General features: G+C 70.5%; 55 protein-coding genes and 2 pseudogenes (2 of these 57 only partly in view). 26 read left to right on the top strand and 31 right to left on the bottom strand.

Going from position 1 to position 54,262, the window contains the following annotated elements:
* From ribH to ACILR4_RS05820, 8 genes are all read left to right on the top strand, one after another.
* Nucleotides 1-346 carry the 3' portion of a 6,7-dimethyl-8-ribityllumazine synthase gene (gene ribH / locus ACILR4_RS05855; RefSeq protein ID WP_395699898.1) on the top strand. Its footprint begins 119 nt before the window's first position, so 346 of the gene's 465 nt are visible here — the last part of the coding sequence; the start codon falls outside the window, past its left edge; the stop codon is at nucleotides 344-346.
* Nucleotides 343-855: a transcription antitermination factor NusB gene (gene nusB, locus ACILR4_RS05850; protein ID WP_395699897.1), complete on the top strand. Its 513-nt coding sequence runs from the start codon at nucleotides 343-345 to the stop codon at nucleotides 853-855. Before ribH ends, nusB begins: the two co-directional genes overlap by 4 nt.
* Nucleotides 852-2,042: a pyridoxal phosphate-dependent aminotransferase gene (locus ACILR4_RS05845; RefSeq protein ID WP_395699896.1), complete on the top strand. Its 1,191-nt coding sequence runs from the start codon at nucleotides 852-854 to the stop codon at nucleotides 2,040-2,042. Before nusB ends, ACILR4_RS05845 begins: the two co-directional genes overlap by 4 nt.
* Nucleotides 2,043-2,150: 108 nt before the next feature.
* Entirely contained in the window at nucleotides 2,151-3,440 is a 1,290-nt protein-coding gene (locus ACILR4_RS05840) for a serine/threonine-protein kinase (protein ID WP_395699895.1), read from the top strand.
* A 42-nt stretch (nucleotides 3,441-3,482) separates the two neighbouring features.
* Nucleotides 3,483-3,905: a tol-pal system-associated acyl-CoA thioesterase gene (ybgC, locus tag ACILR4_RS05835; protein ID WP_395699894.1), complete on the top strand. Its 423-nt coding sequence runs from the start codon at nucleotides 3,483-3,485 to the stop codon at nucleotides 3,903-3,905.
* Complete coding sequence (tolQ, locus tag ACILR4_RS05830; RefSeq protein ID WP_395699893.1) at nucleotides 3,902-4,591, top strand: protein TolQ; 690 nt, start codon at nucleotides 3,902-3,904, stop codon at nucleotides 4,589-4,591. The genes ybgC and tolQ overlap by 4 nt, the downstream gene beginning before the upstream one ends.
* Before the next feature lie 16 nt (nucleotides 4,592-4,607).
* Entirely contained in the window at nucleotides 4,608-5,030 is a 423-nt protein-coding gene (locus tag ACILR4_RS05825) for an ExbD/TolR family protein (RefSeq protein WP_395699892.1), read from the top strand.
* 11 nt (nucleotides 5,031-5,041) lie between these two features.
* On the top strand, nucleotides 5,042-5,884 hold the full coding sequence (locus ACILR4_RS05820; protein WP_395699891.1) for an energy transducer TonB: 843 nt from the start codon (nucleotides 5,042-5,044) through the stop codon (nucleotides 5,882-5,884).
* Here ACILR4_RS05820 and ACILR4_RS05815 read toward each other — a convergent pair.
* From ACILR4_RS05815 to ACILR4_RS05805, 3 genes are all read right to left on the bottom strand, one after another.
* On the bottom strand, nucleotides 5,776-6,555 hold the full coding sequence (locus ACILR4_RS05815) for a cytochrome b/b6 domain-containing protein (RefSeq protein WP_395699890.1): 780 nt from the start codon (nucleotides 6,553-6,555) through the stop codon (nucleotides 5,776-5,778). The genes ACILR4_RS05820 and ACILR4_RS05815 overlap by 109 nt on opposite strands.
* A 106-nt stretch (nucleotides 6,556-6,661) precedes the next feature.
* Entirely contained in the window at nucleotides 6,662-7,198 is a 537-nt protein-coding gene (locus tag ACILR4_RS05810) for a diheme cytochrome c (RefSeq protein ID WP_395699889.1), read from the bottom strand.
* 30 nt (nucleotides 7,199-7,228) lie between these two features.
* A complete protein-coding gene (locus ACILR4_RS05805) occupies nucleotides 7,229-7,597 on the bottom strand; it encodes a DUF1924 domain-containing protein (RefSeq protein ID WP_395699888.1) in 369 nt (122 codons plus the stop codon).
* A 177-nt stretch (nucleotides 7,598-7,774) separates the two neighbouring features.
* Between ACILR4_RS05805 and ACILR4_RS05800 the strand changes: the two genes are divergently transcribed.
* Genes ACILR4_RS05800 through ACILR4_RS05790 form a run of 3 tightly spaced genes read left to right on the top strand, consistent with a single transcriptional unit; the run spans nucleotide 7,775 to nucleotide 10,238 of the window.
* Complete coding sequence (locus ACILR4_RS05800) at nucleotides 7,775-8,167, top strand: PepSY domain-containing protein (RefSeq protein WP_395699887.1); 393 nt, start codon at nucleotides 7,775-7,777, stop codon at nucleotides 8,165-8,167.
* Nucleotides 8,167-8,832 carry a response regulator gene (locus ACILR4_RS05795; RefSeq protein ID WP_395699886.1) on the top strand — a complete coding sequence of 222 codons (666 nt, stop codon included), beginning with the start codon at nucleotides 8,167-8,169 and terminating at the stop codon, nucleotides 8,830-8,832. Before ACILR4_RS05800 ends, ACILR4_RS05795 begins: the two co-directional genes overlap by 1 nt.
* Nucleotides 8,829-10,238 carry an ATP-binding protein gene (locus ACILR4_RS05790; RefSeq protein ID WP_395699885.1) on the top strand — a complete coding sequence of 470 codons (1,410 nt, stop codon included), beginning with the start codon at nucleotides 8,829-8,831 and terminating at the stop codon, nucleotides 10,236-10,238. The genes ACILR4_RS05795 and ACILR4_RS05790 overlap by 4 nt, the downstream gene beginning before the upstream one ends.
* A gap of 18 nt (nucleotides 10,239-10,256) precedes the next feature.
* Here ACILR4_RS05790 and ACILR4_RS05785 read toward each other — a convergent pair whose 3' ends face one another.
* Entirely contained in the window at nucleotides 10,257-11,747 is a 1,491-nt protein-coding gene (locus ACILR4_RS05785) for a TRAP transporter large permease subunit (RefSeq protein ID WP_395699884.1), read from the bottom strand.
* Nucleotides 11,744-12,283, bottom strand: a complete 540-nt coding sequence (locus ACILR4_RS05780) for a TRAP transporter small permease subunit (RefSeq protein WP_395699883.1) — start codon at nucleotides 12,281-12,283, stop codon at nucleotides 11,744-11,746. Before ACILR4_RS05780 ends, ACILR4_RS05785 begins: the two co-directional genes overlap by 4 nt.
* 166 nt (nucleotides 12,284-12,449) lie before the next feature.
* On the opposite strand from ACILR4_RS05780, the gene ACILR4_RS05775 reads away from it, so the two are divergent.
* Both ACILR4_RS05775 and ACILR4_RS05770 read left to right on the top strand, forming a co-directional pair.
* Complete coding sequence (locus ACILR4_RS05775) at nucleotides 12,450-13,865, top strand: DUF4118 domain-containing protein (RefSeq protein ID WP_395699882.1); 1,416 nt, start codon at nucleotides 12,450-12,452, stop codon at nucleotides 13,863-13,865.
* Complete coding sequence (locus tag ACILR4_RS05770; RefSeq protein ID WP_395699881.1) at nucleotides 13,862-14,584, top strand: response regulator; 723 nt, start codon at nucleotides 13,862-13,864, stop codon at nucleotides 14,582-14,584. The genes ACILR4_RS05775 and ACILR4_RS05770 overlap by 4 nt, the downstream gene beginning before the upstream one ends.
* Here the strand turns inward: ACILR4_RS05770 and ACILR4_RS05765 are convergent.
* The 5 genes from ACILR4_RS05765 to ACILR4_RS05745 all read right to left on the bottom strand — a co-directional run bounded on the left by ACILR4_RS05765 (nucleotide 14,581) and on the right by ACILR4_RS05745 (nucleotide 17,942).
* Complete coding sequence (locus ACILR4_RS05765; RefSeq protein WP_395699880.1) at nucleotides 14,581-15,306, bottom strand: DUF3047 domain-containing protein; 726 nt, start codon at nucleotides 15,304-15,306, stop codon at nucleotides 14,581-14,583. The genes ACILR4_RS05770 and ACILR4_RS05765 overlap by 4 nt on opposite strands.
* Nucleotides 15,307-15,345: 39 nt before the next feature.
* Nucleotides 15,346-15,816 (bottom strand): DoxX family protein, encoded by a 471-nt coding sequence (locus ACILR4_RS05760; protein ID WP_395699879.1) that lies wholly within the window; start codon nucleotides 15,814-15,816, stop codon nucleotides 15,346-15,348.
* Complete coding sequence (locus tag ACILR4_RS05755; protein ID WP_395699878.1) at nucleotides 15,813-16,634, bottom strand: putative DNA-binding domain-containing protein; 822 nt, start codon at nucleotides 16,632-16,634, stop codon at nucleotides 15,813-15,815. The genes ACILR4_RS05760 and ACILR4_RS05755 overlap by 4 nt, the downstream gene beginning before the upstream one ends.
* Complete coding sequence (locus tag ACILR4_RS05750; RefSeq protein WP_395699877.1) at nucleotides 16,631-17,506, bottom strand: DUF692 domain-containing protein; 876 nt, start codon at nucleotides 17,504-17,506, stop codon at nucleotides 16,631-16,633. The genes ACILR4_RS05755 and ACILR4_RS05750 overlap by 4 nt, the downstream gene beginning before the upstream one ends.
* A gap of 160 nt (nucleotides 17,507-17,666) precedes the next feature.
* Complete coding sequence (locus ACILR4_RS05745; RefSeq protein WP_395699876.1) at nucleotides 17,667-17,942, bottom strand: DUF2282 domain-containing protein; 276 nt, start codon at nucleotides 17,940-17,942, stop codon at nucleotides 17,667-17,669.
* Nucleotides 17,943-18,081: 139 nt separating this feature from the next.
* Between ACILR4_RS05745 and ACILR4_RS05740 the strand changes: the two genes are divergently transcribed.
* Together ACILR4_RS05740 and ACILR4_RS05735 are read left to right on the top strand one after the other, a co-directional pair.
* A complete protein-coding gene (locus ACILR4_RS05740; RefSeq protein ID WP_395699875.1) occupies nucleotides 18,082-18,636 on the top strand; it encodes a sigma-70 family RNA polymerase sigma factor in 555 nt (184 codons plus the stop codon).
* A gap of 14 nt (nucleotides 18,637-18,650) precedes the next feature.
* Nucleotides 18,651-18,863, top strand: coding sequence for a zf-HC2 domain-containing protein (locus ACILR4_RS05735; protein ID WP_395699874.1), 213 nt, complete (start codon nucleotides 18,651-18,653; stop codon nucleotides 18,861-18,863).
* A 31-nt stretch (nucleotides 18,864-18,894) separates the two neighbouring features.
* Here the strand turns inward: ACILR4_RS05735 and pcp are convergent, their stop codons facing one another.
* The 10 genes from pcp to ACILR4_RS05685 form a co-directional block, all read right to left on the bottom strand.
* A complete protein-coding gene (gene pcp, locus ACILR4_RS05730) occupies nucleotides 18,895-19,545 on the bottom strand; it encodes a pyroglutamyl-peptidase I (RefSeq protein ID WP_395699873.1) in 651 nt (216 codons plus the stop codon).
* Nucleotides 19,546-19,556: 11 nt separating this feature from the next.
* Complete coding sequence (locus tag ACILR4_RS05725) at nucleotides 19,557-20,117, bottom strand: hypothetical protein (protein ID WP_395699872.1); 561 nt, start codon at nucleotides 20,115-20,117, stop codon at nucleotides 19,557-19,559.
* Between the two features lie 61 nt (nucleotides 20,118-20,178).
* Nucleotides 20,179-23,826, bottom strand: a complete 3,648-nt coding sequence (locus ACILR4_RS05720) for a hydantoinase B/oxoprolinase family protein (RefSeq protein ID WP_395699871.1) — start codon at nucleotides 23,824-23,826, stop codon at nucleotides 20,179-20,181.
* 6 nt (nucleotides 23,827-23,832) lie between these two features.
* Complete coding sequence (locus tag ACILR4_RS05715; RefSeq protein WP_395699870.1) at nucleotides 23,833-24,813, bottom strand: TRAP transporter substrate-binding protein; 981 nt, start codon at nucleotides 24,811-24,813, stop codon at nucleotides 23,833-23,835.
* 43 nt (nucleotides 24,814-24,856) lie between these two features.
* The gene (locus ACILR4_RS05710) at nucleotides 24,857-26,149 is read right to left on the bottom strand and encodes a TRAP transporter large permease (protein ID WP_395699869.1); all 1,293 of its coding nucleotides are present in this window, start codon (nucleotides 26,147-26,149) and stop codon (nucleotides 24,857-24,859) included.
* Nucleotides 26,150-26,185: 36 nt separating this feature from the next.
* Nucleotides 26,186-26,701, bottom strand: a complete 516-nt coding sequence (locus tag ACILR4_RS05705; protein WP_395699868.1) for a TRAP transporter small permease — start codon at nucleotides 26,699-26,701, stop codon at nucleotides 26,186-26,188.
* Between the two features lie 75 nt (nucleotides 26,702-26,776).
* Nucleotides 26,777-27,739, bottom strand: coding sequence for a TRAP transporter substrate-binding protein (locus tag ACILR4_RS05700; protein WP_395699867.1), 963 nt, complete (start codon nucleotides 27,737-27,739; stop codon nucleotides 26,777-26,779).
* 43 nt (nucleotides 27,740-27,782) lie between these two features.
* A complete protein-coding gene (locus tag ACILR4_RS05695) occupies nucleotides 27,783-28,568 on the bottom strand; it encodes a putative hydro-lyase (protein ID WP_395699920.1) in 786 nt (261 codons plus the stop codon).
* 154 nt (nucleotides 28,569-28,722) lie between these two features.
* Nucleotides 28,723-29,631: a LysR family transcriptional regulator gene (locus ACILR4_RS05690; protein WP_395699866.1), complete on the bottom strand. Its 909-nt coding sequence runs from the start codon at nucleotides 29,629-29,631 to the stop codon at nucleotides 28,723-28,725.
* Nucleotides 29,628-30,437 carry an aspartate/glutamate racemase family protein gene (locus tag ACILR4_RS05685; protein ID WP_395699865.1) on the bottom strand — a complete coding sequence of 270 codons (810 nt, stop codon included), beginning with the start codon at nucleotides 30,435-30,437 and terminating at the stop codon, nucleotides 29,628-29,630. Before ACILR4_RS05685 ends, ACILR4_RS05690 begins: the two co-directional genes overlap by 4 nt.
* Nucleotides 30,438-30,454: 17 nt before the next feature.
* Between ACILR4_RS05685 and ACILR4_RS05680 the strand changes: the two genes are divergently transcribed.
* The 6 genes from ACILR4_RS05680 to ACILR4_RS05655 all read left to right on the top strand — a co-directional run bounded on the left by ACILR4_RS05680 (nucleotide 30,455) and on the right by ACILR4_RS05655 (nucleotide 39,371).
* Nucleotides 30,455-31,456 (top strand): TRAP transporter substrate-binding protein, encoded by a 1,002-nt coding sequence (locus ACILR4_RS05680; protein ID WP_395699864.1) that lies wholly within the window; start codon nucleotides 30,455-30,457, stop codon nucleotides 31,454-31,456.
* Between the two features lie 19 nt (nucleotides 31,457-31,475).
* On the top strand, nucleotides 31,476-31,985 hold the full coding sequence (locus tag ACILR4_RS05675) for a TRAP transporter small permease (RefSeq protein ID WP_395699863.1): 510 nt from the start codon (nucleotides 31,476-31,478) through the stop codon (nucleotides 31,983-31,985).
* Nucleotides 31,978-33,282, top strand: a complete 1,305-nt coding sequence (locus ACILR4_RS05670; protein WP_395699862.1) for a TRAP transporter large permease — start codon at nucleotides 31,978-31,980, stop codon at nucleotides 33,280-33,282. Before ACILR4_RS05675 ends, ACILR4_RS05670 begins: the two co-directional genes overlap by 8 nt.
* Before the next feature lie 107 nt (nucleotides 33,283-33,389).
* Nucleotides 33,390-36,563 carry a GspE/PulE family protein gene (locus ACILR4_RS05665; protein WP_395699861.1) on the top strand — a complete coding sequence of 1,058 codons (3,174 nt, stop codon included), beginning with the start codon at nucleotides 33,390-33,392 and terminating at the stop codon, nucleotides 36,561-36,563.
* 64 nt (nucleotides 36,564-36,627) lie between these two features.
* Nucleotides 36,628-38,532, top strand: coding sequence for a sigma-54-dependent Fis family transcriptional regulator (locus tag ACILR4_RS05660; RefSeq protein WP_395699860.1), 1,905 nt, complete (start codon nucleotides 36,628-36,630; stop codon nucleotides 38,530-38,532).
* Nucleotides 38,533-38,738: 206 nt separating this feature from the next.
* The gene (locus ACILR4_RS05655; RefSeq protein WP_395699859.1) at nucleotides 38,739-39,371 is read left to right on the top strand and encodes a response regulator; all 633 of its coding nucleotides are present in this window, start codon (nucleotides 38,739-38,741) and stop codon (nucleotides 39,369-39,371) included.
* Nucleotides 39,372-39,386: 15 nt separating this feature from the next.
* On the opposite strand, the gene ACILR4_RS05650 is transcribed toward ACILR4_RS05655, so the two are convergent.
* From ACILR4_RS05650 to xseB, 6 genes and pseudogenes are all read right to left on the bottom strand, one after another.
* Nucleotides 39,387-40,613, bottom strand: coding sequence for an SUMF1/EgtB/PvdO family nonheme iron enzyme (locus ACILR4_RS05650; protein WP_395699858.1), 1,227 nt, complete (start codon nucleotides 40,611-40,613; stop codon nucleotides 39,387-39,389).
* 30 nt (nucleotides 40,614-40,643) lie between these two features.
* Nucleotides 40,644-41,258, bottom strand: a pseudogene (gene folE2, locus ACILR4_RS05645) (GTP cyclohydrolase FolE2); the annotation flags it as partial.
* A 120-nt stretch (nucleotides 41,259-41,378) separates the two neighbouring features.
* Nucleotides 41,379-42,269 (bottom strand): annotated as a pseudogene (locus ACILR4_RS05640) (transketolase C-terminal domain-containing protein); the annotation flags it as partial.
* 115 nt (nucleotides 42,270-42,384) lie between these two features.
* Complete coding sequence (gene dxs / locus ACILR4_RS05635) at nucleotides 42,385-44,298, bottom strand: 1-deoxy-D-xylulose-5-phosphate synthase (protein WP_395699857.1); 1,914 nt, start codon at nucleotides 44,296-44,298, stop codon at nucleotides 42,385-42,387.
* A 10-nt stretch (nucleotides 44,299-44,308) separates the two neighbouring features.
* Nucleotides 44,309-45,196: a polyprenyl synthetase family protein gene (locus tag ACILR4_RS05630; RefSeq protein WP_395699856.1), complete on the bottom strand. Its 888-nt coding sequence runs from the start codon at nucleotides 45,194-45,196 to the stop codon at nucleotides 44,309-44,311.
* Nucleotides 45,193-45,441: an exodeoxyribonuclease VII small subunit gene (xseB, locus tag ACILR4_RS05625; RefSeq protein WP_395699855.1), complete on the bottom strand. Its 249-nt coding sequence runs from the start codon at nucleotides 45,439-45,441 to the stop codon at nucleotides 45,193-45,195. The genes ACILR4_RS05630 and xseB overlap by 4 nt, the downstream gene beginning before the upstream one ends.
* Before the next feature lie 178 nt (nucleotides 45,442-45,619).
* Here xseB and ACILR4_RS05620 point away from each other — a divergent pair, with 178 nt between their 5' ends.
* From ACILR4_RS05620 to ACILR4_RS05605, 4 genes are all read left to right on the top strand, one after another.
* A complete protein-coding gene (locus tag ACILR4_RS05620; protein ID WP_395699919.1) occupies nucleotides 45,620-46,753 on the top strand; it encodes an aromatic ring-hydroxylating dioxygenase subunit alpha in 1,134 nt (377 codons plus the stop codon).
* A gap of 160 nt (nucleotides 46,754-46,913) precedes the next feature.
* Nucleotides 46,914-47,672: a hypothetical protein gene (locus ACILR4_RS05615; RefSeq protein ID WP_395699854.1), complete on the top strand. Its 759-nt coding sequence runs from the start codon at nucleotides 46,914-46,916 to the stop codon at nucleotides 47,670-47,672.
* 320 nt (nucleotides 47,673-47,992) lie between these two features.
* Nucleotides 47,993-48,856, top strand: a complete 864-nt coding sequence (locus tag ACILR4_RS05610; protein ID WP_395699853.1) for an HprK-related kinase A — start codon at nucleotides 47,993-47,995, stop codon at nucleotides 48,854-48,856.
* Nucleotides 48,853-49,956, top strand: coding sequence for a nucleotidyltransferase family protein (locus ACILR4_RS05605; protein ID WP_395699852.1), 1,104 nt, complete (start codon nucleotides 48,853-48,855; stop codon nucleotides 49,954-49,956). Before ACILR4_RS05610 ends, ACILR4_RS05605 begins: the two co-directional genes overlap by 4 nt.
* A 53-nt stretch (nucleotides 49,957-50,009) precedes the next feature.
* Here ACILR4_RS05605 and ACILR4_RS05600 read toward each other — a convergent pair whose 3' ends face one another.
* Together ACILR4_RS05600 and ACILR4_RS05595 are read right to left on the bottom strand one after the other, a co-directional pair.
* Complete coding sequence (locus ACILR4_RS05600; RefSeq protein ID WP_395699851.1) at nucleotides 50,010-50,714, bottom strand: hypothetical protein; 705 nt, start codon at nucleotides 50,712-50,714, stop codon at nucleotides 50,010-50,012.
* The gene (locus ACILR4_RS05595; protein ID WP_395699850.1) at nucleotides 50,711-50,848 is read right to left on the bottom strand and encodes a hypothetical protein; all 138 of its coding nucleotides are present in this window, start codon (nucleotides 50,846-50,848) and stop codon (nucleotides 50,711-50,713) included. Before ACILR4_RS05595 ends, ACILR4_RS05600 begins: the two co-directional genes overlap by 4 nt.
* Here ACILR4_RS05595 and ACILR4_RS05590 point away from each other — a divergent pair.
* Nucleotides 50,847-51,359 (top strand): Lrp/AsnC family transcriptional regulator, encoded by a 513-nt coding sequence (locus ACILR4_RS05590; RefSeq protein WP_395699849.1) that lies wholly within the window; start codon nucleotides 50,847-50,849, stop codon nucleotides 51,357-51,359. The two genes, ACILR4_RS05595 and ACILR4_RS05590, sit on opposite strands and share 2 nt — an antisense overlap.
* 19 nt (nucleotides 51,360-51,378) lie before the next feature.
* Here ACILR4_RS05590 and ACILR4_RS05585 read toward each other — a convergent pair whose 3' ends face one another.
* The 3 genes in view from ACILR4_RS05585 to paaE are tightly spaced (each overlapping or abutting the next) and all read right to left on the bottom strand, a layout consistent with a single transcriptional unit that may run on beyond the window.
* Nucleotides 51,379-52,533, bottom strand: a complete 1,155-nt coding sequence (locus ACILR4_RS05585; protein WP_395699848.1) for an ABC transporter substrate-binding protein — start codon at nucleotides 52,531-52,533, stop codon at nucleotides 51,379-51,381.
* Complete coding sequence (locus ACILR4_RS05580; RefSeq protein WP_395699847.1) at nucleotides 52,530-53,195, bottom strand: TetR/AcrR family transcriptional regulator; 666 nt, start codon at nucleotides 53,193-53,195, stop codon at nucleotides 52,530-52,532. Before ACILR4_RS05580 ends, ACILR4_RS05585 begins: the two co-directional genes overlap by 4 nt.
* Nucleotides 53,195-54,262: the 3' portion of a 1,2-phenylacetyl-CoA epoxidase subunit PaaE gene (paaE, locus tag ACILR4_RS05575; RefSeq protein WP_395699846.1), read on the bottom strand. It continues 12 nt past the right edge of the window; only the last 1,068 of its 1,080 coding nucleotides appear in the window; the start codon falls outside the window, past its right edge; it ends in the stop codon at nucleotides 53,195-53,197. Before paaE ends, ACILR4_RS05580 begins: the two co-directional genes overlap by 1 nt.

The following is a 54,262-nucleotide window of genomic DNA, read 5'->3' as shown; positions in this document are numbered from 1 at the left end:
CGAACTGGCCGCGCTGGGCGTGTCCGACAAGCACATCACGCACGTCACGGTGCCCGGCGCGCTGGAGATCCCGGTGGTGCTGAAGGCCATGGCCGAGAGCGACGACTACGACGCGCTGATCGCGCTGGGCTGCATCATCCGCGGCGAGACCTACCACTTCGAGCTGGTGGCCAACGAAAGCGGTGCCGGCGTCAGCCGTGTCGCGCTCGACCACCAGTTGCCGATCGCCAATGCGATCCTCACGGTCGACACGCTGGCGCAGGCCGAGGCCCGCTCGGTCGACAAGGGCCGCGACGCCGCGCGTGTCGCGGTCGAGATGGCCAACCTGCTGGACGAACTGACGTGAACGACGCCGCGAAACCTGCCAAGCCCGCCGGCCCCAAGCCCGGCGGCAAGCCCGCGGCCAAGGGCGGCCCGCGACCGAAATCGGCGCGCCGCCGCTCGCGCGAGATTGCGTTGCAAGGCCTGTACGAATGGCTGATCGGCGGCGCGGACGCCGGCGTGATCGATGCCCACATGCGCGAGCAGGAAGACTTCGACAAGGCCGACCGCGTGCACTACGACGCGCTGCTGCACGGCTGCATCGCCGAGGCCGCCGACCTCGATGCGGTGCTCGGCCGCCATGTCGATCGCAAGACCACCGAGCTGTCGCCGGTGGAACACGCGGTGCTGCTGATCGGCGCCTACGAGCTGAAGCACTGCCTCGACATCCCGTACAAGGTGGCGATCAACGAAGCGGTGGAACTGGCCAAGAGCTTTGGCGGTACCGACGGCCACAAGTACGTCAACGGCGTGCTCGACAAGACCGCCGGCGACCTGCGACCGGTCGAAGTGGCGGCCAAGAGAGCCTCATGAAGCTGGCCAGGAGGCTCGACCACATCGAGCCGTTCTATGTGATGGAGTGCGCCAAGGCGGCGGTCGAGATCGCCGCCAGCCCGGCCTGCGACCCGCGCCAGGGCGGCGAGCGCATGATCTTCCTGAACATCGGCGAGCCGGACTTCACCGCGCCGCCGCTGGTGCAGGAAGCGGCCGAGCGCGCCATCCGCGACGGCCGCTCACAATACACGTCAGCCACCGGCCTGCCGGCGCTGCGCGAGCGGCTGTCGCAGTGGTACGCCGATCGCTTCGGGCTGGACATTCCGGCGCGGCGCATCGTCGTCACCGCCGGCGCGTCGGCCGCGCTGCAGCTGGCCTGCCTGGCGCTGTTCGAGGCCGGCGACGAAGTGCTGATGCCCGACCCCAGCTACCCCTGCAACCGGCATTTCGTCGCGGCCGCCGAGGCGGTGGCGCGCCTGCTGCCGGCGACGGCCGAGCACCGCTTCCAGCTCGATGCCGAGGCCGTGGCCCGCGCCTGGAGCCCGGCCACGCGCGGCGTGCTGCTGGCATCGCCGTCGAATCCCACGGGCACCTCGATCCACCCGGACGAGATGCGCCGCATCGACGCGGTGGTGCGCGGCCATGACGGCGTGACGGTGATCGACGAGATCTACCTGGGACTGAGCTACGACGACACCTTCGGCCACAGCGCGCTGGGTCTCGGCGAGCACATCGTCTCGGTCAACAGCTTCTCGAAGTACTTCAACATGACCGGCTGGCGCCTGGGCTGGCTGGTGCTGCCCGAAGCGCTGGTGGCGCCGGTCGAGCGGCTGGCGCAGAACCTGTTCATCTGCGCCTCCACCATCGCGCAGCATGCGGCGCTGGCCTGCTTCGAGCCCGCGTCGATCGCCGAGTACGAGCGCCGCCGCGCCGAGTTCCGCCGCCGCCGCGACATGGTGGTGCCGGCGCTCAACGAACTCGGCCTCACGGTGCCGGTGATGCCCGACGGCGCCTTCTACGCCTACGCCGACTGCAGCCGCTTCAGCCCCAACAGCTGGGACTTCGCGTTCGAGCTGATGCACAGCGCGCATGTCGCGCTGACACCCGGCCGCGATTTCGGCCGCCATGATCCGGCGCGCTGGCTGCGCCTGTCCTTCGCCAGCAGCATGGACCAGCTGGAGGAAGCGCTGCAGCGCCTGCGCCGCGAGTTGCATCGCCGCGCGTGACATTTGCCCGACGGGCAGCGGCAAAGCCGTGACAAGCCGTAAACGATCGGCATTCCCCCACGCATTTCGAATCACGAAAACGGTGCAGCGCCCCTAAGCTGCGCAGCTGTGAGCACCCCCCCTCCGTCCAAATCCGGCGATCCGCAGCAGGGCTTTGCGCCGACGCAGTTCGAGCCGCACCCGGCCGACGTGCCGGCAGAAGAGTGGCCGGCCTTCAGCGACGAAAGCGCGCCGGTCCCGCTGGACCTCTTCCCCGAACCGAACCAGGCCGAGCCGACCATCGGCCATGTCGGACGCTACGCGCTGAAGCGCCGCCTCGGCGAAGGCGGGCTCGGCCGCGTGTACACGGCCTGGGACCCGATCCTGTCGCGCAACCTGGCGATCAAGACGGTGCAGCTCTCGAACGCCAACACCGACCGCGAGCTGCTCAACGCGATGATCCTGAACGAGGCGCGCGCGGTCGCGGGCCTCAACCATCCGCACATCGTCACGGTGTTCGATGCCGGCCTGTCCGAGCGCGGCGTCTACATCGCGATGGAACAGCTGCCGGGCCGCGACCTGCGCGAGATGCTGGCCGAAGGCTGGCGCCCCGATGCGCAGCGCGTGGCCAAGCTGGTGCGCCGCGTCGCCGATGCGCTGACCTATGCGCATGGCATGGGCGTGATCCACTGCGACATCAAGCCGGCCAACATCTTCATGGTCGACCACCGCAAGCCCAAGGTGCTGGATTTCGGCATCGCGCGCATCGCCCACCGGCCGGGCCTGCCGGCGCTGGAAGGGCTGATCACCGGTTCGCCGCACTACCTGGCGCCCGAGCAGTTGCGCGGCGGCCCCGTCGACGAGCGCAGCGACGTCTACGCGCTGGGCGTCGTGATGTACGAGTTGCTCACCGGCCGCAAGGCCTTCAGTGGCACCTCGCTGACCGGCATCACCGACGCGGTGCTGGAAGGCAACGCCGTGCCGCCGCATGCGCTGGTGCCGGGGCTGCCGGCCGAGCTGTCGCAGATCGCGATCCGCGCGATGGCGCGCGATCCGGCCGAGCGCTTCCAGACCGCACGCGAGCTGTCGCAGGCCATCCGCCGCTGGCAGGCCACGTCCGCGGCGCAGGCCGCGCAGGCCGCCCACGTGCCGGCCCCGGCGGTGGCCGACGACCCGCCCAGCACGGTGCCCTCGGCCGTCACCGGCACGCACCGGCGCAGCCCGGCGGTGGCCGCCGCCACCGCGGCACGGCGCGAGCGCGACCGCAGCGCGCGGCGCAAGCGACGTGTCGGCATGGTCGCCTCACTGGCGCTGCTGTTGCTGGCCGTCAGTGCCTGGTGGCTGTGGCCGGGGGCCGAGCCCGCCGCCAAGCGGACCGGCCAGCACCTCGAGGCGACAGCGCCGTCCTTGCCCGGTTGAGGACGCAGGCGCCGCAGGCGCTCGCGTATCATCGCCCGGCCGATGTCCGCACCCGCCCTGCCCACTGCCGAACAGCCGTTCCGCCACGCCCTGCGGGTGTACTGGGAAGACACCGACGCCGGTGGCGTGGTGTTCTATGCGAACTACCTGAAATTCTTCGAGCGCGCACGCACCGAATGGCTGCGCTCGCTGGGCGTACAGCAGCAGGCGCTGCGCGAAGAGACCGGCGCGATCTTCATCGTCACCGACACGGCGCTGCGCTTTCGCCAGCCGGCGCGGCTGGACGACGAACTGAGCGTCACCGTGGCGGTGGATGACTGGCGCCCCGCTTCGATGCGCCTCTCGCAGCAGGCCTGGCGCGCCGACACGCTGCTGTGCGAAGGCGAGATCCGCATCGGCTGCGTCGACGCGGTGAACTTTCGGCCGCGCCGCATCCCCAACGTCATTTCGGGCTTGTTCGCATGAACCAGGATCTGTCGATCGTCAACCTCGTGCTGCATGCCAGCCTGGTGGTGCAGCTGGTGATTGCCGGGCTGATGCTCACCTCGCTGTCGAGCTGGACCGTGATCTTCGCGAAGATCTTCGGCCTGCGCGGCGTGCGCCGCCACAACGACGACTTCGAGCGCGAGTTCTGGTCCGGCAAGAACCTGACCGAGCTGTACAACGCCGCCGGCACCAAGCCGCGCACCGCGGCGATGGAGCGGCTGTTCGCCAGCGGCATGCGCGAGTTCATGAAGCTGCGCGAGCGCCGGCTCGAAGCCCAGTCGCAGCTCGACGGCGCCCGCCGCGCGATGCGCGCCAGCCTGCAGCGCGAGCTCGACATGATCGAGGGCAACGTCGGCTTCCTCGCCTCGGTGGCCTCGGTCAGCCCCTACGTCGGGCTGTTCGGTACCGTGTGGGGGATCATGCATGCGTTCGTCGGCCTGTCGAACATGCAGCAGGTGACGCTGGCCACCGTGGCCCCCGGCATCGCCGAAGCGCTGGTGGCCACCGCGATCGGCCTGTTCGCCGCCATTCCGGCGGTGGTGGCCTACAACCGCTTCGCGCGCGACATCGACCGCATCGCGGTGCAGCTCGAGACCTTCATCGAGGAGTTCTCTAACATCCTGCAGCGCAACGTCGGCGCACCGGTCACGGTGCAGCACCACTGAGCAGCGGAGCAAGCCGATGGCCGCTGTCGTATCCCGGGGTCGCCGCCGCCGCGCGATGGGCGAGATCAACATGGTGCCCTTCATCGACGTGATGCTGGTGCTGCTGATCATCTTCATGGTCAGTGCGCCGCTCATCACCACCGGAATGGTCGAGCTGCCCAGCGTGGGCAAGGCGGCGCAGAAGCCGGAGAAGGTGATCGAGATCGTCGTCGGCACCGATGAACGCTTCAAGCTGCGCGTCAACGGGGGCGATCCGCAGCCGGTGAACTTCAACCAGCTGGCCGCGCGCGTCAAGCAGCTGCAGGACGGCAACGCACAGGTGCCGGTGGTGATCTCGGCCGACAAGGCGGTGAAGTACGAGCAGGTCGTGAAGGCGATGGACACCTTGCAGCGCAACGGCGTGCAGCGCGTCGGCCTGGCCGTGCGCCAGGGCGGCTAGCGCGGCAGACGATGTCGACGCTGGCGCTCGACCCCAGCCCCTCCCAGGCGCAGTGGCAGCCGCCCCGCCCGGGCGGGATGGGCATCGGTGCGCTGCTGGCGCTGATCGCCCATGCGCTGCTGGTCGGCGCCCTGGCCGTCGGGGTGGCCTGGCGCACCAAGCCCAGCGAGGTGGTGATGAGCGCCGAGCTCTGGAGTGCGGTGCCCGAGGTGGCCGCACCGGCGCCGGTCGCGCCCCCGCCGCACCCCAAGCCACGCGTGGTGGAGCCGCCCCGCCCCGACCCGAACGTGGAACGCCAGCAGCAGCAACAGCGCGACGCGCAGATCGCGCTGGAGAAGGCCGAAAAGAAGAAGAAGCTCGAGATGGAGCAGCAGGAGAAGCTCAAGGAAGAGAAGCTGAAGGAAGAGCGGCTCAAGGAAGAGAAGCTGAAGGAGGAGAAGCGCAAGAAGGACCTGGCGGCCAAGCAGAAGGCCGAGGAAGAGCGACTGGCCAAGCAGCGCGAGGAGAACCTGGCCCGCATCCGCGGCCTGGCCGGGGCCTCGGGGCCGGCCACGTCCACTGGCCAGTCCCTGCGCGATGCCGCGCCTTCCGCGAGTTATGCCGGCCGCATCCTGGCCCGCATCAAGCCCAACATCGTGCTGACGGGCGACGTGCCCGACAGCGCCGAGACCACCGTCGAGGTCAAGTGCGCGCCCGACGGCAGGATCACCGGCCGGCGCATCGTGCGCTCGACCGGCCATGCGCTCTACGAGGAGGCCGTGCTGCGCGCGATCGACAAGGCCGAGGTGCTGCCCAAGGACGTCGACGGCCGCGTGCCGGCCACGATGACGCTGGTGTTCAAGCGCAAGGAGTGATCCTCGCGCTCCTCCCGCTCATGGCGCTCATGGCGCCCCGGGCGGGCGTCCAGCGGCCCCGCGGCAGCGGGCGCCTGCTGCCACTGCCAGGCCCAGAAGGCCAGCACCGCGCCCAGCAGCAACGCGGCCAGCCAGCCGCGCGGGCGGCGCACCACATCCGGCCCCGGGCCGGGCAGGCGGCCGGTCAGCATCGGCAAGGCCTGGTTCTGGCGGCGCAGCAGGCTCAGCCCCAGCAACAGGCCCAGGTGCAGCAGCACGCCGGCCAGCATCAGGTTGCCGAAGAACTCGTGCAGTTCCTCCAGCCACTCGCCACCCCAGTCGTCGTACACCGCATAGCCGCTCAGCACCAGTGGCGCGATGGTCAGCAGCAGCAGCGTCGTGGCGACCACCATCGCCAGGTTCTGGCCCTGGCGCCAGTTCGGTGCCGCGCCGCCTGGCAGCAGGCCGCGGACCCAGGCCGGCGCGGCGGCCAGGCGCCGCCACAGGCCGGACCAGCGCAGGCCCTGGGGACCGACCAGGCCGTAGACGATGCGGAAGACCAGCAGGCCCGCCATCGTGTAGCCCAGGGTCACGTGCAGCAGCCGCCAGGGCTCGGACTCGGCGGTGATCCACGCGCCGGTGAAGCTGGCCGCCAGCAGCCAGTGCAGCGCACGGGTGGGCAGGTCCGTCACGCGCCGGCCAAGTTGCGCGGCGCGGCTTGGCAGGGCCCCCCCGGCAGGGAGGGTCTGGGTGGACGAAGGAGTGGCGTTGTTCATGATCGTGGGCTCGGTTCGTGGATCAGTCCGCGTCGCGTCGATAACGCGCATCCAGCGCGGCCGGCCAGCGCAGCTCGTGCTCGCTGAAGCGGCCGCGGGCGGCGCCCGGATGGCAGGCCGCGCAGTTGGCCGCGCTGCGCACCGAAGGGTCACGCCAGACGGCGGGTTCGACCTCGCGGTGCTTGCGCTGGAACCAGGCGGCCTGGGTGATGCGCTGCTGCGGCGGCGGCTCGCGCAGGCGCCGGGCGGTGGCGGCATTGGCCTGCAGCCAGTCGGCCAGCTGCCGGGTGGTGGCTTCGTCCAGCGACGCGTCGCTGCCGAAGTGGCGCGGCAGGCCCGCCATCAGGCCCTGCCAGGAAGCCGCGGGCAGCAGCCCCGGCGGGTAGGCCAGGTGGCAGGCACCGCATTCGGCGGCATAGGCCGGCGGCGCCGGTGTCGACGGACTCTGCACATGGTCGCCGGCCTGGGCCGGCGCGAGGCCACTGACCAGCAGCAGCGCCAGCACGGCGCAGAGGCCATGGCGGCCGCGGGTCAGCGGCGGGTGGAGGATCGGGATCATCATCGGGCTCCAGGGCGCGGGGTGTCAGGCTCAGGGCTTGAGGCTCAGCAGGTAGGCCAGCACGTCCGCCTTCTCGGCGGCGCTGCATTCGCGCTGCAGCACGTCGCCGCAGTTGCGACGGAACCACTTGTCGACCTTGGCCGTGCTGGTGAAGGCCTGCGCATTGGCGGCAGGCGCCAAGGGCTCGATGGCCTTGCCGGTGCTGGCATGCTGGCCAGGGACGAGCGGCCGTTCGCCATGGCAGGAAGCGCAGGCCCAGCGACCGCCGTGCTTGTCGGCAAAGAACTGGCGGCCCCGCTCAGGCACGCCCGGCGCGCCGGCCGCGGCCTCGAAGCGGGCCAGCTGCTGCGCCGGGCTGGTGTCGGCCGCCCGGGCGGGCCCGCTGGCCACGAGGGCCATGCCGAGCGCCCCGGCCAGGACCAACGCGCGAGATGCGCACGGGCTGCGAAAGATCAGACGCGGCCGTTTCAGGATGAGTGAAGCTTTCATGCCGGCGATTCTTCGCAACCGCGCTTGAAGCCAGCCTGAAGCCGCCGTTCATCTGCCGTTCATCCCGTGACACCGATCATCTGCCCGATGAGCCCCCTGCCCGCGCCGCCCCGCGCCTGGCCACGTTGCAGACTGCCGCTGCCCCGCCTGCTGCTGGCAGGCCTGCTGCTGGCCAGCGCCGCTGCCTGGGCGGGGCGCCACGCCGACCACGAGCAGGCGCGCGCCGCGCTGCAGGCCGGCGAGGTGCTGCCGCTGCCGGCGCTGCTGGAGAAACTGCAGCGCAGCCACCCGGGGCGCGTGCTGGAGATCGAGCTCGAGCGTGACGACGGCCGCTGGATCTACGAGCTCAAGCTGCTCGAGCCCGGCGGCCGCATCGTCAAGCTCGAGCTCGATGCCCGCAGCGGCGAACTGCTGCGCCAGCGCCGCCGGCCCGGGCCGGCCGATGCCGCCGCATCGCAAGCCCCGCGCGAAGGTCGCTGATGCGCCTGCTGCTGGTCGAGGACGAGCCGACGCTGCGCACATCGCTGCAGGCGGCCCTGCAGGATGCCGGCTACGCGGTGGACGTTGCGGATAACGGCCAGGATGCGCAGCACCTGGGCGAGACCGAGCCCTTCGATGCGGTGGTGCTGGACCTGGGCCTGCCGATGCTGGACGGGCTGACCGTGCTGCAGCGCTGGCGCGCCGCCGGCCGCACGATGCCGGTGCTGATCCTCACCGCGCGCGACCGCTGGCACGAGAAGGTCACCGCCATCGATGCCGGTGCCGACGATTACCTGACCAAGCCCTTCCACACCGAGGAACTGCTGGCCCGCCTGCGCGCGCTGATCCGCCGCGCGCAGGGCGCGGCCTCCCCGCTGCTGCAATGCGGCGCGCTGACGCTGGACACGCGCAGCAGCCGCGTCACCATGGACGGCCGGCCGGTGACGCTGACCTCGCTGGAGTACCGGCTGCTGGCCTACCTGATGCACCGGCCCGGCCGCGTGGTGTCGCGCACCGAGCTCACCGAACACCTCTACGCGCAGGACTTCGACCGCGACTCCAACACCATCGAGGTGTTCATCGCCCGGCTGCGGCGCAAGCTGCCGCCGGACACCATCGAGACCGTGCGCGGCCTGGGCTACCGGCTGGCGGCCACCCCGGCGTGAAGCTGCCGCCCGGTCCCCGGTCGCTGCGCTGGCGCCTGCTCTGGGCCACGCTGTCGGGCGCCGCGCTGACGATGCTGCTGGCCGGCTGGCTGCTGGCCCGCGTCTTCGACGAGCAGGTGCAGCGCCAGTTCACCACGCTGCTGAGCGCGCAGCTCGACCAGGTGCTCGCCCGCGTCGAGCCCGGCAGCGGCGGCGAGCCGACGCTCGACCCGGCGCGGCTGAGCGACCCGCGCTGGCTGCAGCCGTACTCGGGGCTGTACTGGCAGGTCGACGAACGGCGCAACGGCGGCTGGCGGCGCGCAGTGCTACGCTCGCGCTCGCTGTGGGACGCCGAGCTGCTGGCGCCGGCCGACGCGCTGGCCGACGGCGAGCTGCACGTGCATGCGGTGCCCGGGCCGGGCGGCAGCCGGCTGCGGCTGGTGGAGCGGCAGATCCGCGTCGAGGGCAGTGCCGGCTGGCGCGTGATGGTGGCGGCCGATCTGCGCGAGACCGAGGCCGCCGCCGGCCGCTTCCATCGCGTGCTATTCGCCGCGCTGGCGCTGCTGCTGGTGCTGCTGCTGGCCGCCGCCGCGGCGCAGGTCTTGCTGGGCCTGGCACCGCTGCGCACGCTCCAGCAGGCGCTGGCCGCGCTGCGCCAGGGCCGCGCGCCACGCCTGATCGGCCGCTTTCCGTCCGAAGTGCAGCCGCTGGTGGACGACTTCAACAGCGTGCTCGACAGCCAGGCCGGCACCGTGGAACGCGCGCGCACCGCGGCCGGCAACCTGGCCCATGCGCTGAAGACGCCGCTGGCCGCATTGCTGCAGGCCGCCGACGGCGCCGCCCGGCGCCCGGACGCGCTGGCCGAGCTGCCGGCCCAGGTGCAGGACCAGGTGGCGCGCGCCCGGCGGCAGATCGACTGGCACCTGGCGCGCGCCCGCGCCGCGGCAGCGCACGCGCAGCCGGGCCTGCGCACGCCGCTGGCGCCGGTGGTCGACGGGCTGGTGCGTGTGATGTCCCGCGTGCATGCCGAACGCGGACTGCAGTGGCAGGTGGTGCCCATCGACCCGGCGCTGGCCTTTGCCGGCGAAGGCGAGGACCTGCACGAGATGGTCGGCAACCTGCTGGACAACGCCGGCAAGTGGGCGCGGCAGCGGGTGTCGGTCGAGGCTGCACGCCTCGCGGCGGCCGGCGCACCCGTGCTGCGGATACGCATCGACGACGACGGCCCGGGCATCGCCGCCGAGCGCCGCCTGCAGGCCCTGACCCGCGGCGCGCGGCTGGACGAAAGCGTGCCCGGCAGCGGCCTGGGCCTGGCCATCGTGCACGAACTGGCCGGCCTGTACGGCGGACAGCTGACGCTGGGCGACAGTCCCGGCGGCGGGCTGCGCGCAGAGCTGCAGGTGACGGCGGCGCCGTCGCGGGGCTGAGGCCGCTCAGTTCAGACGCTACTTCTTCTTGTCTTCCTCCAGCGCACGGCGCAGCGCCTCGTTGTCGTCGCGCTGTTCGTTGCGCTGGTCCGGCATGCTCTGGATCATCTCGGTGGCCTTGTTCATGTCCACCGCCACCTCCTTGTCGAGCAGCGCGGTCACCGAGGCCGGCCAGAAGATCACCACGATCACCAGGATCAGCTGCATGATGACCCAGGGGATCGAGCCGAGGTAGATGTCGCTCGATTCCACCCGCTTGGGCAGCGCGCCGTTCTTGAACAGCGTGTCGGCGATGCCGCGCAGGTAGAACAGCGCGAAGCCGAAGGGCGGGTGCATGAAGCTGGTCTGCATGTTCACGCACAGCAGCACGCCGAACCAGATCAGGTTGATGCCCAGCTTGTCGGCCACCGGGCCCAGCAGCGGCAGGATGATGAACGCGATCTCGAAGAAGTCGAGGAAGAACGCGAGGAAGAAGATGAACACATTGACCACGAGCAGGAAGCCGACCTGGCCGCCCGGCAGGTTGGACAGCAGGTGTTCGATCCACTTCGCGCCGTCCACGCCCTGGAACACCAGCGAGAACATGCGCGAGCCGATCAGGATGAACACCACCATCGCGGTGATGCGCATGGTGCCCAGCATCGCCTCCTGCACCAGCGGCCAGGTCAGGCGCCGGTGCATCGCCGCCAGCACGAAGGCCCCCACCGCGCCCATCGCGCCGGCCTCGGTGGGCGTGCACACCGCGGTGTCGATGCCGGGCAACCCGCCCATGCTGCCGAGCACCGCGAAGATCAGCACCGCCGAAGGGATGATGCCGCGCAGGCACTTGGCCCACAGCGCCCAGCCCTGCAGCGTGCGCGCCTCCTTCGGCACGCCGGGCACGTGATGCGGCCGCACGCGCGACACGATGAAGGTGTAGATGATGAAGATCAGCACCTGCAGCACCGAGGGGCCCCAGGCGCCCTTGTACATGTCGCCCACGCTCTTGCCGAGCTGGTCGGCCAGCACCACCAGGATCAGCGAAGGCGGCACCAGCTGCGTGATGGTGCCCGAGGCCGCCAGCACGCCGGTGGCGTAGCGCATGTTGTAGCCGTAGCGCTGCATCACGGGCAGCGAAATCATCGCCATCGCGATCACCTGGCCCGCCACGGTACCGGTGATGGCGCCGAGGATGAAGCCGACGATGATCACCGAATAGCCCAGCCCGCCGCGCACCGGGCCGAAGAGCTGGCCCATCGAGTCGAGCATGTCTTCGGCCAGGCCGCACTTCTCGAGCAGTGCGCCCATCATCGTGAAGAACGGAATCGCCAGCAGCAGGTCGTTGGACAGGATGCTGAACACGTTCAGCGGCAGGTTGGCCAGGAAGCTGGCCGGGAACCAGCCCTGCGACACCGCGAACAGGCCGCAGCCCAGGCCCAGCGCGGCCAGCGAGAAGGCCACCGGAAAGCCGATCAGCATCACCAGCACCAGGCCGGCGAACATGAGTGGCGGAAAGACGTCCATGCTCATTGCAGCGGCCTCTCGTAGTGGGTGTCCATGTCGTACTTGTGTGCCAGCCAGGCGGCGCGCTTGATCACCTCGGACACACCCTGCAGCAGCATCAGCGCGAAGCCCAGCGGCAGCATCCCCATCGCCGGCCAGCGGATGAGTCCGCCGGCGTTGTTGGACATCTCGCCGGTGAGGTACATGCGGGCGAAGATCGGCCACGAGAAGTACACCATCGTGACCATCACCGGCAGCAGGAAGACCACCAGGCCGGCCAGGTCGATCAGCACCTTGGTGCGACCGCCATAACGACCATACAGCACGTCCACTCGCACATGCTCGTTGACGCGCAGCACCTGCGGCGCGCCGAGCATCACGCAGGCCGCGAACAGGTACCACTGCACCTCCAGCCAGCCATTGGAGCTGGTGTTGAAGGCATAGCGCACGATGGCGTTGCCGGCGCTGATGGCGCAGGCCAAGAACACGGTGTATTTGGCGAGGATGGCGAACCGGTCCGTGACCCAGTCCACCCTTCGGGCGAGGGCGAGCATTGTCTCCATGCGTCTTCCGTGGCGGTGGCGGCGCGCAGCGGCGCCGATGGCCGCGCACTCTAGGAGCCGCGCGCTGAAACGCGGCTGAACGGCGCGCGGTTTTTACGCGCTTTTTACGGCGCGCTTGACGCCGGCCGCCATGGAAGAATGACGGCTCCCCGATGCCGCCGACAAGATGAACGCTCCGGTCCTGCGACGCCTGCCCGCACCGGCGGACCTGCTGCTGGTGCTGGCCGTGGTGGCCCTGTCGACCGGCGTGTGCGCGCTGTTCGAGCCCTACCTCGAAAGCGCGAACCTGGTGCTGGTCTACACCGCCGGCGTGGCCTTCGCAGCCTACCGTCGCGGCGAGGCGGCCTCGATCCTCACGGTGTTGGCGAGCATCCTGGTGTTCGACTGGATCTTCGTCGCGCCGCGCTGGTCGCTCAAGCCCACCGATCCTCAGCACTACTTCACCTTCGCGGTGATGCTGGCCGTGGGCATGCTGATCGGTCGGCTGGCCGAGCGCGCGCGCCAGCAGACGACGCTGGCCGAGACGCGCGCGCGCCGCGCGCAGGCGCTGCAGCGGCTGACCGAGCGGCTCACGTTCGCGAAGACGCGCGAGGCCGTGCAGGCCGCGCTGCAGCAGCAGGTTGCCGACACACTGGGCCTGGCCTCGACGATCAGCTGGGACGACGAGCTGCGCCTGATGGCCGCCGCCACGCCGCCGCCGGGCACGGCGATCGCGCTGGCGGCCAACGGCATCGGCTTCGGCGTGTTCCGCATCGCTGGCGACGGACCGGCGCCGGCCAGCGAGCAGCGCGAGATGCTCGAAGCCTTCGCCAACCAGGCCTCGCTCGCGCTGGAGCGCAACCTGTTCGAGTCGCGCAGCGCCGAGGCCGCGCTGCGCGCCGAGAGCGAGCGCCTGCGCAACACCTTGCTGTCGGCGATATCGCACGACTTCCGCACGCCGCTGACCACCATCGTCGGCGCCACCACCAGCCTGCTGGAGCAGCAAGACCGGCTCGGACCGGCGGCGCGCCAGGCCCTGCTGCAGGCGGTGCTGCAGGAATCGGTGCGGCTGCACGAGCAGATGAGCGACCTGCTCGAACTCACGCGGCTCGAGGGCGGCGCGCTGCGGCCACGCCCCGAATGGTGCCCGGTCGATGAGCTGGTGGCCGCGGCCCTGGGTGCCGTGGAGGCGCGTCTGTCGGGGCACGCTGTGCGCAGCGCCCTGCCAGATGAGCTGTTCGGCTGGGGCGATGCGCATCTGCTGCAGCGGGCACTGGTGAACCTGCTCGACAACGCGGCCCGCCACACGCCGCCCGGCACGCGGGTGGAGGTGGCCGCGGGCTGCGAGGCCGGGCAGTGGTGGATCGAGGTGCGCGACGACGGACCCGGCCTCGCGCCGGGCAGCGAGCAGCAGGCCTTCCAGAAATTCCACCATGGCGCCGGCGGTGGCGCCGGCAGCGGCACCGGGCTGGGCCTGGCCATCTGCGGTGCGGTGGCCCGCGTGCATGGCGGCCAGGTCGAGGCGCGCACGAGCCCGGGCTTCGCGGTGCGGCTGACGCTGCCGCAACCCGCCGGCGCGCCGACCGAGGAGCTCACCGCGTGAGCCAGGGCGCGCCGGTGCAGACGCTGGTCGTCGAGGACGACGAGGCGATCCGCCAGATGCTGCGGACCACGCTGGAAGCCGAAGGACATCGCGTGCACACCGCACGCTCGCTGCGCGAAGGCCTGACACTGGCCGGGAATCGGCGGCTGGACCTCTTCATCGTCGACCTGGGCCTGCCCGATGGCGACGGCCTGCAGCTGATCCATGCACTGCGCAAATGGACCAGCCGGCCTGTGCTGGTGCTGTCGGCCCGCACCGATGAAACGCAGAAGGTGCAGGCATTGGACGCCGGCGCGGACGACTACGTCACCAAGCCCTTCGGCGTGGCCGAGTTGCATGCGCGGGTACGCGTGGCGCTGCGGCACGCCGCGCGGCCTGCGCGACTGGCCAGCACGCTGCTGCGCTGTGGGGCTGTGAGCATCGACCTCGGCACCAAGCGCGTCCAGCGCGGCGCCGAGGAGCTCAAGCTCACCGCCACGCAGTGGCGGCTTCTCGAGGTCCTGGCGCGCCATGCGGGCCGCGTCGTCACCGCGGACAGGCTGCTGGCCGAGGTCTGGGGCCCCAGCCATGCCGAGCAGCGCCACTACCTGCGCATCTACGTGCGCCAGCTGCGGCAAAAGCTCGAGCAGGACCCGGCGCGCCCGCGCTACCTGCTCAACGACACCGGCATCGGCTACCGGCTGATGACCGACGAGGAAGTGGGCGGCGCGCCGTCCTAGTCGAGCATCACATCGGCCACGTGCGCCACGCTGTGCGTGCGCGTGTTGTCCGCGTCGGCCCCCACCGCGATGCCCAGCAGCGGCGGCACCGTGTGCGTCTCGTCGCCGAACAGGCGCAGGAAGTCGGCGTCGATGTTGCGCTGCTCGTGCTGCCACTGGTGCAGCGGCGCGTTGGGGCCCTGCAGCACGATGAAGCGGATGCGGCGTGTGAAGGCGTTGTCCAGCACCGCGCCGGCGGCCAGGTGCGCGTCCCACACGTAGCAGACACTGGCCGCGGGCAGCACCTCGCCCGAGCGCATGCGCGCCACCCGCAGCACCTGGCGTTCGACGAAGGGCACCAGTTGCAGCGGCAGGTCGTACAGCGCACACACCTTGACCGGGCTGTCGTCGCCGGCGCGGCGCGTGAGGTCGGACTGCGGATTGGGCTCGTCGACGCGCCAGCGCCAGCTCAGGCGGTGCGGTGCGCCGGTGTCTTCGTGCAGCGGATGCACCAGATTGCCGTAGGACGAATCGGCCTCGACCTTCAGCACCCGCTGGCCGTCGAGCGAGACCACGCTGAAGCGCGTGAAGGGCTTGGTCTGCTGCGGCAGGCCGGCCACATGCCAGGGCGCGGGCGGGGTGTCGCCCGCCACGGCGGCCAGCGGCGCCAGGGTCAGCGTGGGCGCGGGGCTTGCGCCCAGCAGCAGCAGCGCGCAGGGCGCGAGCAGGAGCTTGAAATTCACCGGCCCATTTTCACCGCAGCGCGCCGGCCGTGCCTTGATTCAGCGCGGCTCCGGCAACGCCCACCAGCGGCGAACCCACGCATGGTCCAGCGACCAGCGGCCCGGCCCCCACAGCAGCAGCGCCACCAGCAGGCTGCCCCAGAAGACGTGCTGCTGCCGCGCGGCGTCGGTGATGTCGGGCAGGCTGATCGCCGCGACGGCATTGACGCACAGCAGCCCGAGCGCCGCGAAGCGCGTGCCCAGGCCCAGCACCAGCAACACCGGCAACGCCAGCTCGCCGGCCGTGCCCAGCGCGGCGGCCAGTTCGGGCGGCAGCAGCGGCACGTGGTACTCCTCCATGAACAGCGCGAGCGTGATGTCCCAGTCGCGCAGCTTGGTCAGGCCCGACAGGAAGAACACCTGGGCCACGTAGCCGCGCGCCAGCAGCAGCGCCAGCGGCTGCAGCGCTTCCAGCCAGCCGATGATGCGCGCGGCGGGCGCGGCCAGTGCGCGCAGCGGCGGCGGGCTCATCGTTCCGCGGCCGCCGCGTGCGGTGGGCACGGCAGCACCGCGGCCAGCCAGCCGTGCTGCAGGGCCTGCATCAGCCAGGCCTCGAAGTCGAGGCCCTCGCCCGCGGCGTCCAGCGCCACGGCGAGCGGCTGCGCACCGAGCAGCGCCTGCGTGAAGCGGGCTTCGGCATCGGCCAGGGCGCTGACGCGCGGGCGCCAGCCTTCGCGCCACACCAGGGCCTGCTCGCCGCGCTGCTGCGCGAAGGCCTCGCGCACGGGCGCGAAGCGGTCTTCCGCGTGGCTGCGATGGGCCTGCCAGATCGTCACGATCGGCCAGCGCGAGGCCAGCAGCACCAGCCCGGGCCGCAGCACCAGCGCGAGCTCGGCCGGGTCGTCCGTGACCAGCCGCTGCAGGCCTTCGGGCGGGGCATGCGCGTCGGCCGCGGTCTCGGCCCGGTGCACGGCCCAGTCCAGCCGCGCGCAATCGGCCAGGTAGGGTTCGCTGGCCAGTTGCGCATCGGCCGCCAGGGCCTCGGCCAAGCCAGCGCCGTACAGCGCCATATCACCGCAAGTGGGCGGCCGTTCGCGCCAGTGCCGCGCAGCCACGGCGGCAAACGCCTCTTCGCCGATCAGTTCGGCCACGGTGGGGTAGGCCGCGGCCAGCGCACGGGCGGCCAGCGCCTCGCCGTTCGCGCGGTAGGCCGAGAGCCCGCGCGCCTGGCGCGGCGCCGCGTCGCGCAGCCAGCCGGCCAGCGTGGCATCGGGTGCCTCGCGCCACAGCGTGCGCAGCAGCAGTTGCTGGCGCTGGGCCTCGCGCTCGCAGGCGGCGTCGCAGCTCATGCGGGTACCGGCTCTGCCACCGGTTGCACGTCGATCGCCCGCTCGATGCAGCGCTGCGCGCGCGCCGCTTCATCCAGCAGCACGTCCAGCGCCGGCAGTGCGGTGTCCCATTCGATCAGCGTGGGCACCGACCCCAGGCGCCGCAGCGCATGGGCATAGGCCTGCCACACCGGCGGATGCACGCGCGAGCCATGGTCGTCGATCACGATGTCGCCCAGCTCGGCATAGCCGGCCAGGTGGATCTCGCCGACGATGGCGGGATCGATCGCCTCGATGAAGGCACAGGCCGCCTCGACCGGCGGCTGGCCGGCGTTCAGTGCATTGACGACCAGGTTGTTCACGTCCAGCAGCAGGCCGCAGCCCGTGCGGCCTGCCAGCTGGTTGAAGAAATCGGCCTCGGCCAGGCTGTCGTCGGCCCAGCCGAGGTAGGCCGAGAGGTTCTCGACCAGCAGCGGCCGCCGCAGCCGGTCCTGCACCCGCTGCACGTTGGCCGCCATGATGGCCAGCGAGCCCGGCGTGAAGGCCACCGGCAGCAGGTCGTTGCCATGCAGCACCGGCTGGCCCGGCCGCAGCGGCGCCCGCGCGAAGCTGGCATGGTCGCTGACGCGCACCGGCTCGACGCGCTCGACCAGCCGCGCCAGCTGCTCCAGGTGCCAGGCATCCAGCCCGCAGGCCGAGCCCAGCGACAGGCCCACGCCATGCAGGCTGACCGGGTAGGCGGCGCGGCCCTCGGCCAGCACCGCCAGGGCCGCCCCGCCCTCGGCGAAGAAGTTCTCCGAGTGCACCTCGATGAAGGCCAGCGCCGGCCGCCGCTCGAGCAGCTCGGCGTAATGCGGCTGGCGCCAGCCAATGCCAACGATGGGAGCGCTCATGGAAGCCTGCAAGAAACGGTGAGCGAAGCGCCGAAGTCCCCCTGGGACAGGTCGCCAAAGGCGACCAGGGGCGGCCTCAGTCGAAGGGCGTGGCCCGATCCGGGTTGCCCGGTCGGGTCACGCGGCCCCCTCGGGGGGCGGCCGCCAGGCGGCCGGGGGCTCACTTTTTCATCTTGGCCTTGGCGTCGGCTTCGGTCATGCCCTTCATGCTGGCGCAGGTGCCCTTGGCGACGTACTTCCATTCGTCGGCACCCATGTCGACCTTGGACTGGCCGGCGCAGGAATGCGAGCCCGAGAGGTTGGCGCAGTCGTTCTGGCCGGCCTTGACGATGCCGAAGCACTTTTCCTTTTCCTTGCCCTGCGCGGCAGCCTGGCCGGCGAGGCCCAGGGCCAGCACCGAAGCGAGGGCGGACGAGATGATGAGGCGTTGGTTCATGGAAACTCCGTTGACGGTTGGGTATGGGGTGAATATACGGATCGCCTTGGCAATTGGATCCATGCTGGCGACAGGCGTCTGTCGGCCGCCCCGCAGAATTCCTTACACTGCGCGTCGATTCAATCCCCAGCAACCCAGCGTGACCCCATTCGTCGACCAGGTCGAGCAGTTACGCCCTCAGCTCCTGCGCTTTGCCCGCAGCCAGTTGCGCAACGACGCCTGGGCCGAGGACGCCGTCTCGGAAACCCTGCTGGCCGCGCTGGAGAAGCCGCAGTCCTTTGCCGGCCAGTCACAGCTGAAGACCTGGCTGGTGGGTGTGCTCAAGCACAAGGTGGTGGACCAGCTGCGCCGCCACACCCGTGAAGCCACCGTGCTGACCACCGAGGACGGCGACGATTTCGACGAGGCCTTCTTCGACGAGACCGGCCACTGGCGCGACAAGCAGGCCGACTGGGGCGACCCCGAGGCCAGCTGCGGCCAGCACCAGTTCCTGCAGGTGATGGACATCTGCATCGAGCAGCTGCCCGCGATGCAGGGCCGCGTGTTCATGATGCGCGAGTGGCTGGAGCTCGAATCTGTCGAGATCTGTAAGGAACTGCAGATCAGCTCGACAAACCTGTGGGTGCTGCTGCACCGTGCCCGACTGCGGTTGCGGGAATGCCTGCAACAGCGTTGGTTCGATGGTCGCGCGTGATGATTGACGATGGCATGAAAGTCCGCCGCTCCTGCAAGGAGGTGACTCGCCTGGTGCTGGAGTCGGAAGATCGCGAGCTCACGCTGCTGGAAAAGGCCTCGCTGCAGTTCCACTGGCTGGCCTGCACCAACTGCACCCGCTTCCGCAACCAGGCCGCGCTGATGCACGAGGCCGTCAAGCGCTGGCGCCAGTACCGCGACGAAGGCGACGACACGCCGGCGGCCTGAGCGGCCGGCGCCTGCCGCGCCGCGCGACCCCTCAATCGATCCGGCCGGTGCTGTGCTGGTGGTGCTCGGCCGGGCGCGTGAGGGCCACCGTCACCGCCAGCAGGATGGCCCGCACCTGCTCGTCCAGCGCCAGCGGGCGGCAGCCCGGGTAGCGGGCGGCCTGCTCGGGCAGCGGCGGCAGGTGGATGAAGCCACCGCTCAGGCCGGGCCAGGCGCGCAGGCGATGCATCAGCGTGTAGAAGACCTGGTTGCAGACGAAGGTGCCGGCCGAGTGCGACACCTCCACCGGCAGCCCCGCCTCGTGCAGGGCGGCATGCAGCGCCTTCACCGGCAAACTCGTGAAGTAAGCGGCCGGCCCCTCGGCCACCACCGGCTCGTCGATCGGCTGCACGCCGGCGTTGTCCGGAATGCGCGCGTCGATCAGGTTCACCGCCAGGCGTTCGATCGACACCGCGGCGCGGCTGGCCGCCAGGCCCAGGCCGAGCACCAGGCAGGGCCGCAGGCTGTCGATCGCCGCGTTCAAGGCAGGCATTGCATCGGCAAAGGTGCAGGGCAGGCGCAGCGCCACCAGCCGGTGGCCGGCCACGCGGCGCCCGTCCAGTGCGCGGGCCACTTCCCACGAGGGGTTGAGCCTGTCGCCATCAAAGGGCTCGAAGCCGGTGATCAGGATGGGTGCGCTCATGCTCGGTACGGTCATGCGGCCATCATCGCAGGGTGCAGCCGGGCCAGCACCGGCTGCAGGCCGGCCAGGGCCGGCGCCGTGCCGACGGCCATCGCGGCCGGGCACCAGGGGTAAGGCAGGCCGTCGAGCCAGTCGGTCACCGGCGCCAGCGCGCTGGGCGGCAGCACGGTGCTGCGCATGATCGTCACCTTCAGGCCCTGCACGCGGAACGGCAGCTCCTGCTGGAAGCGCCAGTCGTAGCGGCCGCAGGCGATGCGCAGCTGGCCGCTGTCCTTGGACGACATGCCGGTCAGCCAGTCGCACGAGAACTCCGGGCTGACCCAGTCGGCGCCGGGCCGCTGCAGGCAGAAGGTGTAGACGTTCTCGTAGTGGCGGCCGAAATGCCGCACCAGCGCGCGAGTGATCGCCTCGCGGCCCTGGGCCAGCGAGGATGAGTGCGCGCACTCGCCGTCGACCACGGTTTCGAGCCAGGCATCCTCGGCGAAGGCCTGGCCCATCAGGTGCGGGCGGTTGCCGTCCTTGGCGCGGCAGAAGGCACTCACCCGCTGTTCGGCAATGCATCGTGGTGACATGGCGACCACTCCCAACGGAGTCTCCCTCTGCACTGGCCGGCGGCGCTTCGGCCGCCTGGGCTCAACCGGCCGGCGTACCCCAGCCGCCGCCGCCCGGGGTCTCGATCACGAACACGTCGCCCGGCTGCATCTCGACCGAGCCGATGTGGCCCAGGGCCTCGGTGCGGCCGTTGGCGCGCTCGACCCGGTTGACGCCCGGCGCCCCGGCCTGCCCGCCGGCCAGCCCGAACGCGCCGGCACTGCGGCCGTTGCTGAGGATAGAGGCCGTCATCGGCTGCAGGAAGCGCACGCGGCGGATCCCGCCATCGCCGCCGCGCCAGCGGCCGGCACCGCCCGAGCCGCGGCGGATCTCGTAGCTGTCCAGCCGCACGGGGTAGCGGAACTCCAGCACCTCGGGGTCGGTGAGCCGCGAGTTGGTCATGTGCGTCTGCACCACCGCGCAGCCGTCGAAGCCGGGTCCGGCGCCGGAGCCGCCGGAGATGGTTTCGTAGTACTGCCGCTCGTCGTCGCCGAAGGTGAAGTTGTTCATCGTGCACTGGCTCGCGGCCATCACGTTCAGCGCGCCGTACAGCGCGTTGGTGACGCAGGACGAGGTCTCGACATTGCCGGCCACCACCGCGGCCGGCGCGCGCGGATTGAGCATGCAGCCCTCGGGCACGATCACGTGCAGCGGCTTCAGGCAGCCGGCGTTCAGCGGGATCTCGTCGTCCACCAGCGTGCGGAAGACGTACAGCACCGCCGCCATCGTCACCGCCTTGGGCGCGTTGAAGTTGTTCGGCAACTGCTCGCTGGTGCCGGTGAAATCGATGGTGGCGGAGCGGCTGGCGCTGTCGACCGAGACCTTCACCGCGATCTGCGCGCCGTTGTCCAGCGGCAGCGTGAAGCGGCCATCGCCCATCGCGCTGGTCAGCGCGGTGATCACGCGGCGCACCGACTCCTCGGCGTTGTCCTGCACATGCTGCATGTAGGCCGCCACGGTGGTGCGGCCGAACTGGTCGACCATCGCGCGCAGCTCCTGCACGCCCTTCTCGTTGGCGGCGATCTGCGCCCGCAGGTCGGCAATCGTCTGGTCCGGATTGCGCGCCGGCCAGGGGCCCGAAGCCAGCGCGTCGCGCAGCGCCTGCTGGCGCAGCTGGCCGTCGCGCACCAGCAGGAAGTTGTCGAGCAGCACGCCCTCTTCCTCGATCGTGCGCGAGAACGGCGGCACCGAGCCCGGCGTGATGCCGCCGATGTCGCCATGGTGGCCGCGGCTGGCGACGAAGAAGCTCGGCTTCGCGTCGCTGCGCTCGAGGTACACCGGTGTGACCACGGTGACGTCCGGCAGGTGCGTGCCGCCGTGGTACGGGTCGTTCAGCACGTAGACGTCGCCCTGGTGCATGGCCGGGTTGCGCTCGATCACGGTCTTGATCGATTCGCTCATGGAGCCCAGGTGCACCGGCATGTGCGGCGCATTGGCGATCAGCTGGCCCTGCGCGTCGAACAGCGCGCAGGAGAAGTCCAGCCGCTCCTTGATGTTCACCGAGTAGGCGGTGTTCTGAAGCCGCAGGCCCATCTGCTCGGCGATGTTCATGAACAGGTTGTTGAACACCTCCAGCATCACCGGGTCGGCCTCGGTGCCGATGGCATGCGCCACCGCGCGGGCGCGGATGCGGTGCAGCGCCAGCGAACCGTCGTCGCCCAGCTGCGCCTGCCAGCCGGGCTCGACCACCGTGGTGGCATTGCGTTCGGCGATCACCGCCGGGCCGTCGATGATCGAGCCGGCCGGCAGGGCCTCGCGCTGGAACAGGCCGGCCTCGCGCCAGGTGTCGGCGCCGCCGTCGTCCGGCGCGCTGAACATCTGCACGGTGGCCAGCGGCGCGGGCCGCTGCGAGACGCTGAAGCTGCGCGTGGCCTCTTCCGGCATGTGCTCGCCGGCGCCGATGGCCTCGACCGACACCGCCTCGATCACCAGCTTGCGGTCAGGCATCAGGAAGGCGAAGCGCTGGCGGTAGCCGGCCTCGAACTCGGCCTTGGCCTGCGCGGCATCGGCCATCGCGACCTGCAGCGTGGTGTCGGTCCCTTCGTAGCGCAGGTGCAGGCGCTCGCGCCGCGTGATGCGCTCGGCCGGCACGCCCTGCGCGGCCACCTCGGCCACCGCCGAGGCGCCGAGCGCGTCGATGCGCTCGCGCGCGACCTGCAGGCCGCCGGCATCGAGCGGCTGCTCGAGCGAGGACTCGCGCATCGCGATCTGGTCGGCCAGGCCCATGCCGTAGGCCGACAGCACGCCGGCCAGCGGATGCACCAGCACACGCTGCATGCCCAGCGCATCGGCCACCAGGCAGGCATGCTGGCCGCCCGCGCCGCCGAAGCACTGCAGCGTGTAATTGGTGACGTCGTAGCCGCGCGCCACCGAGATGCGCTTGATGGCATTGGCCATGCTGGCCACCGCGATCTGCAGCGCGCCGGCGGCCACGGCCTCGGGCGAGGTGGGCTTGCCGGTGGCCGCCGTCATGCGCGCGGCCAGCGCGCTGAAGCCGGCCACCACCGCATCGCGGTCCAGCGCCTGGTCGGCCGCGGGCCCGAACACCTTGGGGAAATGGGCCGGCTGGATCTTGCCCAGCATCACGTTCGCATCGGTCACCGCCAGCGGGCCGCCGCGGCGGTAGCAGGCCGGGCCGGGGTTGGCGCCCGCCGATTCCGGCCCGACGCGCAGCCGCGCGCCGTCGAAGCTGATGATCGAGCCGCCGCCGGCGGCCACGGTGTGGATGCTCATCATCGGCGCACGCATGCGCACGCCGGCCACCTGGGTCTCGAACGCGCGCTCGAACTCGCCGGCGAAGTGGGACACGTCGGTCGAGGTGCCACCCATGTCGAAGCCGATGACCTTGTCGTGGCCCGCGGCCTGCGCGGTGCGCACCATGCCGACGATGCCGCCGGCCGGGCCGGACAGAATCGCGTCCTTGCCCTGGAAGCGCTGCGCCTCGGTGAGGCCACCCGAGCTCTGCATGAAGAACAGCCGCACGCCGGGCATCTGGCTCGACACCTGCTCGACATAGCGGCGCAGGATCGGCGACAGGTAGGCGTCGACCACCGTGGTGTCGCCGCGCGACACCAGCTTCATCAGCGGGCTCACCTCGTGGGAGGTGCTGATCTGCGTGAAGCCGATCTCGCGCGCGATGGCCGCGGCCGCGGTCTCGTGCGCCGGGTAGCGGTCGCCGTGCATGAAGACGATCGCGCAGGAGCGGATGCCGCTGTCGTAGGACGCCTGCAGCGCGCGCCGCAGCGAGGAAGTCTCCAGGCCCTGGATCAGCTCGCCCTTGGCGCCGACGCGTTCCTGCGCCTCGATCACCTGCTCGTACAGCAGTTCGGGCAGCACGATGTGGCGGTCGAACAGCCGCGGCCGCGCCTGGTAGGCGATGCGCAGCGCGTCACGGAAGCCCTTGGTGATGACCAGCAGCGTGCGGTCGCCCTTGCGCTCCAGCAGCGCATTGGTGGCAACGGTGGTGCCCATCTTCACGCACTCGACCCGCTCGGGCGTGATCGGCTCGCCGGCCTTCAGCCCCAGCAGTCGGCGGATGCCCTCGACCGCGGCGTCGCGGTACTGCTCGGGGTTCTCGCTCAGCAGCTTGGCGGTGGTCAGCGTGCCGTCGGGCCGGCGGCCGACGATGTCGGTGAAGGTACCGCCGCGATCGATCCAGAACTGCCAGCGCGGTTGGGTGGGGGTGTGCATGGAGCCTCAGCTGTTGGTGAAGTATGAAATGAACATCTGGTTCGCTTCGGGGCCGACCTGGCGGACCCATTCGAGCGAAAGTTTCTCGCCCATGCGGCGCAAGGCCTGGGCGAATTCGGGGCCGACGGCCTCGACGTGCATGCCGTTGCTGCGCAAGGTGTCGACCGATTCGCTGGCCGCGCGCTCGCTGGCCTGCCAGCCGCGCGCCTCCGCAGCGCCGGCGGCCTGCATCAGGCGGGCTTGCGTCTCGGCATCGAGCTGGTCGTAGGCGGACTGGCGCACCATCAGCAGGTTCTTCGGGAACCAGGCGTTGATTGGATAGAAATACTTCAGGCCGGTCCAGACGCGGCTTTCCACCCCGGTGACGGCGGAAGTGATCATCGCATTCAGGCGCCCCTCGGCCAGCGCCTGGCCGACCTGGATCATCGGCACGTCCACCGGCCGCGCCTGCATCAGCTCGGCGATGCGCACGGTGGTGCTGTTGTAGGTGCGCATGGCCTGGCCCCGCAGGTCGCCGACACCGGCAATCGGCTTCTGCGAGAACAGGCCCTGCGGCGGCCAGGGCACGGCCATCAGCACGCGCAGGCCACGCGCCGCCAGGTGCTTCTCGATCAGCGGCCGCTGGTGGCGCCACAGCCGCCGTGCGTCGGCATAGCTGCGCACGATGAAGGGCACGCTGTCGGCACCGGCCAGCGGAATCTCCTTCACCAGCCCGGTCATGATGGCCTCGCCGGCCTCGGCCTCACCGGCCTGCAGGCCGCCCAACATACGTGTTAGCGGAATCAGGCTGCCCTCGGCCTGCAGGCGGATGCGAAGGCCCCCGGCGGTGGCCTGTGCCACCTCGTCGGCCATCTGCTGCAGGTTCAGCCCGTGCAGCGAATCGGCCCGGTAGCCGGTGGCCAGGCGCCAGGTGGTGCCTGCCGCGTTCGCCGCGACGCTGCAGGCGGTGCCCGCGAGCATCAGTCCCAGGTGCCGACGTCGAATCATCGCGATCTCCGGTCCGTGGAAGGCAGGCAACTGCAGGCGGGGCCTACATCAGGCTGGGCCCGATGAGCACGATCTGCGGGAAGGCATAGATCAGCAGCACGGCCAACACCAGCAGCATGAAGAACGGCAGCGCCATGCGGGCCAGTTCGGGCAGCTCGCGCTTGGTCAGGCCCTGCAGCACGAAGAGGTTGAAGCCCACCGGCGGCGTGATCTGCGCCATCTCGACCACCAGCACGATGAAGACGCCGAACCAGATCAGGTCGATGTGCGCGGCCTGCACCGTGGGCAGCAGCACCGCCATCGTCAGCACCACCATCGAGATGCCGTCGAGGAAGCAGCCGAGCAGGATGAAGAACGCCATCAGCAGCATCAGCAGCCAGAACTGCGACAGGTGCAGCCCGCCGATGAACAGCGCCACCTCGCGCGGCAGGCCGATGAAGCCCATGGCCAGCGTGAGGAAGGCGGCGCCCGCCAGGATCAGGCCGATCATGCAGTACACCCGGCAGGCGGCGTACAGCCCTTCCTTGAACGAGGCCCAGGTCAGCGAGCGCTCGATGGCACTGAGCGCCAGCGCCCCGGCCACGCCCATCGCGGCCGATTCGGTGGCAGTGGCCACGCCGCTGTAGATGGCGCCGATCACCAGCGCGATCAGCGAGACGATGGGGATCAGGTGGCGCCCGGCATAGAGCTTCTGGCTGAAGCTCATGTCGGCGTCGGCCGCCGGCACCTTGTCCTTGTTGCGCAGCGCCCAGATCGCGATGTAGACGGAGAAGATGGCCATCAGCATCACGCCCGGGATCACGCCGGCCACGAACAGCTTGGCGATCGAGACGTCGGCCGCCACCGCGTAGACGATCATGATGATCGAAGGCGGGATCAGCAGCCCGAAGGTGCCGGCGCCGGCCAGCGAGCCCATCGAGATGTCGTCAGGGTAGCCGCGCTTCTTCAGCTCCGGCAGCGTGATCTTGCCGATGGTGGCGCAGGTGGCGGCGCTCGAGCCCGACACCGCCGCGAAGATGCCGCAGCCGATGACGTTGGCATGCAGCAGCCGGCCGGGCAGCCGGTTCAGCCACGGCGCCAGGCCCTTGAACATGTCGGCGGTCAGTCGCGAGCGGAACAGGATCTCGCCCATCCACAGGAACAGCGGCAGCGCCGTCAGCGTCCAGCTCGAGGTGGAGCCCCAGATCGTGAAGACCATGCTGTCGCCGACCGGGCGGCTGCTGAAGAATTCCATCGCGAACAGCGCGACGCCCAGCAGCGACAGCCCGATCCACAGGCCCGAGCCGAGCACGACGATCATCAGCACGATGAGCAGGCCGGCAATGAAGATATCCATGTTGATTGCGTGTTATCGGTTGCGTGGATGGCGCCGTCATTCGACGTGAGCCGCTTCGCCGCTGATGGGCTGGTAGAACTCGTCCCCGCGCAGGTGGCTGAACAGGGCCTGGGCCAGCGCGACCGCCAGGCCGATGCAGCCCAGCGCCATCGCGATCTGCGGAATCCACATCGGCGTGGCATCCGAGCTCGGCGAGATGTCGTGCGTGCTCATCGAGACCCACACCAGGCGGCAGGCGTACCAGGCCAGGTACAGGGCCAGCGCGACGCCGGCGCCCAGGCACCAAAACTCCATCAGCCGGCGGGCGCGCTCGGGCAGGCGCTGCAGCAGCAGCGTCACGCGGATGTGGTCGCCACGGCGCAGCGTCTCGGGCAGCGCCAGGAACAGCGCGGCGGCAATCGAGTAGCCGGCGTAGGCATCCAGCCCGCGCAGGTTGAACCAGTCGGTCTCGCGTCCGATGATGCCGAGCATCACCACGACGAAGGTGGCCACCATCGACAGCGCGGAGAGCGCGCACAGCAGGGCATAGAACCGCGTCAACGCGTTCTTCATCGTTGTCTCCTGGAGTCTGGATCGGGCCGACCCCCTGCCGGCCCGTCGGGCGCCGCGCGGCGCCCGCGGCCGGGCTTACTTGCGGAAGGCCTCGATCACGGCCTTGCCGTCGTCGCCGGCGGACTTCAGCCACTCGGTCGTCATGCGCCCGCCGATCAGCTTGAGCTCGCGCTTCAGGCTGTCGCTGGTGGTGTCCACCGTCATGCCCTTGGCAGCGAGTTCCTTCAGGTACTCGGCGTCCTTCTGCTCGCTGACCTTCCAGCCGCGCGGGCCGGCCTCGGCGGCCACCTTCAGCAGCGCATCCTGCGTCGCCTTGTCGAGCGCCTCGAAGGCCTTCTGGTTCACCACCACCGCGTTGCGCGGCAGCCAGGCATTGACGTCATAGAAGTACTTGACGTGCTCGTACAGCTTGCTGTCCACGCCCGACGCGCTGGAGGTGAGGAAGTTCTGCACCGTGCCGGTGGCCAGGCCCTGCGGCAGTTCGGCCAGCTGGATCGTGACCGGCTGCGCACCGACGTATTCGGCAATGCGCGTGGTGGCCGGGTTGTAGGCGCGCATCTTGGTGCCCTTCAAGTCCGACATCGAGGTGACCGGCTTGATCGAGTACAGCCCCTGCGGCGGCCAGGCCACCGTGTAGAGCAGCTTCATGCCCTGCGAAGCGAGCAGCTTCTCCAGCGCCGGGTTCGAGATGCCGTCGAGCTTCTTGGCCTCGGCATAGCTGGTGGCGAGGAACGGGATCGAATCGATGCCGAACAGCGGGTTCTCGTTGGCCGCGCCGGACAGGATGAACTCGCCCGCCTGCACCTGACCGGTCTGCACCGCGCGCTTGATCTCGTTGGCCTTGAACAGCGAGGCGCCCGGATGCAGCGTGATCTTGAGCTTGCCCTTGGTGACCTTGTCCACCTCGTCGGCAAACCATTGCAGGTTCTGGACCTGGAAGGTGTTGGTACCGTAGCCGGAGGGCAGGTCCCACTTGGTCTGGGCCTGGGCGCCGGCGGCCAGCAGCATGCCGGCAATGGCGAGGATCTTGGTCTTCATGTCGAGAGTCTCCTGTTCAGGATGGGCGGAAGGGCAAGGGGGATCAGAAGGAAGCCAGCTGCTGGTTGAGCAGGTCGGTCACCAGCATCGCGCCGGGTGCATGCGTGATGCAGAACGGCGGCCGCGCGGCCGCCAACGCGGCCTGCGGGGTGACGCCACAGGCCCAGAACACCGGCAGCTCGTCGGCCATCACCTGCACCGCGTCGCCGTAGTCCGGCCGGGCGAGGTCGGCAATGCCGATCAGGGCCGGATCGCCGATGTGCACCGGCGCGCCGTGCACCTGCGGGAAGCGCGAGGTGATCTGCGTGGCGCGAATCGCGTCGGCGGCGCGCAGCGGGCGCATCGATACCACCATCGGCCCGTGGAAGCGCCCCGCCGGCACGGTGGCCACGTTGGTGCGGTACATCGCGACATTGCGGCCTTGGTCGATGTGGCGCAGCTGCATGCCGTCGTCCAGCAGCGCCTGCTCGAAGCTGAACGAGCAGCCCAGCACGAAGGCCACCAGATCGTCGCGCCACAGGTCCCGCACGTCGGTCGGCTCGGCCACCAGCTCACCTTCGCGCCAGACGCGGTAGCGCGGCACGTCGGTGCGGATGTCCAGGTCGGCGCCCAGCACGGGCAGGTGCGGGTCGCCGGGTTCCGACATGCCCAGCACCGGGCAGGGCTTCGAGTTGCGTTGGCAATAACGCAGGAATTCATCGGCCACATCGGCCGGCAGGATCACCACGTTGCCCTGCACCTGCCGGGTCGCGAGTCCGCTGGTGTGGCCGCTCAGCCGGCCGTCGCGGGCCGCCTGGCGCACGGCAAGGCCGCTGCTTCCCGCATGCAGCGCGGGCCGGCCTTCCGCCTGCTGCGCGCTGTTGGAACTGGAGGGCGGGAACCGGTCAGCCACGTTGCGTTCTCCCCGGCCCACACCATCGGGACCGGCATGGAGGGCGATTGTGGGCATCGGCCCCTGCGGGCGCTAACGCAAAATCTTTTGCTCAGCTGATCGATTTCTTCGATGAGGCGCGCTTGCGCAGCCCGGCGAAAGCAGCCGCCGCTTCGAGGGCAGCCAGCGTCACGGTGGAGGTCGGATCGTCGCGGTAGCTCACGTGCAGCGGCAGCGGTGCCAACAATGCCACGGTGTTGAGCACCCGCACCGGCTGCCTTTGTGCCATGCGCTCGGCCACCAGGCGCGGCAGGGTGGCAATGCCGAAGCCACCCTCCACCAATTGCACCATCGCCGAGATCGACGAGATCGCATGCACCCGCGGCGGCTCCACGCCTTCCTGGCGGAAGGCATCGAGCAGTGCCAGATGCGGCTGCGAGCCGCGCTGGAAGGTGAGCAGGTCGAAGCGGGCCAGGTCGGCCAGCGAGTAGCGCTTGCGCGGATGCAGCAGCGCATGGCCGACGAACACCATCTCCATCGGCGCCAAGGCCCGCGTGCGTACCCCTTCGCCCGACGACGGCAACGCGGCGAAGACCAGGTCCAGCGTGCCGCGCCGCACGTGCTCGGTGAGCAGCGGCGTGGTTTCCACCGTCAGCTCGAGCTCGAACCCCGGCTGGTCGGCGCGCATCTGCTGCAGCCAGTCGCCCAGCCAGCTGTGCACCACCGACTCGATGGCGCCGATGCGCAGCATCGAGGCGCGCAGCTGGTCGGAACCCATCTCGGCCTTGATCTGGCGCTGCAGCTCGAGCAGGCGCTGGGCATAGTTGTAGAAGCGGGTACCGACCACGGTGACGCGGAACTGCTTGTCGCGCCGGTCCAGCAGCATCACGCCGAGCTCCTCCTCCAGCGCGGCGATGCGCGCCGACAGCGCCGACTGCGTGATGAACAGCTTCTCGGCCGCCCGCGTCACGCTCTTGAGCGATACCGCCCAGTAGTAGGCCTCGACGAAGCGCAGGTTCATGCCGTCTTCTCCGGCGCGTCGACGTAGGGCGCCAGCCTGGGATCATCGGCCAGACCGTACACGCGCCAGCCGGTGGCAGCGACCAGAGCGGCCGCGTGGGGCGGCATGTTGGTGCATTCGAGCACCACCCGACGCAATGCGGGGGCACGCTGGCGCAGGGCCAGCGCGGCCCGCAGCAGGTCGACCTGGGCCGCGGCGCGGTCGCGTTGCGGCGAGTCCTGCAGGATCGGCGCGGCAAATGCACCGTCGGGCGGCAGGCCGCCAATCACCACCCGGGACAGGTCGGCCTCGGCGACACCGGCAGCCCGCAGATGTGCGGGACCCAGGGATGCGCCATCGATGGTCAGGACACCGACCTGCGGCTCCTCGGCCAGCAACGCCGGCAATTGCAGCAGCGCCGAGCTCACCAGAGGCACCTGCACGGCCGCCTGCAAAGCATGCTGCAGCAGCACCAGGAAGCCGCAGCTGGTGGTGATGGCGCTGGCCCCAGCGTCCTGCAGACAGCGTGCCGCCTGGGCGAACCGCTGCGCCCAGGCCGATGCGGCGAACTGCGCCGCATCGGTCACCACTTCGCGCGGCATCGCGCCGCCGACCACCTGGCGTAGCGGCGGCATGCGGAAACCGGCGTCGCAGCCGATGTCGCCGGGCCAGCGCGGAAAGCGCGTGTCGAGCATCAGCACTCCCAGCCGCCCTGCGGGCGGTGGGCCGCCAGCGGCCGTGGCGGCCTGGCCGGCCGATTGCTTGGTGTTCGGATCAATCCCCATGGAAGCCACAGTGCTTGCGCCGCTATTCTCGGGGGCTGACACGCGACACGGAGAACTTCATGCGCTTTCGATCGATGGCCGCCGCCCTGCTGGGTGCCCTGACCACCACGCTGGCAGCCCATGCCCAGACCAAGTGGGACCTGCCCGCGGCCTACCCGGCCAACAACTTCCACACCGAGAACCTGGCGCAGTTCGCGGCCGATGTCGACAAGGCGACCGGTGGCAAGCTGAAGATCCAGGTGCATGCCAACGCCTCGTTGTTCAAGGCCAACGAGATCAAGCGCGCTGTCCAAGGCGGCCAGGCCCAGATCGGCGAGGTGCTGCTGGCCAACTTCGCCAACGAGGCGCCGATCTACGCGCTGGACGGCATTCCCTTCCTCGCCAGCTCGTATGCCGAGGCCAAGTTGCTGTACGACGCGCAGCGTCCGGTGCTGGACAAGCAGTTGGGCACGCAGGGCATGAAACTGCTGTTCTCGGTGCCCTGGCCGCCGCAGGGCATCTACACCAAGAAGCTGATCAACTCGGTGGCCGACATGCGCGGCATCAAGTGGCGCGCCTACAGCCCTGCCACCGCGAAGATCGCCGAACTGATCGGCGCGCAGCCGGTCACCATCCAGGCCGCCGAGCTCTCGCAGGCACTGGCCACCGGCGTGGTCGAGAGCTACATGTCCTCGGGCTCCACCGGCTACGACAGCAAGACCTACGAGCACATCAAGAACTGGTACGACACCCAGGCCTGGCTGCCGAAGAACGCGGTGCTCGTGAACAAGAAGGCCTTCGACGCGCTGGACAAGCCGACGCAGGACGCGGTGCTGAAGGCCGCCGCCGACGCCGAGCTGCGCGGCTGGAAGATCAGCCAGGAGAAGAACGACTGGTACAAGAATGCGCTGACCGAGAAGGGCATGACGATCCATCGGCCGCACGCCAAGCTCAAGGCCGACCTGAAGCAGGTGGGCGACATCATGCTGGCGGACTGGGAAAAGACTGCCGGGGCCGAGAACGTCGCGGTGGTGCAGGCCTACAAGAAGGCGCAGGCCGCGATGCCCGCGCCGAAGAACTGACGCGGCGCGGCCCCACGCGATGCGTCGCCTGCTCGATGCCGTCTACGACGGCTGTGCCGCGCTGGCCGCACTGGCAATGGTCGGACTGCTGGTGGCCATCCTGGCCTCGGTGGCCGGCCGCCAGTTCGGCTTCAACCTCACCGGGCTCGACGGCTACGCCGGCTACCTGCTGGCAGCCAGCGGCTTTCTTTCGCTGGCCCACACGCTCAAGCGCGGCGAGCACATCCGCGTGACGCTGCTGCTGCAGGCGGTCGGCCCGCGCTGGCGCCGCGGACTGGAAGTCTGGACCCTGCTGGCCGGCGTGCTGCTGGCCGGACTGTTCGCGTGGTACAGCGTGCGGCTGGCCTGGCAATCGCACGAGTTCAACGACGTCTCCACCGGCAGCGACGCCACGCCGCTGTGGCTGCCGCAGCTGTCGATGGCGCTCGGCGCGGTCGTGCTGCTGATCGCGCTGCTCGACGACTTCGTGCTCGAGTTGCGCGGCCAGCGCGTGCAGATCAGCAGCGAGGAGGCCCTGCACAATGAGTGACCTGGCGATCACCACGCTGCTGATCGCAGCGCTGTTCCTGATCCTCGCCAGCGGCGTGTGGATCGGCCTCACGCTCTCGGGCGTGGCCTGGATCGGCATGCAGCTGTTCAGCAGCCGGCCGGCCGGCGATGCGATGGCGCTCACGATCTGGGGCTCGGCCTCGAGCTGGACGCTGACGGCGCTGCCGCTGTTCATCTGGATGGGCGAGATCCTGTTCCGCACCCGGCTGTCGCAGGACATGTTCAAGGGCCTGGCACCCTGGATGCAGTGGCTGCCCGGCCGGCTGCTGCACACCAACGTGATCGGCTGCGCGATCTTCGCCGCGGTGTCGGGCTCCAGCGCGGCCACCTGCGCGACCATCGGCAAGATGTCGCTGCCCGAGCTGACGCGCCGCGGCTACCCGGCAGACATCACCGTCGGCTCGCTCGCCGGCGCCGGCACGCTGGGCCTGCTGATCCCGCCCTCGATCATCATGATCGTCTACGGCGTCAGCGCCGACGTCTCGATCGCGCAGTTGTTCATGGCCGGCGTCGTGCCCGGCATCATGCTGGCCGGCCTGTTCTCCGGCTACCTGGTGGTCTGGGGCCTGCTGAACCCCGACCGCGTGCCGCCGGCCGATGCGCGCATGACGCTGCGCGAGAAGCTGCACGAATCGCGCCACCTGATCCCGGTGGTGCTGCTGATCACCGCGGTGCTGGGCTCGATCTACAGCGGCCTGGCCACCGCCACCGAGGCCGCGGCGGTGGGCGTGCTGGGTTCGCTGGTACTGTCGGCGCTGCAGGGCTCATTGAGCTGGGCCACCTTCCGCGAGGCGCTGATGGGCGGCACGCGGCTGTACTGCATGATCGCGCTGATCCTCGCCGGTGCCTCGTTCCTCACGCTGTCGATGGGCTACATCGGTCTGCCGCGCCACCTGGCCGAATGGATCGCCACGCTGGGCCTGAGCCCGTTCGGCCTGGTGCTGGTGCTGACGGTGTTCTACGCCATCCTCGGATGCTTCCTCGACGGCATCTCGATGGTGGTGCTGACGATGGGCGTGATCCTGCCCACGGTGCAGAAGGCCGGCATCGACCTGCTGTGGTTCGGCATCTTCATCGTGCTGGTGGTCGAGATGGCGCAGATCACGCCGCCGGTGGGCTTCAACCTGTTCGTGCTGCAGGGCATGACCAGGCGCGAGATCGGCTGGATCGCCCGCGTCACCTTGCCCTTCTTCTTCCTGATGGTGGCGGCCGTGCTGCTGATCTGGTTCTTCCCGCAGATCGTCACGGTGCTGCCGCGCAGCATGACGGGGCCTTGAGGCCCGCGGCCCGATAAGGCTGCGCCGCGCGGCGTTTTTCGGCGCTTCGGCGCGGGGCCGGCGGCCTAGCATCGGACACCGGGGCGCCCTGTCCCCGCAAAGACCGCATGTCCGACCTTTCGCTGCCGCCGCTGGTGTCCACACGAGGCTTGCCCTTCGCATGGCCGACACCGCCGTATGCCAGCTTCGCCTCGCCGCAGGTGCAGCGGGAAGCGGAGCCCTGCGAGATCGAAGGCCCGAACGGCCGCGTCACGCGCGGCCAGCTGGTGCGCTTCGATGCAGACACCGGCATCGCCCACCTGCTGGTGCCACCGGCCCGCGGCACCCTGCCGCTGAAGCTGGCGCAGGTGCGCCGCCTCACGCTGCTGCGGCCGCTGGCGCCGCTGGAACATGCCGCGCCCGGCTCGGCGGCCGACCTGCTGGGCGCCGCGGTGGCCAGCCCCTGCCGGCTGCGCTATGCCAATGGCGGCGAAGCGCAGATCGAGACGCTGGGCCAGGTCGAGCATGCGCTCGGCCACTTCCTGTTCCCACCTGCCGACGACAGCGGCGCGGTGCTGCGCAGCTTCTACCCGCGCGAGGCGCTGGCCGGCGTGGAGATCGGCCCGCGCGTGGGCGAGCTGCTGCTGGCCCAGCAGGCGGTGAGCGTGGACACGCTGGATGCGGTGGCCGCCGAGCAGCAGGGCCTGCGCCAGCGGCGCCTGGGCGACATCCTGCTGACGCAGCGCATCGTCGCGCCCGAGCAGCTGGTCGAGGCCATCGAGCAGCAGGCCAGGATGCCGATGGTGCGCATCGGCGAAGCGCTGCTGGCGCTGGGCTTCATCGACGAGGCCGAACTGGGCGACGCGCTGCAGCAGCAGACGCAGGACCGCAAGCTGCCGCTGGGCGAGCTGCTGGTGCAGCGCGGCGTGGTCACGCGCGACGACCTGCAGACCGCGCTGGCCCGCAAGATGGGCTATCCGGTCGTCGACGCCGGCGAGTTCCCGGTCGAGAACGAAGCCGCACTGCGCCTGCCGCAGGCGGTGGCCCGGCGCCTGCCCGCGCTGCCGCTGATGATGCGCGGCGGCCGGCTGGTGGTGGCGCTGGAAGACCCGTCGGCGCGGATGCTGATCGACGAGATCGAGTTCAATGCCCAGGCCAAGGTGGTGCCGGTGCTGGCGCGCGCCGGCACGCTGGCGCCAGCGATCGAGCGCGTGTACCAGCGCCTGGGCTTCGACGCGCTGCCGCCGACGGCCGAGCTGGCCGCCGCGGCGAACGATCACGAGCCGGAAAGTGCCAACCAGCTGCTGGCCAGCCTGGAGCTGCAGCTGGCCGGCGAACCCGCGCGCGACGACGGACCGGTGATCGAGCAGAGCGACAACTCGCTGGTGCGGCTGATCAACACGATGATCCTCGAGGCGCAGCAGGCCGGTGTATCCGACATCCACATCGAATGCCCGCCGGCGCCCGAGAAGGTGCGCATCCGCTTCCGCCGCGACGGCAGGCTGAAGCCCTACCTCGAATTGCCGCCGGGCTACCGCACGGCGCTGGTCGCGCGGCTGAAGATCATGTGCGACCTCGACATCTCCGAGCGTCGCAAGCCGCAGGACGGCAAGATCAGCTTCGGCCGCTTCATGCAGGGCCAGACGCTGGAGCTGCGCGTCCGGTTCGTCGACGCCGGCGAGTTCCCGGTCGAGAACGAAGCCGCACTGCGCCTGCCGCAGGCGGTGGCCCGGCGCCTGCCCGCGCTGCCGCTGATGATGCGCGGCGGCCGGCTGGTGGTGGCGCTGGAAGACCCGTCGGCGCGCATGCTGATCGACGAGATCGAGTTCAATGCCCAGGCCAAGGTGGTGCCGGTGCTGGCGCGCGCCGGCACCTTGGCGCCGGCGATCGAGCGCGTGTACCAGCGCCTGGGCTTCGACGCGCTGCAGCCGACGGCCGAACTGGCGGCCGCGGCGAACGATCACGAGCCGGAAAGTGCCAACCAGCTGCTGGCCAGCCTGGAGCTGCAGCTCGCTGGCGAACCCGCGCGCGACGACGGACCGGTGATCGAGCAGAGCGACAACTCGCTGGTGCGGCTGATCAACACGATGATCCTCGAAGCGCAGCAGGCCGGCGTCTCGGACATCCACATCGAATGCCCGCCGGCGCCCGAGAAGGTGCGCATCCGCTTCCGCCGCGATGGGCGCCTGAAGCCCTACCTCGAACTGCCGCCGGGCTACCGCACGGCGCTGGTCGCGCGGCTGAAGATCATGTGCGACCTCGACATCTCCGAGCGTCGCAAGCCGCAGGACGGCAAGATCAGCTTCGGCCGCTTCATGCAGGGCCAGACGCTGGAGCTGCGCGTCGCGACGATCCCCACCGCCAACAACCACGAGGACGTGGTGCTGCGCCTGCTGGCCTCGGCCCGCGCGCTGCCGCTGGACGACATGGGCCTGGCACCCGCGGTGCTGCGCGCGCTGAAGGAGGTGGTCGAGCGGCCCTACGGCCTGGTGCTGTGCGTCGGCCCCACCGGCAGCGGCAAGACCACCACGCTGCATGCGGCGCTGGCCCACATCAACACCCCCGAGCGCAAGATCTGGACCGCCGAGGACCCGGTCGAAATCACGCAGAAGGGCCTGCGCCAGGTGCAGGTGAACCCGCGCATCGACTGGACCTTCGCGAAGGCGCTGCGCGCCTTCCTGCGCGCCGACCCCGACGTGGTGATGGTGGGCGAGATCCGCGACCCCGAAACCGCGCAGATGGCGGTGGAGGCTTCGCTGACCGGCCACCTCGTGCTGTCGACCCTGCACACCAACAGCGCCACCGAGACCGTGACGCGGCTGCTCGACATGGGGCTGGACCCCTTCGGCTTCGCCGACTCGCTGCTGGCGGTGCTGGCCCAGCGCCTGGTGCGCCGGCTGTGCCGCCACTGCGTCAGCACGCGGCCCGCCACCGAGGCCGAGGTCGACGCGCTGCTGGACGACTGGCTGTCCGGCTTCGGCGACGCGCCGGGGCGCCCCGCGCGCGAGGCCACGCTGGCCGACTGGCGCCACCGCCACGGCCGGCACGGCGTGCTGCAGCACCATGCTGCGCGCGGCTGCCGGCACTGCGCCGACACCGGCTTCAACGGCCGGCTGGGCCTGCACGAGCTGCTGCTGGTGAACCGCGAGATGCGGCACCTGATCCAGACCCATGCGCGCAGCGCCGAGCTGCAGCAGGCCGCCGTCGCCGAGGGCCTGCGCACGCTGCGGCAGGACGGCATCGAGAAGGTGCTGGCCGGACTGACGACCATCGAGGAAGTGCGCGCCACCAGCAACGCCTGAGCCCAGGCGGAAGCTGAGACAATCCGCGCCGGGCATCCCCGCCCCGGGCAACCCAAGGAACAGCGTGCGCGGGCCCTTCCACCACAGCGGACATTCACGCGACCCGAGACGCGGCACGGCCATCGTCCCGCGGCCGATCGCCGCCGCGCTGAAGCTCGACAGCGCGCACACCGCCGAGATCGACCGCTCCCACGAACGCTGCCTGGCGCTGGGCCTTTCGCGCATCGAATCCCCCGACCATGCGCGCGTGCCCGCCAACGAGCTGCTGCTGCGCCGCGAGCGCAACCTGCGCCTGCACCTGCATGCCGCGCCGGTGATGGAGCTGCTGCACGAGCAGATCGTCAACACCCACAGCATGGTCGCGCTCACCGATGCCAGCGGCACCATCCTGCTGTCGATCGGCGACGACGATTTCCTCTCCCGCGCCGCCCGCGTGGCGCTGGCACCGGGCGCCGACTGGTCTGAGGCCGGCAAGGGCACCAACGCCGTGGGCACCGCGCTGGTCTCCGAGCAGCCGACGCTGGTGCATGCCGACGAGCACTTCCTGCACGCCAACCATTTCCTCACCTGCTCGGCCGCGCCCATCCTCGACCCGCGCGGCAACGTGCTGGGCGTGCTCGACGTGTCCGGCGACCACCGCAGCTACCACCAGCACACGATGGCGCTGGTGAAGATGTCGGCGCGCATGATCGAGAACCACTGGCTCAGCGACGACTGGCGCCATGGCCTGCGGCTGCATTTCCACCGCCGCGTCGAATGCATCGGCACGCTGCAGGAAGGCATCCTCGCGGTCGAGGCCGACGGCCGCATCAGCGGCGCCAACCGCGGCGCGCTCGAGCAGCTGGGCCTGGCCGGCGCGGCACTGCGGCAGCAGACGTTGCAGTCGCTGTTCGATCTGCGCGTCGATGCGCTGGTCGACCGCTTCCGCTCGCCACTGGCGCTGCCGCTGGCGGTGCACACCGCCGACGGCCAGGTATTCCACCTGCATGCGCGCTTCAACGGCCCGATGTGGGCACCGCTGGTCGAGGCCGTCGTGCCGGCCGCCGCAGCGCCCGTTGCCGCAGCGCCCGCCGCCGTGGTGCCGAGCCCGGCGCCCGCGCCGCCGGCCCGTCGCCGCAGTGCGCTGGCGGCGCTGTGCTGCGGCGATGCTGCCTTCGAACGCCTGGTCGACCAGCTGCGCCGCGTGCGCGACGCCGGCGTGCCAGTGCAGCTGGTCGGCGAGCACGGCACCGGCCAGGCGCGGCTGGCGCAGGCGCTGCACCAGGACTCCGCGCGCGCCGCGCACCGCTTCGTCGCCTTCGACGGCAGCACCACCGCGGCGGAAACCGCCGAAGCGCAGCTGGCCGAGGCGCTGCAGCGCGCCGCCGGCGGCACGCTGCTGCTGAACCAGCCGCAGGCGCTGCCGCTCACTTTGCAGGCCAGGTTGCTGCAGCATCTGCGCAGCCACCCGCTGACCGTGGTGTGCGCCAGCCGCGTGCCACTGGCCCGGGCGCTGCAGCAGCAGACGCTGCGCGAAGACCTGTACTACCAGCTGCAGGGCCTGAGCCTGCAGCTGCCGCCGCTGCGTGAGCGCAGCGACCTGCCGGCGCTGGCGCTGGCGCTGCTGAACGAGCTGCCGCTGGCAGCGCGCGGTTGGCAGATCGCGCCCGAGGCGATGGCGCTGCTGCAGCGCCACCCCTGGCCGGGCAACGTACGCGAGCTGAAGAACGTGCTGCGCACCGCTGCCGCGCTGGCCGGCGAGGCTTCGCTGCTGGGCTGCGAACACCTGCCCGACGCCCTGGTGCAGGCCGCGGCCGGGGCGGGCGCCCCGCCGCCGGCCGCGCCCGACGCCCCGCTCGATGCCCAGCAGCTCGCCGCAATGCAGCGCGCGCTGGCCGCCGCCGGCGGCAACATCAGTGCCGCAGCCAAGGCCCTGGGCATCAGCCGCAACACCCTCTACCGCAAGCTGCGCTGGCGCAACAAGGCTTGATTCACGGGCCCGCGAGGGGCCCAGTTTTTTGTTGCAACATGTCGGGTGGGCCGGCGATTTGGTATCTTGTCGGTCATAGCGGCTGTCAATGCCGTCGCAGGGAGTTCGAAGGCCATGGTGCGTCCAGCCCGTTGCAGTACCCGCAGTACCAACCGGCGACCGCCGGGTGCCGGCCCGCGGCTTTTTTCATGCGCAAGGACTGATCCATGACGCGCATCTACCTGGTCGACGACCAGCTGTTGTTGCGCGACGGTCTGCAGGCCCTGCTCCAATCCGCCGGCCACGACGTGGTCGGCCAGGGCAGCGACCCGACCCAGGCGGTGGTCGAAGCGCAGCAGCGCCAGGCCGAGGTGATGCTGCTCGACCTGGGCCTGGGCGAGCGCTCCGGCTTCGAGGTGCTGCAGGAATTGAAGCGGCGCGAGTCCCCGGTGCGCGCCATCGTGCTGACGATGTCGGCGCAGCCCCGGCACGTGGCCGAAGCGGTGCGCCTGGGCGCGGCGGGCTATGTGCTGAAGGACTCGGGCGCCGTCGAATTGCTGCAGGCCATCGACAGCGTGGCCGTCGGCCGCCGCTTCTTCGGCCCGCAGGTGGCCGCGCTGGCGCTGCAGGCGCTGGCCGACGACGCGCCGGCCGATCCCTTCGCCAGCCTGTCGCCGCGCGAGCGGCAGATCGTCACGATGGTGGTCAACGGCATGAGCAGCTCGGCCATCGGCACCGAGCTGCACCTGTCGCCGAAGACGGTGGACACCTACCGCAGCCGCATCATGACCAAGCTCGGCGTCAGCGGCGTCACCGCCCTGGTGCGACTGGCGGTGCGCGAAGGCCTGGTGGACGACTGATCGGCCCGCGCCCGATCAGAGGGCGCAGCTGCGGAAGCCGCAGAAGGCCGCGTCGTGCTCGGGCGGCAGGAAGCGGCGCGCCGCCGGGTGCTTCTGGCGCGGCACCGTGAGCCAGCTGCCGCCGCGCAGCGTGCGCCAGCCGGGCTCGGGCGGCAGCACGTCCAGCCGCGCCGGGCCATTGCGGTGGCCCGGGTAGCCACGCGCGACGCCGGCCACCCACTCGTGCACGTCGCCCCACACGAAGCCGCGCGCCGCTGCGCCGCAGGCCAGGGTCCACTCACCCTCGCTGGGCAGCCGGCGGCCGGCCCAGCGGCACCAGGCATCGGCTTCATAACTGCTCAAGTGCACGGCCGCCTGGCCGCCCGGCACGCGCTGCAGCCGGCCCTGGCGGCGCAGCAGCACGCCTCCGGCCAGCTGCTCCACATGCCGCGGCGCGCGCCGACCCAGGGCCTGTTGCCAGCGCCAGCCGACCTCGGACCACCAGGCCGGGTTGTCGTAGCCGCCGTCGTCGACGAACTCGGCGTACTGCGCCCAGCACACCGGCTGCGCGTCGATCTCGAACTCGGGCAAGGCCACCTCGTGCGTGTTGCGCTCGTTGTCGGGCACCAGGCCGCCCGGCGGCGAGCCGAGCGTCACGCGCTGGGCCGGGAACCACAGCGCATCGCGCCGGCCGCGCGCAGGCAGCTCGGGCCAGCGCTGGTCCGGCGTGGCCGCCGGTGCGCCCAGGGTCTGCGCCAGCACCGCGAGCGATTCGCCAAGGCGGTCCTCGTGCAGCAGGGCCAGGCGAAAGAAGTACAGCCCGGCATCGCTGGCATCGGACTTCTCCAGCAGGTCCAGCGTGTCGTCCAGCGTCGCCGCGAGGTAGTCGCGGATCGCCTCGGCCGCCGGCGCACTGCCCTGCCAGCGCTGCGCGCGGCTGGCCGCCTGCGGGTCCAGCCACCAGTCCAGCACCGGGTCGATCGAGGCCAGCCGCACTGCCTTGGCATCGGCCTGCTCGCCGCGGCCGCGCTGCACGAAGCGCGTGATCCAGAACTCCTGGAAGCGCGCGGCCTGCCCGGCGATCCAGGCCGGCGGGTCGAGCTCGGTCGGCGGCGTGGTCCAGCTCACGCCCTCGAAGGCCGCCAGGCGCTGCAAGGTGCGGTTGCGCGCGTCCATCAGCGCCAGCGACAGCGCGTCGGCGTCGGCCTGCCGCATCGCGACAGGGTCGTGGATGTTGACGGCCACGAACGACGATGAGCTCATCGTCGCTTCAGCGCCGCTGCCACGCGCCGCTCAGGCGCGTTCGATGCGCGCGAAGGCGCTGTGGTTGTGGATGGATTCGAAGTTCTCGACATCGACGCTGTAGCGGCCGATGCGGCCGTCGGCGTTCAGCCGCAGCGCGACATCGCGCACCATGTCTTCGACGAACTTCGGGTTCTCGTAGGCCCGCTCGGTGACCCACTTCTCGTCCTGGCGCTTGAGCATCGGCCAGATCTCGCTGGAGGCGGAGTCTTCCGCGAAGCGCACCAGCTCGTGCCACTCGATCGCGCCCTTCAGCTCGACCCGGATCGTCACCAGCGAGCGCTGGTTGTGCGCGCCGTAGTCCGAGATCTCCTTCGAGCACGGGCACAGGCTCTTCACCGGCACGCCGACCTCGGCCCACACCGAGGTGACGCCGGCGCGCCGCTCGGCGATCCAGCGGCCCTGGTAATCGAGCAGGCTCTGCACGCCCGAGACGGGCGCGCGCTTGCGCAGGAAGAACGCGAAGCGGGCCTCGATGCGCCCCGTGTCGGCATGCAGCTTGTCGAGCATCACGCCCAGCTCGTGGCGCAGCATGGCCGCGTCCATCGGCGCTTCCAGCGTGTCCAGCCAGGCGACGAAGCGCGACATGTGCGTGCCCTTCTGCTCGCGGGAATGTGCAGGGCGTCGGTCAGGTTGGTCATGGGTGTCAGGCTCGCGCTGGGCCCGGAGCATCGCATCGATTGTCGGGCCGCGCTGCGGCGGGGGCTTGTCGCGGCGGCGTCAGCATCAGTCGTTCACCGCGGGCTTGACGAGCTTCAGGGGACTGCCGAAGCGCTTGCGCACCGACTGCTCGATGCCCGGCGCGTCCAGGCCCAGCATCGCCAGCAGCTTGGCCGGGTCACCATGCTCGGTGAACTGGTCCGGCAAGCCCAGTTGCAGCAGCGGCGTGTCAAGGCCCAGCGAATGCAGCAGCTCGCCCACCGCGCTGCCGGCACCGCCGGCGACGCAGCCTTCCTCGATCGTGACCAGCGCGTCGTGGCTGCGCGCGAGCTCGGCCACCAGCGCGCCGTCGAGCGGCTTGGCAAAGCGCATGTTGACCACCGTGGCATCCAGCGCCTCGGCCGCTTCGAGCGCCGGGTACAGCACGGTGCCGAAGGCCAGCAGCGCGATGCGCTGGCCTTGGCCGCGCCCGATGCCGGACTGGCGGCGCAGCTCCGCGCGCGCCCAGGGCCAGGTGGCCAGGCCCGCTTCGGGCTGCCGGCCGACGCCGGCGCCGCGCGGGTAGCGCACCGCCACCGGGTGGTTCTGCGCGAAGGCCGTGCTCAGGGCCATGCGGCATTCGGCCTCGTCGGCGGGCGTCAGCACGCTGACGTTCGGGATGCAGCGCAGGTAGGCGATGTCGAAGGCGCCGCAGTGCGTCGCACCATCGGCACCGACAATGCCGGCACGGTCGAGCGCGAACACCACCGGGAGGTTCTGGATCGCCACGTCGTGGATCAGCTGGTCGTAGCCACGCTGCAGGAAGGTGGAATAGATCGCCAGCACCGGCTTCAGGCCTTCGCAGGCCAGGCCGGCGGCGAAGGTGACCGCGTGCTGCTCGGCAATGCCGACATCGTGGTAGCGCTTCGGGAAGCGCTGCTCGAACTCGACCAGGCCCGAGCCCTCGCGCATTNCGGGAATGTGCAGGGCGTCGGTCAGGTTGGTCATGGGTGTCAGGCTCGCGCTGGGCCCGGAGCATCGCATCGATTGTCGGGCCGCGCTGCGGCGGGGGCTTGTCGCGGCGGCGTCAGCATCAGTCGTTCACCGCGGGCTTCACGAGTTTGAGCGGACTGCCGAAGCGCTTGCGCACCGACTGCTCGATGCCCGGCGCGTCCAGGCCCAGCATCGCCAGCAGCTTGGCCGGGTCGCCATGCTCGGTGAACTGGTCCGGCAGGCCCAGCTGCAGCAGCGGCGTCTCGATACCCAGCGCATGCAGCAGCTCGCCCACCGCGCTGCCGGCGCCGCCGGCGATGCAGCCTTCCTCGATCGTGACCAGCGCGTCGTGGCTGCGCGCGAGCTCGGCCACCAGTGCACCATCGAGCGGCTTGGCGAAACGCATGTTGGCCACCGTGGCATCCAGCGCCTCGGCAGCTTCGAGCGCCGGGTACAGCACGGTACCGAAGGCCAGCAGCGCGATGCGCTGGCCTTGGCCGCGCCCGATGCCGGACTGGCGGCGCAGCTCGCCGCGCGCCCAGGGCCAGGTGGCCAGGCCCGCCTCGGGCTGCCGGCCGGCGCCGGCGCCGCGCGGGTAGCGCACCGCCACCGGATGGTTCTGCGCGAAGGCGGTGCTCAGGGCCATGCGGCATTCGGCCTCGTCGGCCGGGGTCAGCACGCTGACGTTCGGGATGCAGCGCAGGTAGGCGATGTCGAAGGCGCCGCAGTGCGTCGCACCATCGGCACCGACGATGCCGGCACGGTCGAGCGCGAACACCACCGGCAGGTTCTGGATCGCCACGTCGTGGATCAGCTGGTCGTAGCCGCGCTGCAGGAAGGTGGAGTAGATCGCCAGCACCGGCTTCAGGCCTTCGCAGGCCAGGCCGGCGGCGAAGGTGACCGCGTGCTGCTCGGCAATGCCGACATCGTGGTAGCGCTTCGGGAAGCGCTGCTCGAACTCGACCAGGCCCGAGCCCTCGCGCATCGCCGGCGTGATGCCGATCAACCGCTCGTCGGCCGCCGCCATGTCGCACAGCCACTGGCCGAACACCTGCGTGAAGGTGGGCTTCGGCGGCGTGGTCGGCTTGGTCAGGCCCACGGCCGGGTCGAACTTGCTCGGCCCGTGGTAGTTCACCGGGTCGGCCTCGGCCAGCTTGTAGCCGTAGCCTTTCTTGGTGACCACGTGCAGGAAGCGCGGGCCCTTCTTGTCGCGCAGGTTCTCCAGCGTCGGGATCAGCGCGTCGAGGTCGTGGCCATCGATCGGGCCGACGTAGGTGAAGCCCAGCTCCTCGAAGATGGTGCCGGGCACCACCATGCCCTTGGTGTGCTCCTCGAAGCGCTTGGCGAACTCGTACAGCGGCGTGCCCTTCAGCACGCTCTTGGCGCCTTCGCGCGCCTTGTCGTAGAAGCTGCCGCTCATCAGCCGCGCCAGGTGCTTGTTCAGCGCGCCGACCGGCGGCGAAATCGACATGTCGTTGTCGTTCAGGATCACCAGCACGTCGGCCGGGCCTGCACCCTCGGTGGCGCCGCCATGGTTCAGCGCCTCGAAGGCCATGCCGCCGGTGAGCGCGCCGTCGCCGATCACCGCCACCGCGCGGCGGTTCTCGCCCTTCACCCGGGCGGCATGGGCCATGCCGATGGCTGCGGAGATCGAGGTGGACGAGTGTGCGGTGCCGAAGGTGTCGTACTCGCTCTCGTCGCGGCGCGGGAAGCCCGACAGGCCGCCCAGCTGGCGCAGCGTGCCCATGCGGTCCTTGCGGCCGGTGAGGATCTTGTGCGGGTAGGTCTGGTGGCCCACGTCCCAGACCAGGCGGTCGTAGGGCGTGTTGAAGACGTAGTGCAGCGCAATCGTCAGCTCCACCGTGCCCAGGTTGGACGACAGGTGGCCCCCGGTCTTGCTGACGCTGGCGAGCAGGAACTCGCGCAGCTCGGCGGCCAGCTTGCGCAGGTCGGCCTGCGGCAGGCGGCGCAGGTCGGCCGGGCTGTGGATGGTGTCTAGCAGCGCAGTGCTCATGGCGGGCCAATCAGTGTTCGCGGTCGACGACGAGGTCGGCCAGCTGGCGCAGGTGTTCGCAACGCTCGGCGGCCAGGCCGCTGGCGGCCAGCGCCTCGTGCGCCGTGCGGCGCAGCGCCCGGGCTTCCGTGCGTGCGGCCTCGAGGCCGAGCACCGAGACGTAGGTCGGCTTGTTCAGGTGCTGGTCCTTGCCGGCGGTCTTGCCGAGCTTGTCCGAGGCCTGGGTCACGTCGAGGATGTCGTCCACCACCTGGAAGGCCAGTCCGATCGCGGCGCCATAGCGCGACAGCGCGGCCCAGCCGGCCGGCGTGGTGGGCCCGCAGGCCGCGCCCATCAGCACGCTGGCCTCGAGCAGCGCACCGGTCTTGCGGTGGTGCATGTCGCGCAGCTGGGCTTCGTCCAGCGGCTTGCCGGTGTTGGCCAGGTCGATGGCCTGGCCGCCGGCCATGCCGGCGTGGCCCGCGGCACGCGACAGCAGCGCACACAGCCGCGCCTGCAGGGCCGGGTCGACGCTGCCGTCCTCGGGTGTCAGCACCTCGAAGGCCAGCGCCTGCATCGCGTCGCCGGCCAGCATGGCGCCGGCTTCGCCAAAGCGCACATGCACGGTGGGCTTGCCACGTCGCAGCACGTCGTTGTCCATGCAGGGCATGTCGTCGTGCACCAGCGAATACGCATGGATCAATTCAACCGCCACCGCAGCATGCAGCGCCGCCGCGGCATCGCCCTGCACCGCTTCGCAGGCCGCCCGCACCAGCAGCGGCCGCAGGCGCTTGCCGCCGTCGAGCACGCCGTAGCGCATGGCCTCGCCCAGGCCTGCCGGCGCGTCGGCCGGCACCCAGCGTTCGAGCGCCTGCTCCACCTGCAGCAGTGCGTCGCGCATCCAGGCCGAGAAGCTCATTCCGGCGCCCAATCCTTCAGCTGCCCCTCTTCGAGCACCTTCACCTGGGCCTCCACCGCCTGCAGCCGCTCGCGGCAGAAGGCCAGCAGCTCGGCGCCGCGCCGGTAGTTGTCGAGCAGGCCATCCAGCGGCATCTGTCCGCTCTCCATCGCCTGCACCAGGCGTTCGAGTTCGGCCAGCGCGTCTTCGTAGCGGGCGGGCTCGGCCGCTGTGGCGGCAGCCGCGGAAGGAGGGGATGCGGGCATGAGGCGGTTCGAGGGCAAGCGCACGATTTTAGTCGCGCACGCCCGTTGCCAACCGACCCCGCGGGTACACTCCCGCCTTCGGCCACTCGCTCGGGTGGCCGTTCTTGTCATTGGACAAACCCATCCGCGGGGCCACCGGGTGGGGGTTTTGACATCCTTGCTGGAGATCCTGGGGATCATGTCGGACCTGAGCATCAGTCTCGAAGCTCTTGCGCGCAGCCATTCAAGCACGCGCTCGCAACTCTCAGTCACCACCTACTTCGCCGAAGACCTCTTCCGTCGCGAGATGGAGCTGATCTTCCAGCACGGCCCGCGCTACCTCGGGCACGAGCTGGCCGTGCCCGAGGTGGGCGACTTCTACGCGCTGCCCCAGGAAGGCGAGGGCCGCGCGCTGGTGCGCACGCCCGAGGGCGTGCGGCTGCTGTCCAATGTCTGTCGCCACCGCCAGGCCGTGATGCTGCGCGGCCGCGGCAACACCCGCTCGAACATCGTCTGCCCCCTGCACCGCTGGACCTACGACCTGCAGGGCCAGCTGCAGGGCGCGCCGCACTTCGAGCAGGACCCCTGCCTGCACCTGAACAACTATCGCACCCGCACCTGGAACGGCCTGGTGTTCGAGGACAACGGCCGCGACATCGTCGGCGAGCTCGACGGCATCGGCCCGCGCGCGCAGCTGGACTTCAGCGGCTACGTGCTCGACAAGGTGCAGCTGCACGAGTGCAACTACAACTGGAAGACCTTCATCGAGGTCTACCTCGAGGACTACCACGTCGGGCCGTTCCACCCGGGGCTGGGCCGCTTCGTCAGCTGCGACGACCTGCAGTGGGAATTCGGCCGCCACCACTCGGTGCAGACGGTGGGCGTACGCGACGCGCTGGCCCGCCCCGGCTCGGCCACCTACCGGCGCTGGCACGAGGCGGTGATGGCCTTCAACGGTGGCCAGCCACCGGCGCATGGTGCGATCTGGCTCACGTACTACCCGAACATCATGATCGAGTGGTACCCGCACGTGCTGGTGGTCTCGGCGCTGTACCCCAAGGGTCCGCAGAAGACGCTGAACGTCGTCGAGTTCTACTACCCCGAGGAAGTGGCCGCCTTCGAGCGCGAGCTGGTCGAGGCCGAACAGGCCGCCTACATGGAGACCTGCGTCGAGGATGACGAGATCGCCGAGCGCATGGACGCCGGCCGCCGCGCGTTGATGGAGCGCGGCGACGACGAGGCCGGCCCCTACCAGAGCCCGATGGAGGACGGCATGCGCCACTTCCACGAGTGGTACCGGCGCGTGATGGGCATCGGGCGCGCCAGCTGGTAGGCCCGGCCCAGGGAGGCGCTCGAAGTGCCAGTTTGTCACGCCCCGCCCCCCGGCTGGCGCCTCACCCTGATTGAGGGGGGGGCGGCGGGTGGGGCTCCAACTGATAATTTAAGGACAAGCACTTGGCTTGCACTCCACAGGCTCGCAGGGGAATTGCATGATGAACAACAGCTTCGACGGTGATCGGGACACGCTCCCCAGCGCGCCGCACGATGTCGATCCCCTGACGGGCCCCACCCCGCTGAACGCCGGACGCCGGCGCCTGTTCCGCGGTGTGGGCGGTGGCGCAGGCGTGCTGATGGCCATCAGCGCCAAGTCGGCGCTGGGAGGCGGGGTCTGCCAGAGCCCTTCGGCGATGATGAGCGGCAACACCAGCCCGCGTGCGGGCAACGGCACCACCTGCTCCGGCGGTCTCTCGCCCGGCTATTGGGTGCAGCCCCAGCACTCGCCCAACTGGACGACGGCAGGCGGCGTCTTTCCGCAGTTCAACGGCAACATCGTCACCTGCACGAGCAACCTGAATCAGGTCGTCTTCAGCGACATCACCAACCAGGGTACGACGATCCAGAGCATCTTCTCAGGCTGGACGTCGAAGAGTGCGTACAAGGGTGCCGTGAGCATCTGGTGGGTCATCAACGCGCCCAACGATGCGATGTTCGGTGGGCCGGGTGGCGTGGGCCAGTTGCTGCGCCACCTCAGTTGCGCCTGGCTCAATGCCGGCTATTTCCAGGGTTCGAGCGCCAAGTACCCCCTCACCAAGGCCCAGGTCATCGACATGTGGGTTCAGCTGAGCACCAAGGGTTCGTATTGCCCCACCACGCTCACCTGCACCAAGCCCTGGACGGCCACTGATGTCATCAATTACATCAGCGGCATGTACGACGTGAATGCCCCGGTCGACAACCTGTGCAAGGCGTAGCGCCAGGTCACGCTGCCACAGCGGCAGCGTGGACCATCCGCGCGGGACGTGACCTTCGATTCGGGCCGGACTGGCCCGAGTCCTCGGATCGGCTGGCCTTCGATGCCTGCTCCGGAGACTTCTGGGTTCTGGATGAACTCGGCCATCGCGTACTGCGACGGCTGCTGGACCGGGCCCCGCTTCCAGCGGGGCAATTGCAGGCCGAGTTTGGTCTGCGCACGGACGGGTCGGACGTCGGCGATGCCTTGGCAAACGTCCTGGCGCGACTGCAGGAAGCGGGGCTGATCCAGCCGACGCCGGCCCACGCTGCCTGACCGCCGGTGTTCGACGCCACGCTGCACATTCCGCCGTTCACGGTCCGGCTGCGCTCGCCCTTCGCGTCCGTGCGCCGGCATGTCGAGACCTTCTATTCCCAGTCCCTGCTGTCGGAAGACAGTCGCGACTTCATCGACTTCGACGTCGAGATCCTGCCGGGCCGCGGCGTGCGCAGGGTCTGGCGGCGCCAGGCCAGGTTCCTGCTGGACGGCGTCGAGCCCTTCTATCCGCTGCCAGCGGCCCAGGCGGCCCCGATGTTCGAGTGGGGCATGAACTGGTGCGTGGCGCAACGGCCCATGGGCTGGCTCGTCATGCATGGCGCCGTGCTGGCGCGCGAGGGCGCGGCGCTCGTGATGCCAGGCTTCCCAGGCGCGGGCAAGAGCACGCTGTGCGCGTCGCTCGCATTCATCGAGGGCTGGCGCCTGCTCTCCGATGAAATGACGGTGCTGGACCCCGCCGACGGACTGCTGCTGCCGCACCCCCGCCCCATCAGCCTGAAGAACAACTCGATCGATGTGGTGGCAGCCTTTCCGGAAGCACGCCTCGGACCCATCTACCGCGACACCCGCAAGGGAACGATCACCCACGCGGCCTGCCCGCCGGCTTCACTGCGGCAGGCAGACCAGCGGGCGCGCGCAGCCTGGATCGTGTTCCCGCGATTCGAGGCAGGGGCAACCCTGCGCATCGAGCAGCTCAGCCGGGTCGAAGCCTTCACGCTGATCTCCGAGCAGTCGTTCAACGGCGAACGCATGGGGGCCCCGGGCTTCGAGGCCCTGTGCGCCATGCTCGATCATGTGAGCTGCCACGAACTGGTCTATGGCTCGACCGAGCAGGGCCTGGAGGGCATTCGAAGGATCTGCGTCACATGAGGTCGACGCGGCAAGCCCGGCTCGACCTGCTGCGGATCCTGGTGGAACCCGACCGAGCCAGCCATCTCACCAACGCCGACTGGTCGGTCCTGGTGGCCACCGCGCGCGATGCCAATCTCCTCGGCGCCCTGGCGACACGGCTGGACGGCACCGGCGTGCGGCCTTGCGCGCAGGCCCAGCGCCATCTGGAGGGGATGCGCCGGATGGGTGAACGCCAGCACCTGTCGATCCGTTGGGAGGCGCATCAGCTCCAGGACGCACTGGGCCCGCTCGGCATCCCGGTCGTCCTGCTCAAGGGCAGCGCCTATGTCATGGCCTACCCGGAGATCGGACGGGGACGCCTGTTTGGCGACGTCGACATCCTGGTGCCCAGAGAAGCGCTGGGCGACGTGGAAAGCTGCCTGATGCTGCAAGGCTGGATCAGCGCGAAAAGCGACCCCTACGACCAGCGCTACTACCGCGAATGGATGCACGAGCTGCCGCCGATGAGCCACGTGCGTCGAGGGACCGTGCTCGACATCCATCACAACATCCTGCCGCTGACGGCCCGCAACGCGCCCGACCCGAAGAGCATCCTGGCGCGTTCGCGGCCGCTGCCGGACCTGCCCGCGCTGCGCGTTCCCTGCCCGGAAGACCTCGTGACGCACTGCCTCACGCACCTGGTGCACGAGGGTGAGTTGCAGAACGGGTTGCGCGACCTGAATGACGCCGACCGGATGTTGCGGCTCTTTGCCCGGACGCCTGGCTTCTGGGAACGCCTGCAGGCGGTGGCCGCCGGCAACGACCTCGCCGGGCCGGTCGCCCTGGGCCTGCGGCTGGTCGCCCGGCTGTTCGAAACCCCCGTGCCAGCGGGCTGGGTGGCGTCGCTCGAGCAGTCGCTGGCGCCAGCCCGGCGGTGGAGCCAGTGGCAGGGCACCTACGAAGCAGCCCTGCTGGCGCCATCGCCCGGCACGGGCGGCCTGCGCGCTGCGTGGGCCCGACAGCGGGTCTACCTGCGCGCGCATGCCCTGCGCATGCCTGTCGGATTGCTGGCCCGTCATCTGGCGCGCAAGGCGTGGATGCGTCAGCGCGGCGCAGCCGCCGACAGCGAGGCCGCCTGAGCAGGGCGACAGCCACTACCCGCCTCAGGCCAGATGCGCGGCGCTGAAGGCCTTCAGCAGCGGCCAGCCGCCGGTCCCGGTCCGCGTTCGCGGCGCAGCCGCCGAGCCAGCTCGAAGTAGGCCGCTGCCGCCGCACGGTAGACCTGCTGAACGCCATCGCCTGGGGCCGCGGTGGCCGGCTGGGCGAGCAGCGCGCGCACCAGGCGTACCAGGATGCCCGCATCCCCCACGCCATGCGGCCGGGCCGGCAGCATGGCCTGGGCACCGATGAACTCGGGCAAAGGCACGATTGCGAAAGCCGACGGCACCAGGGCCCGCCCCTCGCGCGCGAGCTGCTGCCGCAGCCGCCAGGGCTGCCCGTAGACCGCCACCACCTCGGGCCGCCGCGGGTCGACCAGGTCGGCCAGCGCGCGCGCCGCGCCGCCCGCGGCATCCACCTGCCAGTGCTGCAGCAGTTGCCGGCGCAGCTGGCCCAGCCCGTCGAGCGAGCGCGGATCGAGGAACAGGCCCACCTCGTCGAGGTCGGCGCGCCGGTGCCAGCCGGTGTGCTCGGCAAACAAGGGTCCGACCCAGCCATGCTCGGCCGCCGCGTCGTCGTCCAGCAGGGGCAGGCGGGGCCGCAGGCCGCCTGCGACCAACGCCACGAGACTCGGCGCACGCGCGCCGGCAGCCTGGGCCTTGACGCGGTGCACCAGCATCGCGAAGGGCTCCACCGCCGCGGCCAGCGCCTCGCCTTCGAACATCGAAGTCCAGTTCATGCGCAGGGAGTGCGCGGCAGCGCTGCCGCGCTCCAGGGAAAGGCGGCATCATTGCACTCGAAGACGAGAGAAATCTTCCTCAATGCACCAGCATCTTCGCCACAATTGAGAATTTTCTTCTCGAATTCAGCCATGAACGAGAACACTTCACTTCTCGACCAGCACAGCCTGAACATCCTGCTCGAACTGCAGCGCGACGCGCGGCAGACGCTGCAGCAGATCGCCGAAGCGGTGGGCCTGTCGCCCACGCCCTGCTGGCGCCGCATCAAGGACATGGAAGCCGCCGGCGTGATCCGGGGCTACACGGTCACGGTGGACCGCGAGGCGGTGGGCCTGAACATCTCGGCCGTCACCGAGGTCAACCTCGATCGCCACAGCGAGCAGCATGTGCGGCGCTTCGAGGAGGCGGTGGCCGCCTGCCCGCAGATCGTGCGCTGCGTGTCGGCCACCGGATCGGCCGACTACATCCTCACCGTGCTGGCGCCGGACATCAAGCGCTACGAGCGCTTCCTGCAGGACACGCTGTTCAAGCTGCCCGGCGTGACGCACGTGCGCTCGAGCATCGTGCTGCGCGAGGTGAAGTCCGACGCCACGCTGCCGCTGGGGCAGGACGGCACGGCGGCACCGCGCCGCCGCACCCGCTGAGCGCTGGCGCGCCCCGGTCTCAGGGCTGGTACAGCCAGGCGCCCTTGTCGATCTTCACCATCACCCGCGCGCGCTGGTCCAGCCCGAGGTGGTCGTTGGCCGACATGTTGAACACCCCGTGCGCGCCCGCCACGTTGCGCACGCGCTCCAGCGCATCGCGCAGCGCGGCGCGGAAGGCCGGCGTGCCAGGCTCGGCGGTCTTGCCCACCGACGCCACCGCCGCCTGCAGCAGCAGGCCGGCGTCCCAGGCATGCGCGCCGAAGGTGGACACCGAGCCCTTGCCGTAGGCCGCCTCGTAGGTGGTGACGTAGTGCAGCGCGGTCTTGCGCACCGGGTGGTTGTCCGGCAGCTGCGTGGCCACCAGCACGCCGCCCGAGGGCAGGTAGGTGCCTTCGACGTCCTTGCCGCCGACGCGCAGGAAATCGTTGTTGGCCACGCCGTGGGTCTGGTAGACCTTGCCGGTGTAGCCACGCTCCTTCAGGGCCTTCTGCGGCAGGGCAGCCGGCGTGCCGGAGCCGGCGATCAGGATGGCCTGCGGATTGGCCGAGGTGAGCTTGAGCACCTGGCCGGTGACCGACGAATCGGTGCGGTTGTAGCGCTCGGAGGCCACAACCGAAATGCCCTTCAGGCCGGCGGCCTTGCCGAACTCGGTGAGCCAGCCCTCGCCATAGGCGTCGGCAAAGCCGATGAAGCCGACCGTCTTGATGCCATGGTCGGCCATGTGCTGGGCGATCGCCAGCGCCATCATGATGTCGTTCTGCGGCGTCTTGAAGACCCAGCGGCGCTTGGCGTCCATGGGCTCGACGATGCGCGACGAGGCCGCCAGCGAGATCATCGGCGTCTGGCTCTCGGACACCACGTCGAGCATCGCCAGCGAGTTCGGCGTGGTGGTGGAGCCGATGATCACGTCGACCTTGCTCTCGGTGATCAGCCGCCGGGCATTGGCCACCGCGGCCGTGGTGTCCGAAGCGTCGTCGAGCACGATGTAGTTGACCTTGTGGCCGCTCATCGTCTTGGGTAGCAAGTCGATCGTGTTCTTCTCGGGAATGCCGAGCGATGCCGCCGGCCCGGTGGCCGAGACGGTGACGCCCACGGTGATGTCGGCCCGCGCGGCCAGCGCGGTGGCGGCCAGCGCCAACGCGGCCAGCCAGGGGCGCAGCTTCAGGATCTTCATGCGACGGTCTCCTTTTTCGTCCTTCGGGTACGGGAATCGGCAGTGTGGCCCGGCGGCGGCGCTTCAGGCATCCGGACCGACGCCAAGCCACCGAGGAAAAGATCGACGACGACCGGCGCCATCGCGGCATGGCTCAGCGGCCCGTCGGGCTTCAGCCAGGTGAACATCCAGTTGATCATGCCGAACAGCAGCATCGTCAACGGCGTGGCGAGCGCGGCACCGGCCAGGTCCGGTCGCAGCGCGGCCACGGTCTCGGCAAAGGCCGCGACGACCTGGCGTTCGCCACCGAGCACCCGCTCGCGCGCCTCGGCGTCGAGGAACTTCACGTCCTCGGTCAGCACGCGGTGCTGGTGCTGCGCATCGGCATAGGCCTGCACGAAGCGCAGGATCAGTTGCGCCAGCGCCTCGCGCGGCGGCAGCTCTTCGGCCCGGACCGCGGCCACCAGCGCCTGCAGCCGGGCGATGTGGGCTTCGGCCACGCGCAGCAGCAGCTCGTGCTTGTCGCGCACGTAGTGGTACAGCGTCGGCTTGCTGATGCCGCAGGCCGCAGCCACCTGGTTCATCGAGGTCAAGGGGTAGCCCTGGTGCGCGAACAGCGCTGCGGCCTGCGCGAGGATCAACTCGCGCTGGTCGTCGAAGCCGGCGCTGCGGGTGCGGGCCATCAGCGGTCGTCGAACGAGACCGTCACCGTCGGCGTCAGAGGATGCGCCTGGCAGGTGAGGATGAAGCCGGCAGCGAGGTCGGCCTGCTCGAGCGCGAAGTTGCGGTCCATGCGCACCTCGCCGGCCTGCAGCCGCGCGCGGCAGGTGCCGCAGACGCCGGACTTGCAGGAGTACGGCACGTCCATGCCGGCGCGCGCGGCGGCCTGCAGCAGGTGGCCGTCGCGGGCCTCGAAGGGCACCACGCGGGTGAGCCCGTCGCGCACGATGGTGATCTGCGCCTGCGCCGCGTCCCCGGCCTGCGGCGCGACGGTTGGGGCAGCGCCCTCGCCCGGCACGCCGAAGCGTTCGACATGGATGCGCTCGGGCGCCAGCCCGGCCTCGCGCAGCGCGGCCTCGGCCTCGTCGTTCATCGCATGCGGGCCGCAGATGTAGGCGGCATCCACGCCCCGCACGTCGACCAGCGTCCGCAGGAACAGCGCCAGCTTGTCGTGGTCGACGCGGCCGCTGTTCAGCGGTGCATCGACCGGCTCGCGCGAGAACACGGTGTGGATGGCCAGCCGCGTCAGGTGGCGGTTCTTCAGGTCTTCCAGCTCGTCCTTGAACATCGTCGAGGCGCCGCTGCGGTTGCCGTAGATCAGCGTGCAGCGGCTGCCCGGTTCCTGCGCTAGCAGGCTGCGGACGATGGCCAGGATCGGCGTGATGCCGCTGCCGCCGGCGATCGCCAGCACATGCCGGCGCGCGCCGGGCTCGGGCCGGAACACGAAGCGGCCCTGCGGCGGCATCACCTCGATGCGGTCGCCGGCCTGCAGCGCCTGGTGCACCCAGCCCGAGAACACGCCGCCCGGCACGCGGCGGATGCCCACGCGCAGCAAGGGCTCGTCGGTGCCCGAGCAGATGGAATAGGAGCGGCGCTGTTCCTCGCCGGCCAGCGTGTGGCGCAGCGTGAGGTGCTGGCCGGGCTCGAAGCGGAAGGCCTCGCGCAGCGCGGCCGGTATCTCGAGGCCCAGCACCAGCGCATCTTCGGCCTCGGGCCGGCATTCGGCGATGCGCAGCGCGTGGAAGTGGGT

It is taken from the genome of Aquabacterium sp. (genome assembly GCF_044226965.1).
Classification (GTDB): domain Bacteria; phylum Pseudomonadota; class Gammaproteobacteria; order Burkholderiales; family Burkholderiaceae_C; genus Pseudaquabacterium.
Note: the sequence above shows the minus strand (reverse complement) of the source record. Positions and strands in the feature narration are given on the sequence as shown.

What these genes read in the sequence shown, in the direction of transcription:
- ACILR4_RS05845 (WP_395699896.1), top strand. Translation starts at nt 852, where the DNA reads ATGAAGCTGGCCAGGAGGCTCGACCACATCGAGCCGTTCTATGTGATG.
- ybgC (WP_395699894.1), top strand. Translation starts at nt 3,483, where the DNA reads ATGTCCGCACCCGCCCTGCCCACTGCCGAACAGCCGTTCCGCCACGCC.
- tolQ (WP_395699893.1), top strand. Translation starts at nt 3,902, where the DNA reads ATGAACCAGGATCTGTCGATCGTCAACCTCGTGCTGCATGCCAGCCTG.
- ACILR4_RS05825 (WP_395699892.1), top strand. Translation starts at nt 4,608, where the DNA reads ATGGCCGCTGTCGTATCCCGGGGTCGCCGCCGCCGCGCGATGGGCGAG.
- ACILR4_RS05820 (WP_395699891.1), top strand. Translation starts at nt 5,042, where the DNA reads ATGTCGACGCTGGCGCTCGACCCCAGCCCCTCCCAGGCGCAGTGGCAG.
- ACILR4_RS05810 (WP_395699889.1), bottom strand. Translation starts at nt 7,198, where the DNA reads ATGATCCCGATCCTCCACCCGCCGCTGACCCGCGGCCGCCATGGCCTC.
- ACILR4_RS05805 (WP_395699888.1), bottom strand. Translation starts at nt 7,597, where the DNA reads ATGGCCCTCGTGGCCAGCGGGCCCGCCCGGGCGGCCGACACCAGCCCG.
- ACILR4_RS05800 (WP_395699887.1), top strand. Translation starts at nt 7,775, where the DNA reads ATGAGCCCCCTGCCCGCGCCGCCCCGCGCCTGGCCACGTTGCAGACTG.
- ACILR4_RS05795 (WP_395699886.1), top strand. Translation starts at nt 8,167, where the DNA reads ATGCGCCTGCTGCTGGTCGAGGACGAGCCGACGCTGCGCACATCGCTG.
- ACILR4_RS05785 (WP_395699884.1), bottom strand. Translation starts at nt 11,747, where the DNA reads ATGAGCATGGACGTCTTTCCGCCACTCATGTTCGCCGGCCTGGTGCTG.
- ACILR4_RS05780 (WP_395699883.1), bottom strand. Translation starts at nt 12,283, where the DNA reads ATGGAGACAATGCTCGCCCTCGCCCGAAGGGTGGACTGGGTCACGGAC.
- ACILR4_RS05775 (WP_395699882.1), top strand. Translation starts at nt 12,450, where the DNA reads ATGAACGCTCCGGTCCTGCGACGCCTGCCCGCACCGGCGGACCTGCTG.
- ACILR4_RS05760 (WP_395699879.1), bottom strand. Translation starts at nt 15,816, where the DNA reads ATGAGCCCGCCGCCGCTGCGCGCACTGGCCGCGCCCGCCGCGCGCATC.
- ACILR4_RS05755 (WP_395699878.1), bottom strand. Translation starts at nt 16,634, where the DNA reads ATGAGCTGCGACGCCGCCTGCGAGCGCGAGGCCCAGCGCCAGCAACTG.
- ACILR4_RS05750 (WP_395699877.1), bottom strand. Translation starts at nt 17,506, where the DNA reads ATGAGCGCTCCCATCGTTGGCATTGGCTGGCGCCAGCCGCATTACGCC.
- ACILR4_RS05745 (WP_395699876.1), bottom strand. Translation starts at nt 17,942, where the DNA reads ATGAACCAACGCCTCATCATCTCGTCCGCCCTCGCTTCGGTGCTGGCC.
- ACILR4_RS05735 (WP_395699874.1), top strand. Translation starts at nt 18,651, where the DNA reads ATGAAAGTCCGCCGCTCCTGCAAGGAGGTGACTCGCCTGGTGCTGGAG.
- pcp (WP_395699873.1), bottom strand. Translation starts at nt 19,545, where the DNA reads ATGAGCGCACCCATCCTGATCACCGGCTTCGAGCCCTTTGATGGCGAC.
- ACILR4_RS05725 (WP_395699872.1), bottom strand. Translation starts at nt 20,117, where the DNA reads ATGTCACCACGATGCATTGCCGAACAGCGGGTGAGTGCCTTCTGCCGC.
- ACILR4_RS05720 (WP_395699871.1), bottom strand. Translation starts at nt 23,826, where the DNA reads ATGCACACCCCCACCCAACCGCGCTGGCAGTTCTGGATCGATCGCGGC.
- ACILR4_RS05715 (WP_395699870.1), bottom strand. Translation starts at nt 24,813, where the DNA reads ATGATTCGACGTCGGCACCTGGGACTGATGCTCGCGGGCACCGCCTGC.
- ACILR4_RS05710 (WP_395699869.1), bottom strand. Translation starts at nt 26,149, where the DNA reads ATGGATATCTTCATTGCCGGCCTGCTCATCGTGCTGATGATCGTCGTG.
- ACILR4_RS05705 (WP_395699868.1), bottom strand. Translation starts at nt 26,701, where the DNA reads ATGAAGAACGCGTTGACGCGGTTCTATGCCCTGCTGTGCGCGCTCTCC.
- ACILR4_RS05700 (WP_395699867.1), bottom strand. Translation starts at nt 27,739, where the DNA reads ATGAAGACCAAGATCCTCGCCATTGCCGGCATGCTGCTGGCCGCCGGC.
- ACILR4_RS05690 (WP_395699866.1), bottom strand. Translation starts at nt 29,631, where the DNA reads ATGAACCTGCGCTTCGTCGAGGCCTACTACTGGGCGGTATCGCTCAAG.
- ACILR4_RS05680 (WP_395699864.1), top strand. Translation starts at nt 30,455, where the DNA reads ATGCGCTTTCGATCGATGGCCGCCGCCCTGCTGGGTGCCCTGACCACC.
- ACILR4_RS05675 (WP_395699863.1), top strand. Translation starts at nt 31,476, where the DNA reads ATGCGTCGCCTGCTCGATGCCGTCTACGACGGCTGTGCCGCGCTGGCC.
- ACILR4_RS05670 (WP_395699862.1), top strand. Translation starts at nt 31,978, where the DNA reads ATGAGTGACCTGGCGATCACCACGCTGCTGATCGCAGCGCTGTTCCTG.
- ACILR4_RS05665 (WP_395699861.1), top strand. Translation starts at nt 33,390, where the DNA reads ATGTCCGACCTTTCGCTGCCGCCGCTGGTGTCCACACGAGGCTTGCCC.
- ACILR4_RS05655 (WP_395699859.1), top strand. Translation starts at nt 38,739, where the DNA reads ATGACGCGCATCTACCTGGTCGACGACCAGCTGTTGTTGCGCGACGGT.
- ACILR4_RS05650 (WP_395699858.1), bottom strand. Translation starts at nt 40,613, where the DNA reads ATGAGCTCATCGTCGTTCGTGGCCGTCAACATCCACGACCCTGTCGCG.
- dxs (WP_395699857.1), bottom strand. Translation starts at nt 44,298, where the DNA reads ATGAGCACTGCGCTGCTAGACACCATCCACAGCCCGGCCGACCTGCGC.
- ACILR4_RS05630 (WP_395699856.1), bottom strand. Translation starts at nt 45,196, where the DNA reads ATGAGCTTCTCGGCCTGGATGCGCGACGCACTGCTGCAGGTGGAGCAG.
- xseB (WP_395699855.1), bottom strand. Translation starts at nt 45,441, where the DNA reads ATGCCCGCATCCCCTCCTTCCGCGGCTGCCGCCACAGCGGCCGAGCCC.
- ACILR4_RS05620 (WP_395699919.1), top strand. Translation starts at nt 45,620, where the DNA reads ATGTCGGACCTGAGCATCAGTCTCGAAGCTCTTGCGCGCAGCCATTCA.
- ACILR4_RS05615 (WP_395699854.1), top strand. Translation starts at nt 46,914, where the DNA reads ATGAACAACAGCTTCGACGGTGATCGGGACACGCTCCCCAGCGCGCCG.
- ACILR4_RS05605 (WP_395699852.1), top strand. Translation starts at nt 48,853, where the DNA reads ATGAGGTCGACGCGGCAAGCCCGGCTCGACCTGCTGCGGATCCTGGTG.
- ACILR4_RS05600 (WP_395699851.1), bottom strand. Translation starts at nt 50,714, where the DNA reads ATGAACTGGACTTCGATGTTCGAAGGCGAGGCGCTGGCCGCGGCGGTG.
- ACILR4_RS05590 (WP_395699849.1), top strand. Translation starts at nt 50,847, where the DNA reads ATGAACGAGAACACTTCACTTCTCGACCAGCACAGCCTGAACATCCTG.
- ACILR4_RS05595 (WP_395699850.1), bottom strand. Translation starts at nt 50,848, where the DNA reads ATGGCTGAATTCGAGAAGAAAATTCTCAATTGTGGCGAAGATGCTGGT.
- ACILR4_RS05585 (WP_395699848.1), bottom strand. Translation starts at nt 52,533, where the DNA reads ATGAAGATCCTGAAGCTGCGCCCCTGGCTGGCCGCGTTGGCGCTGGCC.
- ACILR4_RS05580 (WP_395699847.1), bottom strand. Translation starts at nt 53,195, where the DNA reads ATGGCCCGCACCCGCAGCGCCGGCTTCGACGACCAGCGCGAGTTGATC.